The sequence below is a fragment of the Neotabrizicola paludis genome (assembly GCF_044142105.1).
In the GTDB taxonomy this organism is placed as follows: domain Bacteria; phylum Pseudomonadota; class Alphaproteobacteria; order Rhodobacterales; family Rhodobacteraceae; genus Pseudogemmobacter.
Genome location: NZ_JBGTYM010000008.1, coordinates 162,726 through 219,019, shown reverse-complemented (window position 1 = coordinate 219,019; position 56,294 = coordinate 162,726). Strand labels below are relative to the sequence as shown.

Sequence of the window (56,294 nt, the reverse complement as noted above, 5' to 3'; positions counted from 1 at the left end):
TGTTCCCGATCCTGCAGGAAAGGCGCAACCAGCAATCGACCTCGCTGTCGGGCGGGCAGCAGCAGATGGTGGCCATCGGCCGGGCTCTGATGGCCAATCCCGAACTGATCTTGATGGACGAGATCAGCCTGGGCCTGGCACCGGTGGTGATCCGCCAGATCTACGAGGCGCTGCCCGGCATCGTCGGGCAGGGCATGGCAGCCGTGGTGGTGGAACAGGATATCGCCAAGGCGCTGTCGGTCACCTCGCGCGTCTATTGCCTGCAAGAGGGGCGCGTTTCGCTGGAAGGCGCCTCGGACAAGGTCACGCGCGAGGATATCGCCCGCGCCTATTTCGGGGTCTGAACGCGATGGACTGGGTGAATGCGATCCTTCAGGGCGTGCTGCTGGGTGGGCTTTATGCCCTGTTCGCGGCCGGGCTTAGCCTGATTTTCGGCGTGATGCGGCTGGTCAATATCGCCCATGGCGACATGATCGTGCTGGCGGCCTATCTGGGGCTGACCGTGACCTCGGCGCTGGGTCTGCACCCTCTGCTTGCGCTGGTGATCGTGGTGCCAGTGATGGGGGCCTTCGGCTATGTCCTGCAGCGCGGGATCCTGAACCGCACCATGGGCGACGATTTTCTGCCGCCGCTGCTGGTGACCTTCGGCCTGTCGGTGATCATCCAAAACGCGCTTCTGATGGGCTACAGCGCCGATCCGCAAAAGCTGCAGGCCGGGGCGCTGGAAACCGCCAGCATCGGTGTGGCCGGGCTGACGGTGGGCGTGCTGCCCCTGATCATGTTTGCGACCGCCGTGGTGATCATCGGCGCGCTGCAATGGATGTTCTACCGCACTGCGCTGGGCCGCGCCTTCCGCGCCACCTCGGACCGGCAGGAAGTGGCGCAGCTGATGGGGCTGAACCGCGCCCATGTCTTCGGCCTGGCCATGGCGCTGTGTCTTGCGGTCACCGCGGTCGCCGGGATCTTCCTGGGCATCCGTACCGCCTTCGACCCTGCCATCGGCGGCAGCCGGCTGATCTTCGGCTTCGAGGCGGTGATCATCGGCGGCCTGGGCAACCTGTGGGGCACGCTGGCGGGCGGTGTGATCCTGGGCGTGGCGCAGGCGCTTGGCGGGCAGGTCAGTCCGGGCCTGCAGATCCTGGCCGGCCATATCGTCTTCCTGATCGTCCTTGCGCTGCGTCCGCGCGGCCTGTTTCCCAAGATGGAGGGTTAGGCCATGCGCGTCACCCGCAGCTCGACCACCGCCCGGATCGCCATGGCTTTTGCCGCGCTGGCCTTGCTTTGCCTGGCCGCCGCGCCCTGGTGGGCCGGCCGGGCCGAGATGCGCCTGATGGGAGAGATCTTCCTTTACATGTCGCTTGCCTCACTGTGGAATCTGCTGGCGGGCTATGCCGGGCTGGTGTCGGTCGGGCAGCAGGCCTTTGTTGGGCTTGGCGGTTACGCGCTGTTCGGGCTGACCATGCTGGCGGGCATGCCGATCCTTCTGGCGCTGCCGCTGGCCGCCGTGGCGGGCGCCGTCATCGCCATGCCGGTCGCCCTGCTGATCTTCCGCCTGCGCGGCGCCTATTTCGCCATCGGCACCTGGGTCATCGCCGAGGTTTTCCGGCTGACCGCCGCGCAGGTCTCCGCGCTTGGCGGCGGCTCGGGCATCTCGCTGCCGGCGAGGATCGTCAAGGCGCTGGCCGAAGGCCGCGACCTGCGCGAGGCGATGGCCTTTTGGCTTGCCCTTGGCGTCATGGTCGTGGTGATCGCGGCTGCCTTCCTGATCCTGCGCTCGCGCCACGGGCTGGCGCTGACCGCGATCCGCGACAACGAACTGGCCTCGCGCAGCCTAGGCATCGATATCTGGCGGACGAAATTCGTGGTCTATGTCGCCGTGGCCGGCCTGACCACGCTGGTCGGGGCGCTGATCTTCCTGCAAAAGCTGCGCATCTCGCCCGAGGCGGCGTTCAGCGCCAATGACTGGACCGCCTTCGTCATCTTCATCGTGGTGATCGGCGGCATCGGCACGCTGGAAGGCCCGATCCTGGGCACGCTGGTGTTCTTTGCCCTGCGCGAGACCCTGGCCGACCTGGGCACGCTTTACCTGATCGCGCTGGGGGCGGTGGCCATCCTGGTGATGCTGCGCGCGCCCAAGGGGCTGTGGGGGTTGATCCGCGCCCGTTTCGGCGCCGAGCTGTTCCCGTTGTCGCGTCGCGTCCTCGACCTTTCCCAGAAGTGAGATCTGCCATGGCCAAGCGCCCCAAGACCATCATCACCTGCGCCGTGACCGGCGCCATCCACACGCCCACCATGTCGGACGCGCTGCCCTATACCGCCGATGACATCGCCGAACAGGCGATTGCCGCAGCCGAAGCCGGGGCGGCGATCCTGCATCTGCATGCGCGCCGCCCCGAAGACGGCGGCGTGACGATCGACCCCGAAGCCTTCGCGCCCTTCCTGCCGCGGATCAAGCAGGCCACGGGCGCGGTCGTGAACATCTCGACCGGCGGCAGCCTGAAGAACACGATCGAGGACCGCATCGCCCCGGCCCTGCGCTTTTCGCCTGAGATGTGCAGCCTGAACATGGGCTCGATGAATTTCAGCTTCCACCCGCTGGCCAAGCGCTACGACACGTGGAAATTCGACTGGGAGAAGGATTACGTCGAGAATTCCGACACCTACATCTTCCGCAACACCTTCCGCGATATCGAGACGGTGTCGAACGCGCTGGCGCCGCATGACATCAAGTTCGAACATGAATGTTATGATGTCGGCCATCTCTACAATCTGCGTTTCTGCATGGACATCGGGCTGTTCAAGGCCCCGGTGTTCATCCAGTTCATCTTCGGCATCCTTGGCGGCATCGGGCCTGAGGTCGACAACCTGATCTTCATGAAGCGCACGGCGGACCGGCTGTTTGGCGACGACTACCGCTGGTCGGTTCTCGGGGCAGGGGGCGCACAGATGAGCCTTGCCACCACGGCCAGCCAGATGGGCGGCAATGTCCGCGTCGGGTTGGAAGACAGCCTGTTCATCAGCCGGGGAAAGCTGGCGGAGTCGAATGCCCAGCAGGTCGCCCAGATCCGCCGCATCGTCGAGGATTTGGGCTGTGAAGTGGCAAGCTCGGACGAAGCGCGCGAGATCCTTGGTCTGAAAGGCGCGGATCGCGTGGCGTTCTGAGCAAGTCGAACACAACCAAATCAACGGAGGAAAATGCGATGATCAAACGTGCGGCAATGACTTAGGTCCCGGCGCTTTGTGCGGGGATGGCGCAGGCCGAGAACATCCGCCTGGTCGAGCGGCACGGATGCGACGGAGCCAGGGTATCCCGGCCTGAGTGGGTTTGGCCACCGATCCCTGATCGCCGAAGTGGAAGACCGATTTTGCAGCGTCGGCCGCTTCCTCGGTCAGGCGCCGCCAGCGTCGCTCGCCTCGAGGTTCCCCGCCCGCTAGGCCTGAGCCAGTCAGGGTTCGCTGCGCGAGGGACGAAGTTCCGCTGACCCAAATTGCCGCGGCTGCGATGCCGCGGCGTCGTCAGTCGGCTTTCCGCCCTTAGCCGCCCTATCCCCTACCCTTCCCCTCTTTGGGCCTTGTTCAGGAAGGCCACGATCTTCCTCGACCTGGCCAGGTCCTCTTCGCGGAACTTGCGCATGCCCGGGTCTTCTTCGGTCAGGATGAGTTGCTGAAGCTCCTCGACCTCGGCCTCGAAGTCGGCCTTGCGCGCCATCCAGGCGTCCCGTTTCGCCTTCTCCTCCTTCGTCGCTGGACCGACGATGCGGGCGGTGCCGCGCTGCATGTCGATGCGGACGTGATCGGGATGCGGTAAGGGATCGGCGAGATGGATAATGCCAAGAACCCGGCGCCGTTCCAGCTCGCGGTCCCAATCGTTCTTGTAGGTGATCGTGGTTTCAATCCGTTCGTCGTACAGAAGCTTGTTCGAAGTTTCGACGGCGGAGAGCAGTTCCGCGAAGAGGCGCTGGGACCGGTGCTGCCCCTTCGCCGCGTTGACGGCAAGCGAACGCAGCACCGCCCGCGCGATCGGAACGCTGATGTTGCGCGCGCCATCGCGCACGGTGATGCTGCGATAGGCCTCCTCCAGGATGATCCCCTTCATCCGTTCCTCGTTCAGCGCGGGCAGCTTGTTCTTCGAGCCTTTCGGGCGGCCGCGGGGATTGCCCGATTTCCCCTTGCGGAACTGCGTGGCCTCCGGCGGCTTGCCATAGCCGACCTCGTAGCCCGGCCGCGGCGCGAGCGGACCCTTGCCCTTGCCAGGCCCGGGCGCCGTCATTCCGCCGCCTCGCGCGGCGCCACCACATCCTGCGCCAGATCCTGCGACCGTGGCTAACCGCTCGATGTATTTGATCGAGAGGTATTGGCTGCCACGATCGGAATGGTGGACGAGCCCTGTCCCCTTGGCCGGGCGGCGTTGATGAACCGCCTGCTCCAAGGCATCGAGGACGAAACCGGCATGGGCCGATGTGCTGACCATCACTTCGACCGGCGGTCGAGCTCCGCCATCGCAAAATACGCCGACGCCTTACGCAGAATCTCGTTGGCCTGGCGCAGTTCCCGGTTCTCCCGCTCCAGCGCCTTCATCTTCTCTGCCATGTCGGTCGGGATGCCAGCGCGCTTGCCGCTGTCGACCTCGGCCTTCTTGACCCACTCGTTCAGGGTCTGGGGCGCACAGCTGATCTTCGCGGAAATCGACATGACTGCCTGCCAGCGCGATCCATGCTGACCCTCATTGTCGAGAACCAGCCGCACCGCACGCTCGCGCACTTCGGCGGAAAACTTGTTCGTCGTCTTGCTCATGATGCTCCATCCTACTCAGGAGTTGGAGCCTCCGGCAAACCCGGCGCGGTTCAGGTTGCTCGAATCCAGTCCCCAAGGGCCGATATTCTCCGACCCTCATGACTGCGCCCTCTCGGTGTTCAGGATGTAAGACATTGACGCAATATAGGATTTTCGGAGGCAGCAATCGAAGTTGGATCAAAGTCCCGTCTGCGCGCGTTGGAACTGAGGTCGAACCGGCTGGTCACACAGGCCGGACGGGCCGAAAGGCGGAACAGGGCGGAAGCAGACTTCCGTCGTGAACGAAGCACAAGCCAGCTGCCGCCATTAAGAAGCAAAGAGAAGCGCGTGCCCGTTAGCTCGGAACGCTGATGATCTGGAACATCGCCAGTTTGGCCTCCTGCGAGTCGCCACGTTCAACGGCACGGACGACTGCCGTGAATTCCGGGGCGAGCTCGGATGCCAAGCCACCCGGCGGCGCATGCCCATCACGATCGACGCGCCGCTGAACGCGGTGGACCACGCCGAATTCGATGATCGCCGAAGCCGCACGCAGAAATGGATTGCCCGAGGCCTCTGCAATGATGCGATGAATTTCGAACTCTGCCATCGCAAAGGGTTCGGGTTGGTGGGTCATCGCGGCGCGCTGGTTGAGCCAGTAGTTCAGGAGACGCACATGCTCTGCCTCGCGGTTCTGCGCAGCAAGTGAGGCGGCTTGAAGTTCAAGGCTTTCCCGAATGATCCGAAAAGATGCCATAAACGCCGGTGATGGATGGCTTTCCAGCTTCCATGCGAGGATCTGACGATCAAACAGGTTCCAGCGCGACTGCGGTAACACACGGGTGCCGACCTTTGCGCGGGCTTCTACCAAGCCCTTTGCCTCAAGCGTCTTCAGCGCCTCGCGCAGCACGGTGCGCGACACGCCGAAACGGTCCATCATCTCGGCGTCGCCGGGCAGGCCGGAGCCCACCGGCATGTCGCCCGACACGATTGCACGGCCAACCTCGTTGATGACGTAGGAATGAAAGTTCCGCGCCTCGGGCCGCCCGGAGAGCGTTCGGATCAGGCTCCCGGGTTCGCTCATGTCACCTGGTCCAAATGGTTACGTTCGGCCGTGTCTAGGTTCTGCGCGGACCGGCCCGGAAGACCAGCCGCTGCAGCACGATGAACATAAACAAAAGCACGCCGACGACAATCTTGGTCCACCAACTGCTGAGAGTGCCGTCGAAGACGATGTAGGTTTGCACCAACCCCTGCAGCATGACCCCGATGAAGGTGCCCGCGACGAAGCCGTAGCCGCCGGTCAGCAGCGTGCCGCCGATGACGACCGCGGCGATGGCGTCAAGTTCGACGCCGAGGGCGTTCAGCGAATAGCCGGCCGAGGTGTAAAGCGAGAAGACCACCCCGGCGAGACCGGCAAGGAAGCCCGACAGCGCGTAGATCGAGATCGTCGTGCGGGCGACCGGCACCCCCATGAGCGCGGCCGAGGTTTCAGACCCGCCCAGGGCATAGACATTAGAGCCGAACCGCGTGCGGTGGGCCAGAAGGATCGCCACCGCGAAGACGATCAGCATGATGATGCCGACGACGGTCAGGCGCCCGCCGCCGGGCAGCACGATGTAGCTTTTCTGGGCGGCGGTGAAGAAGGGATGATCGATCCCGATCGAATCCGGCGACAGGACCGAGGCTCCGCCACGGGCCAGGAACATCCCGGCAAGCGTGACGATGAAGCTTGGCACCTTTAGGTAGTGGATCGCGGCCCCCATGATTGCGCCGAAGGCGGTCGCGACGATCAGGGCGATGGCGAAGGCGATCAGGGGGTGGAAGTGCAACCACATGATGAGGACAGCGACGAGGACGGTGGTGAAGCCGATCACCGCGCCAACGCTAAGGTCGATGCCGCCGGACAGGATGACGAAGGTCATGCCGACCGCAGCGATGCCGAGAAAGGCATTGTCGGTCAGGAAGTTGCCAAGGACACGCGTCGACAGCATCGCGGGTTGCTGGGAGACCGCCAGCATGTAGGCGAAGAGGAAGATGAGGGTCGTTGCCAGAAGCGGGCGCAGGCTGCGGGTCATTTCTCGGCTCCCGGGAAGCGGTGGAAGATCCGGGCCGACAGCGGCGATTGCAGGACAAGTATCACGATGATCACCGCCGATTTGACGACAAGGTTGAATTCGGGGGAGAAGCCCGAGATCAGGATGCCGGTGTTCATCGCCTGGATGATCATCGCGCCAAGGACGGCCATCGGGATGGAAAACCGCCCGCCCATCAGCGAGGTGCCCCCGATAACGACGGCGAGGATGGCGTCGAGTTCCAGCCAGAGGCCCGCGTTGTTGGCGTCGGCGCCGCGGATGTCCCCGGCGACGATCAGGCCCGAGATCGCCGCGCAGAAGCCCGCGAAGGTGTAGACGATCAGGAGAAGCGCACCCGCTGACAGACCCGCGAAGCGCGCGGCGGAGCGATTGACGCCCACGGCCTCGATCAGGAGGCCAAGCGCGGTGCGGCGGACGATCAGGGTGGCGGCGATCATCAGGACGGCGGCGATGACCACGGGCATCGGGAAGCCCAGGAAGGACCCGGTGCCGATGAAGATCAGCAGGGGGTCAGAGAAGGTGACGATGTAGCCTTCGGTGATCAGCTGGGCGAGGCCGCGCCCGGCGACCATCAGGACGAGGGTGGCAATGATCGGCTGGATCTCAAGCACGGTCACCAGGATCCCGTTCCAGAGCCCGCAGATCAGGCCCGCACCAATGGCGGCCAGCACAGCGAGCCAGGCGGGATAGCCCGAGGTGACCATGACGGCGGCGGTCGCCCCGCAGATCGCCATGACCGCGCCGACCGACAGGTCGACGCCCTTGGTCGCGATGACCATGGTCATGCCGATAGCGAGGATCGCGACGGGCGCGCCGCGGTTCAGGACGTCGATCAGGCTGCCGAAGAAGCGGCCGTCCTGCCAGGTGATGGTGAAGAAGCCGGGGAAAAGGATCCAGTTCACCAAAAGGATGGCGACCAGCGCGATGACCTGCGGCCGGGTGATGAAATGGGTCAGCGGCCGCGAGGGCGGCATCGGGGGCTGGGTCGTGGGCCGGATATCGACAGTCGGGCGGGTCACGGGCGGGTCTCCATGGGCGTTCCGGCGATGGCCTGGACGATGGCGTCGGGGGCGATGCGGTCGCCGTCCAGTTCCGCCACCATCTCGCGGTCGCGCATCACGACGACGCGGTTGGAATAGGCGACGACCTCGTCCAGTTCGGACGAGATCACGAAGAGGGCGAGGCCTTCCTCGCGCAGGCGGTTGATGGTGCGGACGATCTCGGCATGGGCGCCGACGTCGATGCCCCGGGTGGGTTCGTCGAGGATCAGGAAGGTTGGGTCGATGGCCAACCAGCGGGCCAGGATCACCTTTTGCTGGTTGCCTCCGGAGAGGAGCTTGACCGGCATGTCATGGTTCGCTGCGCGGATGTCCAGCGCCTCGGCATAGCGGCCGGCGAGTTCGACTTGATCCTCGCGGTTCAGGGCCTTGAACCACCCAAGCTTGGCCTGCAGCGCGATGATGATGTTTTCGCGGACGGAAAGGTCGCCGAAGATGCCGTCGATCTTGCGGTCTTCCGGGCAGAAGCCGAAGCCTGCGGCCACGGCCTGGGCGGGGTTGCGGATGGTCACGGGTTTGTCGTCGACCAGCACCTGGCCGCCGTCCGCGCCATCGACGCCGAACATCAGCCGCGCGACCTCGGTCCGGCCCGAGCCGAGGAGGCCCGCGACGCCTACGACCTCGCCTTCGTGGACCTGTAGGTCGAAGGGCGACAGGCCCTTGCGGTTCAGCCCCTTGAAGGCGACGCGGACAGCGCCCCGGGTGCCGCCGGCCAGCGCGGTCGGGTGGTGTTCGAAGGCCACGTCCTTGCCCAGCATCATGCGGACGACGTCGGTGGTGTTCAGCGTGTTCAAGGCCTGCGAGGCGACGCGCTTGCCGTTGCGCAGGATGGTGACGCGGTCGGCCAGGTCGAAGACCTGATCCAGGAAATGGGTGATGAAGATGATCGCCAGGCCCTTGGCCTTCAGTCCTCGGACGACGTCGAACAGGCGCTGCACCTCGTTCCGATCCAGGCTGGCGGTGGGTTCGTCCAGGACCAGGACCTTGCCCGACAGTTCTACCGCGCGGGCGATGGCGACGATCTGCTGGACGGCGACGGAGAATTCGGACAGCTCGGCGCGGACGTCGATGTCCAGGCCGTAACGCGACAAAAGCTCACGCGCCTGGGCGTCGATCTTCTTGCGGTCGACAAGGCCAAAGCGGGTCGGCTGGCGGCCGAGAAACAGGTTTTCAGCGACCGAGCGGTTCGGCAGTAGGTTCACTTCCTGGTAGACGGTGCCGATGCCGTAGCCCTGGCCATGCAGCGGGTCGCGCAGGGAGGTGGGTGCGCCATCGAGAAGCAGCTCGCCCGCGTCGGGCTGGTAGGCGCCGGTCAGGATCTTGATCAGGGTCGACTTGCCCGCCCCGTTTTCCCCCAGAAGCGCGTGCACCTCGCCTGCGTTGGCGGTGAAGTCCACGGTGTCCAATGCGCGGTGCTGGCCGAAGACCTTGACGATCCCCCGCGCCTCAAGCACCGGCCTTGCGGCTGCTTCAGACATTCCCGCCTCCCTGTTATGTCCGGTAACTGTCCGCCTATCCTGCGGATAAAGCAATTCCGCCGGGCAAAGCTCCTCAGCTTCGCCCGGCGGCACCTCGGAGAGGAAACCTAGTATCCGAGGCCTTTGCGGCGGTCGTATTCGCCCTGCGGATCATCGGCCGGGGTGTACAGCTTCGACTCGGTGATGATGAACTTATCGGGCAACGTGCCGTTGTTCAGGTAGGCGTCCAGCGCGGCGAAGGCCGGGCCAGCCATGTTCGGGGTCAGTTCGACCGTGGCGTTGGCTTCGCCGGAGACCATCGCGGCGAAGATATCGGGCACGGCGTCAATCGAGACGACGAGGATGTCGGTCCCGGGCTTCAGGCCCGCGTCCTTGATCGCCTGGATGGCGCCGACGGCCATGTCATCGTTGTGGGCGTAGACCGCGCAGATGTTCTTGCCGCCGTCTTCGGCCTTGATGAAGCCCTCCATGACTTCCTTGCCCTTGGAGCGGGTGAAGTCGCCGGTCTGGCTGCGGGTGATGACCAGGTTAGCCTTCCCTGCGATAGCCTCTTCAAATCCCTGCTTGCGGTTGATCGCGGGGGACGAGCCCACGGTGCCCTGCAGTTCGACGATGTTGCACGGCTTGTCGCCAACGGTGCCCGCCAGCCATTCGCCGGCCACGCGGCCTTCCTTCACCTGGTCGGACGCGACCGAGGTCAGGTACAGGTCTTCCGGACCTTCGATGCCACGGTCAAGCAGCACGACCGGGATGTTGGCTTCCTTGGCTTCGGTCAGGACCTCCTCCCAGCCGGTTGCCACAACCGGGGCGACCAGGATAGCGTCGACACCTTGGGCGATAAAGCCGCGGATCGCCTTGATCTGGTTTTCTTGCTTTTGCTGAGCGTCAGCAAATTTCAGGTCGATCCCGAGGTCGGCCGCAACCTGCTTAGTCACGCTGGTCTCGGCCGCGCGCCAGCCGGATTCGGAGCCGATCTGCGAAAAGCCGACGACTTTGCCTTGGAGCCCCTCAGCGTAGGCTGCCGAAAGCAAAAGTCCGCTAAGTCCCGCGCCAAGCGCGAGAGCCTTGATAAGCGTCATGGTTTTCCTCCCGATGGAAACTTTGGCCACTCTCCTCAGGGTGGCTCCTCGACAGTATCAAAAGTATTACTATATACAATAGGGAAGCTTCTTGGAGTTCGGGCCTGCGCTGCCGTTGCAGCGTAGCACCTAAGCAAGAGCCTGATTTGGTGTTGTCAGAGGAACCGTCCTTGCCGCGGGGCAGCGGGGCATGATCCGACGGGGCGTATGCCCCATGGTGAGACAGTGGCGTCATATACATTATATCAATAGGTTAGCCTGTGTGGATTCAGAGTGGCGTTGTCGGAGGAACCGCGCTTGCCGCGGGGTGGGGCGGTTCGCTAGCCTGCGAGGATGACCAGCCGCTCCCCCTTCCGCTACTTCAAGACCAGCCTGTCGATCATCCGCCTTGCCGTGATGCTCACCATCCGGTCCCCCTGTCGCTGCGAAACGTCGAGGACCTGCTGCACGAGCGCGGGATCGAGAACAGCCACGAGACGGTTCGCTCGTGGTGGAACCGGTTCGGTCCGATCTTCGCGTCGGAGATCAGGGGCATGCGGGTTGACCGGATGCGCGCCCGCCGGCACTGGCGCGGACACGCGGACGAGGTCTAGGTGAGGATCAATGACGAGATGCCCTACCTCTGGCGGGGCGTCGACCATGAGGGCGAGGTGCTGGAAAGCGTCATCACCAGGCCGCGGGGCCGCAAGGCGGCCCTGAAATTCCTCAGGAAATCGATGAAGCGGCACGGGCGACCCGAGATGATCGTGACGGACCGGCTCTGGTCTTACGGCGCTGCCCTGAAAGAACTTGGCAGCGGCGATGACCGCGAGATGGGCCGCTGGCTCACCAACAGGGCCGAGAATTCACACTTGCCTTTTCGCCGACGAGAACGGGCGATGTTGCCGTTCCGCCGCATGAATACCTTGCAGAAGTTCGCTTCAGTGCATGCCTCGGTCCACACCCACTTTCCGACCGAGCGCCACCTCCAAGATCGCAACGCCTACAAACAGACCCGTGCCGCCGCCCTCGCAGAGTGGCGCGGCCTTCTCGCTGCTTGACAGGCGGGTAGGGTAGGGGAAACGGAGACTGGTTCGCATTCGTTTGACAGCACCCTGAGTGTCTCTCCGAGAATCGGACAGTGATGCTGCAGCGCAGCATGGAACAAAAACCACAGATAAACCCGCTCTCCGGCTGTCGGCGCCGCCAGCGAAAAACCCCTCAACTGGCACATTCCGTTTGCCGAAGCGCTAAGCTCGTCAGGTTTAGATATACCGTTATATCCTTCAGGTGAATCATATTTTAGTGTTTGGTTACAGATGGTTAAAGTTCATTGATCTTGAAAATTATAAAATTATCTAAGTGATATAACACTATTGACAAAAGATCGATTCGTTCGAAATGATGCGCTGGTCGGATGGGGAAACAGATATGACGAAGCCGGTTATCGCAGTCATCGGGGCGGGTCTGATCGGGAGGTCCTGGTCGATTCTGTTCGGCGCTGCCGGCCACGAGGTTCGGCTTTGCGACATGTCGCAAGCGGCCTTGGATCTGGCGCGGCAATGGCTGGCCGAACAGCTGTCGCCAGCGGCACTGAGCCGCATCCGCTTTTGCGCCGGGCTGGATGAGGCGCTGGCGGGCGCCGATTACGTGCAGGAGGCCGCGCTGGAAGATCTTGCGGTGAAGCAGGCGCTGTTTCGGTCGATCGAAGATCATGTGGGTGCCGATTGCGTGCTGGCCTCGTCGACCTCGGCGCTGCTGCCCGACGATATTTTTGCCGCGATGCGCCGGCCCCAGCGCTGCCTTGTCGCGCATCCCGCCAATCCGCCGCATCTGCTGCCGGTGGTGGAACTGGTGCCCGCCCCCGCGACCGACCCCGTCCTCGTGGACCGGGTCGCCGCGATGATGACGGGTCTCGGGCAGGACGTGATCCGGGTGCAGGTCAGCCAGCCGGGCTTCGTGCTGAACCGGCTGCAATCCGCGCTGGTGGAAGAGGCGCTGCGGCTGGTCGCCGGCGGTGTGGCCAGCCCCGAGGATGTCGACCGCGCCGTGCGCTCGGGTCTGGGGATGCGGTGGGCCTTTGCCGGCCCGTTCGAGGTGATGGACCTGAACGCCAGCGGCGGCTTCGCCGACTATGCGGCCCGGCTGGGTCCGGCGCTGGCGGCCTCGGCGCCGGGGGGCAGCGCGACCAGCGGCTGGAGCGGCAAGGCACCGGCGCTGATTGCCCAGGCCCGGCGCGAAACACTTGATCTGAAAGCAATTCCGGCGCGGCAGACCTGGCTGGCCGGCAAGTTGCAAGAACTGCGTCGGCTGAAGCAGCCGGCGCGGGAAGAATCCCCTGAAGGAGCATTGTCGTGAGCGAGAAGAAAGCGAAATCGGGTAGCAAGGTGATCATCACCTGTGCGGTCACCGGCTCGATCCACACGCCTACCATGTCGGATCACCTGCCGCTGACCCCGGACGAAATCCGCGACGGGGCGATCGGGGCGGCACAGGCCGGGGCGGCGATCCTGCATCTGCATGCGCGCAATCCGCTGGATGGCAGCCCGACCCCCTCGCCCGATGTGTTCCGCGAATTCCTGCCCCAGATCGCCGAGGCGACCGATGCGGTGCTGAACATCACCACCGGCGGCGGCCATAACATGACGGTGCAGGAACGCCTGGCCGCGCCGCTGGAATTCAAGCCCGAGATGTGTTCGCTGAACATGGGCTCGATGAATTTCGGCCTGTTCCCGATGCTGGACCGCTTCCCGAACTGGAAACATGACTGGGAGCCGAAATACCTTGAGAACTCCCGCGATTTCATCTTCCGCAACACCTTCAAGGATATCGAATATATCCTGAAGCATCTGGGCGACGACTGCGGCACCCGCTTTGAATTCGAGTGCTACGATATCGGCCATCTTTATACGCTGGCGCATTTCCTGGAACGCGGGCTGGTGAAGCCGCCGCTGTTCGTGCAGTCGATCTTCGGCATTCTGGGCGGCATTTCGGCCGATCCGGCCAATGTGATGCATATGCGCGAAACCGCCGAAAAGCTGTTCGGCGCGGATTACCAATGGTCGATCCTGGCCGCGGGGCGCCACCAGATGGGGCTTTGCACCATGGGCGCGATCCTGGGCGGCAATGTGCGGGTGGGGCTGGAGGATTCGCTTTACCTGGGCAAGGGCCAGATGGCCAAAAGCAATGCCGATCAGGTGACCAAGATCCGCCGCATCCTGGAAGACCTTTCGCTTGAAATCGCCAACCCCGCCGAGGCGCGGCAGATGCTGGATCTGAAAGGGGCCGCGGCCACCGCGATCTAGGGGCCGGGCCACCGGCCCGCGCCCTTCCGACCAATGAGAGCCACGCCAAAGTGGTCTTCAGCAACAGGAGAGACTATGCGTTTTGCAACCGATACCGGGGGCACGTTCACCGATCTTGTCGTCGAGGATGACGACGGTTTCGTGCGGATGTTCAAGGCCTCGACCACGCCCGACGATCCGATCCGGGGCGTGCTGGACGTGCTTCAGGTGGCCGCCGACGATTACGGGATCAGCCGGACCGAGATGTTGGCCAAGGGCGATCTCTTCATCCACGGCACCACTCGGGCGATCAATGCCATCGTGACCGGCACGGCGGCGAAGACGGCGCTGCTGTGTACCTGGGGCAATCCCGAGGTGCTGGTTCTGCGCGAAGGCGGGCGGATCGAGCCTTTCAACTTCACCGTGCCCTATCCCAAGCCCTACATTCCCCGCGCCCTGACCTTCGAAGTGCCCGAGCGCGTCTTGCATGATGGCAGCGTGGACCAGCCGCTGGACGAAGCGGCGCTGCTGGCGATCATCGCCGAGATGAAGGCGCGGGGCGTCGAGGCGGTGGCGGTCAGCTTGCTGTGGTCGGTGGTCAATCCGGTGCATGAATTGCGGATCGGCGCGCTGCTGGCCGAACATCTGCCCGGCGTGCCGGTGACGCTGTCGCATGAGGTGAACCCGATCCTGCGCGAATATCGTCGCACCTCGGCCACGGCGATCGACGCCTCGCTGAAGCCCTTGATGACGACCTATATGGAAACGCTCGAGGCGCGGCTGCGCGAGGCGGGTTTTGCCGGCCGGGTGCTGGTTCTGACCTCGCAAGGGGGCGTGCTGGATGCGGCGGATGTGGCGCGCCAGCCGATCCATTCGATCAATTCCGGTCCCTCGATGGCGCCGGTCGCCGGCCGCTATTTCGCCGAGGCCGATTGCGCCGCGAAAGACGCCATCGTTGCCGATACCGGCGGCACCACCTATGATGTCAGCCTGATCCGGGGTGGCACCATCCCCTGGGCGCGGGAAACCTGGATCGGCCAGCCCTTCCGCGGCCATATGACCGGCTTCCCGTCGATCGACGTGAAAAGCGTGGGCGCAGGCGGCGGATCGATCGCCTCGGTCGACGAGGGCGGGCTTCTGTCGGTGGGCCCGCGCAGCGCGGGGTCGGTGCCCGGACCGGTCTGCTATGGCAAAGGCGGGTTCGAGCCGACGGTGACCGATGCGGCGCTGGTGCTGGGCTATCTTGACCCCGACAATTTCCTGGGCGGTGCCATCGCGCTGGATCTGGGCGCGGCCGAGCGCGCCATTGAAGAGCGGATCGCCAAACCTTTGGGCCTGTCGGTCTATGAGGCGGCCTCGGCCATCCTGGATGTGGTGACCGAAAACATGGTGCAGGCGATTGACGACATCACCGTGGCGCAGGGGTTTGACCCGGCCAATGCGGTGCTGATCGGCGGCGGCGGGGCGGCGGGCTTCAACTCGGTGCTGATCGCGCGGCGCCTGGGCTGCAAGACGCTGGTGATGCCGCAGGTCGGCGCGGCCCTGTCGGCGGGCGGCGGGCTGATTTCGGAACTTACCAACAATTTCCGTGTCATCGCCGCCACGCGCACCAATGCCTTTGACGCCGAGCTGGTGGCCAGAACGCTGAAAGACTTGCGCGAAAAAGCCGAGGCCTTTCTGGCGGCGACCGGCGACCAGGCGATTGAAAGCCGCATGACCTTCAGCTTCGAAGGCCATTACCCCTCGCAGGTCTGGGATATCGAGGTGCCGCTGCCCTCGGACCGGATCGAGGATGTGACAGCGCTGGAAACCGCCTTCCACGACACGCATGAGGCGCTGTTTGCGGTGCGCGACGAAGGCGCCCCGGTCGAAATCGTCAGTTGGCGCGTCGATGTAGCGGTGAAGATCCGCTCGGGCAGCATCGGCCAGATGCAGAATATCGGCATTGGCGGCAAATCCACCCGGCGGACCTGCTATTTCCGCGAAACCGGCCTGGGCGAGGTGCGCCTGGCCAGCTTCTCGGACATGACCGAGGACGACCGCGTGCGCGGCCCGGCCATCGTCGAAAGCCCGTTTACCACGGTTGTGGTCTTCCCCGGATCGGAAGCGCGCAAGGTCGCTTCCGGCTCGGTTGTCATCGAACTGCTGGGAGAGAGCGCATGAACCGACCCCTGAACCACGGCGCGGAAACGCGCAAAGGCGGCGTGATCGACGGTGTGAAACTGGCGATCCTGAACAACCGCTGGGAAGCGGTGGCGCGCAAGATGGCGAATACGCTTCTGCGCACCGGGCGCTCGGGCGTCTTGGCGACGGCGCGGGATTTTTCTTGCTGCATCGTCACGGCCGACAACCGGCTTCTGGCCACGGCGGAAAGCATTCCGATCCACGTTCTGGTCGGCCCGGACATGATGGCGCGGTCGATGTGCGAATTGCACCCAGATCTGAAGCCGGGCGATGCCTTCCTGCACAATTCGCCCTATCACGGCTGCTCGCATGCCGCCGACCTGTCGATCCTGGTGCCGGTCTTCGACGATGACGGTCGCCACCGCTATACCGCCATCGTCAAGGCGCATCAGGCCGATATCGGCAATTCGATCCCGACCACCTATTTCGGCCATGCGCGGGATGTCTACAACGAAGGCGCGCTGATCTTTCCGGCGGTGCAAGTGCAGCGGGATTACAAGGATATCGAGGATATCATCCGCATGTGCCGGATGCGCATCCGGGTGCCGGATCAGTGGTGGGGCGATTATCTGGGCATGATCGGCGCCGGCCGGATCGCCGAGCGCGAGATCCGCGCCGTGGGCGCCGAATTCGGCTGGGACGAGCTGGTGGAGCTGGGCGAGCAATGGTTCAGCTACAGCGCCGACCGGATGAAGGCGGCGATTGGGAAGCTGCCGAAAAAGACCGCCACCTCCAGTTCCACCCATGACCCGCTGCCCGGCACGCCCGCCGAAGGGGTGAAGATCAACGCCACGGTCTCGGTCGATCCCGAGGACGGGTTCATCGACATCGACCTGACCGACAATATCGACGCGCTGGAACTGGGCATCAACGTCTCCGAGGCCTGCACGCGGACGGCGGCGCTGATCGGGGTGTTCAACTCGATCGACCATACCGTGCCGCGCAATGCGGGGTCGTTCGGCCGGGTGCGGCTGAAGCTGCGCGAGGGCGCGGTGGTGGGCATTCCGCAACATCCGACCAGCTGCTCGGTCGCCACCACCAATGTCGCCGACCGGATTTCCAATGCGGTGCAGACGGCCATTGCCGCGATGGACAGCCGCTTTGGCCAGGCCGAGACCGGCGCACTCAGCCCGGCGACGATGGCCGTGATCTCGGGCAAGGACCCGCGCAAGGGCAAGCCCTTTGTCAACCAGATCTTCCTGGGTGCCACCGCCGGAGCGGGGACGCCCACGGAAGACAGCTGGATCACCATCGCCCATGCCGGCAATGCCGGGATGCTGTATATCGACAGCATCGAGATCCTGGAGATGGCCTATCCGATCCGCTGCTATCAGCGCCGGCTGGTCACCGACAGCGAAGGCGCCGGCGAATTCACCGGCGCGCCCAGCCTGATGGGCGAATATGGCCCCGATGGCTGCGCGATGACGGTGAATGCGGTCAGCGACGGCACGATCAACGCGGCCAAGGGCGCGGCGGGCGGGGCCAGCGCCGGCGGCGCGCGGCAATACCGCAAGCGCGCCGATGGCAGTCTTGAGGAATTGCCGGTGGTCGTCTCGGTCACCATCGCGCCGGACGAGCGTGTCCTGTCCTATTCCTGCGGCGGCGGCGGCTTTGGCGACCCCCGGGCCCGGACGCCGGACCGGGTGCTGCATGACCTGCGCGAGGGTCTGATCACCGCCGACCGCGCCCGCGACACCTATGGCATCGCCCTGACCGAGACCGGCGAGATCGACCGCGACGCGACCCGGCGCCTGCGCAACACGTGAATAAAAACAAAAAAAACTCTCAACCCAACAGAAGGAGATTCAGATGAGGACCCTGTTTTCAACGGTCTGTTCGACCGTCCTGGTGCTGTGCCTTGGTTCCGCCGCGGGCGCGCAGGACGGGCCCATCGTGATCGGCGTGGCCAGCGGCCAGACCGGCACGCTGGAACCATGGGACAAGGGCGCCGCCCGCGGCGCCGAGCTGGCGGTGGACGATATCAACGCCAATGGCGGGCTTTTGGGCCGCCCGGTGGAGCTAGTGGTGCGTGACACCAAATCCGACCCCTCGCTGGGGCCGACCGCCGCGCTGGAGGTGCTGGATGCCGGCGCCGAGATGGTGCTGGTGGCCTGCGACTATGACTTTGGCGCCCCGGCCGCGCTGACCGCGATTTCCCAAGGCAAGATCGCCATGTCGAGCTGCGCCGCCGATGCCAAGTTCGGCGTCCAGGGCGTGGGCCCCCTGGCCTATACGATGTCGCTGGCCACCAACGGCCAGGGCGCGCTGCTGGCCGAGTTCGCCGCCGAGCAGCAGGGCTGGGACAAGGTCTACATCATGAAGGATACGGCGATCGAATACACGAAATCGCTGTGCGACAATTTCCGCAAGCGCTGGGTCGATTTGAAGGGTGAAGACAGCATCGTCGGCGAAGACACCTGGAACGGCCTGAACGACAATGCGATCACCGGCCAGATCTCGCGGATGAAATCGGAAGGCGCCGATGCCAATTTCGTGGTCTGGTGCGGCTTTACCAACAACGGCTCGATGATGCGGCAGCTGCGCTCGGCCGGGATCGACCTGCCGGTGCTGGCCTCGGAATCGATGGATGGCAGCCACTGGATCGAGGCGGTTCCCGACCTGTCGGATTTCTACATCGCCGTCTATGCCTCGATCTGGGGCAATGACCCCGATCCGAAGATCGCCGCCTTCATGACCCGCTATCAGGAAAAATACGGCGAACCGGCGCGGATGGGCCATGTGGTGACAGGCTATATGGCGGTCGAGGCCTGGGCGCGGGCCGTCGAAAAGGCAGGCAGCCTGGATGCGACGGCGATTCAGGCCGCGCTTGACGGCTTTACCGAAGAGCCGCTGCTGACCGGCCCCTCGACCTTCACGCCGGATTTGCACATCAACCTGGCCAGCCAGATGCTGATGATGAAGGTGACGAACGGCAAATACGAGCCGATCGGGCGGCGCGCGGCGGAAAAGGTCTATCCGCCGGAGTTCTGAGCGGTGGCGCGGGCGGCCCCTGGTCGCCCGTTTTCGCTGGCCACGGGGGCGCGACCCCGGGCCGGTCTTTCCGCTCTAACGCTCTTCTGCTCTTACGCTCTAGCAAGGCACGCCATGACCCATATTCTGACAGCGACGGGGATCACCGTCCGTTTCGGGGGGCTGACTGTGATCGACGATGTCGACCTGGACCTGCGCCCCGGCGAAATCCTTGGTCTGATCGGCCCCAACGGGGCGGGCAAGACCACCTTCGTCAATGTGCTTTCGGGCTTTCAGAAGCCGCAGACCGGCACGATCCGCATCGGGGCCGAGGAGATCACCAAAGCGCCGCCGGATGAACGGGTGCGGCGCGGCCTGGTGCGTACCTTTCAGGCGGTGCGGCTGTTTCCGGCGCTGACGGTGGCCGAAAACCTGCGCGCCGCGGCATTTGCGATGGGGCAGGGCCGAAAGGCGGCGCGGGACGAGATCGAGACGCTGGCCGGGCTGCTGGATCTGGAGGACTGGCTGACGACCGAGGCGCGGGCCCTTCCCTATGGCGTCGAACGCCGGGTCGGGATCGCCCGCGCGATGATGGCCCGGCCCGCCTTCGTCATGCTGGACGAGCCGGCGGCGGGCATGAACCACGCCGAGGCGATGGCCTTTCTGTCGGTGGTCAACGCGATCCGCGCGCGGGGCTGCGGCATCCTGCTGATCGAGCATAACATGGATATCGTCTTTCGCCTGTGCGACCGGGTGCAGGTGCTGCGCAGCGGCAAGGTGCTGGCGGCCGGCACCCCGGACGAGATCCGCAACCACGCGCTGGTGCGCGAAGCCTATCTGGGGAGTGCCGCCGCATGACTCCGCATCTGCAGATCGACCAGGCCGTGGTCACCTATGGCGCGGTGCGGGCGCTGAACCAGATCTCGGTTCATGCCGGCAAGGGCGAGACGGTGGCGCTGATTGGCCCGAATGGAGCGGGGAAATCCTCGCTTTTGCTGGCCATCGCCGGGGTGGTGCCGTTGAGGTCAGGCGCGGTGCGGCTGGACGGCCGCGATCTGGCCGGGCTGGAGCCCGAACAGCGCGTCGGCCTGGGCATCTCGCTGGTGCCCGAGACGCGTGATGTGTTCAAGAAGCTCTCGACCCATGAAAACCTGCTGATCGGCGCCAGCCGGCGGCGGATGAGCCGGGCCGCGATGGAGGCCGATGCCGCGCGCATCTATACGCTGTTCCCGCGTCTGGCCGAACGGCAGGGCCATATGGCGGGCTTTCTGTCGGGAGGAGAACAGCAGATGCTGGCCATCGGCCGCGCGCTGATGGCAGAGCCCGGCCTGCTGTTGCTGGATGAACCCTCGCTGGGCCTGGCGCCGGTGGTGACCGATGGGGTCTATGCCGCGATTTCCGCGCTGCGCCAGCAGGGCACTACCATCCTGTTGGTCGAACAGAACGCCGCCCGCGCCTTTTCGGTCTGCGACCGCGCCTATCTGGTGCAGGCCGGCCGGGTGATCGAGGAAGGCAGCGCCGAAACCCTCAGCGCCCGCGGCGCGGTCGAGACGGTCCTGTTCGGCCGTAGCCCCGCCGGCAAGGAGATGTACCCATGACCCTGTTGCAGATGCTGATCGACGCCGCCAGCGTCGGCGGGCTTTACGCGCTGACCGCCATTGGAATCGGGCTGATCTTCGGGGTGATCGGCCTGGTGAACTTCGCCTATGGCGAATACATCATGGTCGGCGCCTATGTGCTGTTGCTGAGCGCGGGCCTCTACTGGCCCTTCGCCATTTGCGCGGTGCTGATCTTCGTGGTGCTGTTCGCGCTGGCCAGCGATTTTCTGGTGTTCCGCCAGGTGCGCCGCGCCCCGCCCGAGACCTTGATGATCGTGTCTTTCGGGCTGAGCTTCATGATTCAGCATGTCTGGGTGGTGATGTTCGGATCGTTGACCCGAACCGTCAACTTCCTGCCGGCGATCAATCACAGCGTGGAAATCGGCGATCTGCGCATCGCGGGTGTCAGCCTGTTGCAGATCGCGGCAACGGTAGTGCTGACCACGGTGCTGGCGCTGTTCATCAATTACACCCGCATCGGCTATCAGATGCGGGCCGTGTCGGAAAACCCGCGCATGGCGCGGCTGGTCGGCGTCAACAGCAACCGGGTGATCGCCGTGGCCTTTGCGATTTCGGCGGTGCTGGCCGTGACGGTGACGGTGCTTTTCGTGGCGCAGACTGGCTCGATGACGCCGTTCTTCGGGGTATCTCTGACGATGATCGGCTTTGTCGCCACGGTGATCGGCGGCATGGGCAGCCTGCCGGGCTGTGCGCTGGGCGGCTTTCTGGTCGGCGCGGTGACCACGATCCTGCAGCTGCTGCTGCCGCCGCATCTGCAGCCCTTCCGCGAAGCCTTCGTCTTCACCTCGGTGATCCTGATGCTGCTGGTCCGCCCGCAGGGTCTGATCGCCGTCCGGTCCGCATGGGAGCGTGTCTAATGCCCGACCAACAAAATCCGCTGCGCGACGTGGCGGCCTGGCTTTGGCCCTGGGCGGTCTGGGCGGTGCTTCTGCTGGTGCTGACGCTGATCTTCTCGCAGATCAGCCCGGCCATGGCGCGGATCACCACCGATACGCTGATCAAGCTGGTGATCGTGACCGGGCTCTACATCTTCGTCGGCAATTCCGGCATCCTGTCCTTCGGCCATGGCGCCTTCCTGATCGTGGCAGCCTATGCCTCGGCCTGGGTGACGATTCCGGTGACGATGAAAGGGGTGATCCTGCCCGGCCTGCCCGAGATGCTGCGCGGGCTGCAGATCTCGCCCTTGGGCGGGCTCTTGGTGGGGATGGCGCTGGCGGCCGTTCTTGGCCTTTTGGCCGGCATTCCGCTGATGCGGCTCAGCGGCATCGCCGCCTCGATCGCGACTTTCGCCTTTTTCATCGTGATATCGGTGATTTACAACAACTGGACCGACTGGACGAAGGGCACGGCCTCGCTGGTCGGGCTGCCGGTCTGGGTCGGGCCCTGGGCGGCGCTGGCGGCGGCGCTGGTGGCGCTGTTGATCGCCTGGGCCTTCCAGAATTCGCGCACCGGGCTGTTGCTGCGGGCCAGCCGCGAGGATCTAATCGCTGCGCATGGCGCCGGCATCCGGGTGATGCGGCTGCGGCTGCTGGCCTTTGTCCTCAGCGCGGCTGTCGCGGGGGCCGGAGGCGTCTTGCTGGGCCATAACAACGGCGCGCTGACCACGGCGAACAATGTCTATCTGAACCTGTCGTTCATCGTGATCGCCATGCTGGTGGTCGGCGGCATCCGCAGCCTGTCGGGCGTGGTGGTGGGAACGCTTGTCCTGTCGGTGCTGGCCGAGATCTTCCGGCGGTTCGAGACCGGCGTGGATATCGGCGGGGTGATGCTGCAGATCCCCGGCGGCACGCGGGAGGTTCTGCTGGGCCTGTGCATGTTGCTGGCGCTGATCCTGCGGCCTGACGGGCTCAGCCGGGGGCGGGAATTGCGGGTGCCGGGCGTTCTGCGCGGCGCGGGGCCGGGGGCCAAAACCAGAAAGGACGAGGCATTGCCATGAAACTGGATCTGACCGGCCGCCGCGTGGTGGTCACGGCGGGCTGCGGCGGCATTGGCCGCGCCATCGCCGACGCTTTCGCCGATGCCGGGGCACGGGTCGCGGTCTGTGACATCGACCCCGCGCTGACCGCGGCCTCGCCGCATCTGGCGCGGCGGTGCGATGTCGCGGACGAGGCCGCGGTCACCGCCTTTTTTGCCGAGGTTCTGGCGGAATTCGGCGGGCTTGACGTGCTGGTGAACAATGCCGGCATCGCCGGCCCGACCCGGGCGGTGGAAGAGATCAGCCTGGCCGAGTGGCGCCAGACGCTGGCGGTGAACCTCGACGGGCAATTCCTGGCCGCCCGCGCTGTCATTCCGGCGATGAAGGCGCAGCGTAGCGGGGCGATCATCAACCTGTCCTCGACCGCGGGGCGGATAGGCATGCCGCTGCGCGCGCCCTATTCCGCCTCGAAATACGCGGTGCGCGGCCTGACCGATGTGCTGGCGATCGAGCTGGGCGAATACGGGATCCGTGTCAACGCCCTGATGCCGGGCATGGTGGCCGGGCCGCGGCTGGACAAGGTGGTGGCCGAGCAGGCGGCGGCGCGCGGCATGACGGGCGCGGCCTATATGCCGCTGATGCTGCACAATGTCTCGATGCATCAGGCGGTGACGCCGGAAGACGTGGCCGCAATGGCGGTTTTCCTGGCCTCGGATGCCGGGCAACATATTTCCGGGCAATCCATCGGGATCTGTGCAAATTTCGAAAGTTACAGGGCACCCTTGGCCCGGATCGCGGAGGAAGCCGATGCGGGCTGAGCGACTGACAGAATTCGGTTCGCTGTTTTCCCTTGCCGGACGTACGGCGCTGATCACTGGTGCCTCGGGTGGGATCGGGGCTGCGGCGGCGCGCGTGCTGGCAGCGGCAGGCGCGAGGGTGATCCTGGTCGCGCGTAGTCTGGACCGGCTGGAAGATGCCGCCGCCACGCTGCGGGCGACAGGGACTGACGCGCTGGCGCTTCGGGCCGATCTTGGCGCGGATGACGGAATCAGTGCCTTGGTCGCCGCCCTGGCCGCGGCCGGCGAAGCGCCCGATATTTTGGTCAACAATGCCGGCATGATCGACCGCGCGAGCTTTGCCGAGGTCGCTCCGTCGCGCTGGGAACAGGTTCTCGGTCTGAATCTCACTGCACCAATGTTCCTGAGCCAGGCGCTGGCGCCGGCGATGCGGGCGCGTGGCTGGGGGCGGATCGTCAATGTCGGCTCGATCCTGGCGCTGCAGGGTAAGAAGAATGCCCATTCCTACACCGCCAGCAAACACGCGGTTGCCGGACTCACCCGGTCGATGGCGGCTGAGTTGGGCCAGCACGGGATCTGCGTGAACGCGCTTTGCCCGGGCTATATCCGCACCGAAATTAACACCGTGCTGCAGCAGGATCCGGAGTATGGCGCCATGATCGCGGCCCGCGTGCCGCTGGGGCGCTGGGGCGAGACTGGGGATCTTGCCGGCCCACTTCTATTTCTGTGTTCGCCCGCCGCATCCTATCTAAACGGGCATATGTTGGTGGTCGATGGCGGGATGACGGCGGTACATTAAATGACAGTGGTGAAGAAAGGACAGTCCCCAGTGGGAAGGCGTACAAAGCGGGCCGAGGGACGGGATGATCTGGCACTTCTCGCGCTTGATACGTCTTTGATGGAGGACGCGAACCTGCAGGACAGGGTCTATCAGATCCTGCGCAATGCGCTGATCCGTGGGCATTTCGCCCCTGGGGCGCAGTTGACGATCCGCACCCTTGCGAAGGTCCTGGGCACATCCATAATCCCCGTGCGAGATGCGCTACAGCGTCTGGTGGCGGAGCGCGCCTTGGAACTGACGGAAAACCGCTCGGCGCGGGTGCCAGACATGCGACCCGACAGTTTTCGCGAGCTTGTCGAGATTCGGCTGATGCTGGAGGGAGCAGCAGTGCGGCGCTTGAAGTTGCCTCTGACGCCCGAGCAGATGGACGAGTTGCGGCTGGTCAATCACAAGGTGGAACTGGCGGTACGGCGCGGCGATGCAGAGGCCGCGACCGTCGCCAATATGGAGTTCCACTTCCTCCTCTATCGCCTTGCTGGCGGAGAGCTGCACTACCGGATGATCGAAACGCTCTGGGTCAGGGCCGGGCCTCTGTTGCGGCTGCCGTTTCGGGCAGAAACTTATGAGCCGGACGTCTTCAGCCGCGGTGTGGAACGGCACAAGGAGATTATCGACGCGCTAGAGCGACTGGATCACGAAACGGCCAGCCGCGCGTTGCTCGCGGATATCGCTGATACGGCACGCTGGTACGAGACGTGCTTCATTGCGCTGATTGCTCCCGAACGCGCGCAGCAAAGTGTGGCGACGAAGGTGTTGTCAGAAGAACCGCGTTTGCCGCGGGGCAGGCCGACCGATTAGCCTCGCCAGATGACCAAGCGATCCCTGTTCCGCTACTTCATGTGAGGATGCGCCCCGGAGTGCAAGTGGATTTTGGCCGGTTGAGACGTGTTATCGAGTGCGTTCATGGGTGTTGTCAGAGGCACCGCACTTGCCGTGGGGCAGGGCGGTCCGCTAGCCTTCGTGGATGCCTAAGCGCTCGCCGTTCCGCCGTTTGCAGACCAGCCCGTCGATCATCCGCCTTGCCGTGATGCTCACCATCCGGTTCCCGCTCTCTCCGCGCAATGTCGAGGACCTGCTGCACGAACGCGGGATCGAGAACAGCCACGAGACGGTTCGCTCGTGGTGGAACCGGTTCGTCCCGATCTTCGCGTCGGAGATCAGGGGCATGCGGGTTGACCGGATGCGCGCCCGCCGGCACTGGCGCGGACACGCGGACGAGGTCTAGGTGAGGATCAATGACGAGATGCCCTGCCTCTGGCGGGGCGTCGTCCATGAGGGCGAGGTGCAGGAAAGCGTCATCACCAGGCCGCGGGACCGCAAGGCGGCCCTGAAATTCCTCAGGGAATCGATGAAGCGGCACGGGCGGCCCGCGATGATCGTGACGGACTGGCTCCGGTCTTACGGCGCTGCCCTGAAAGACCTGGGCCGCGGCGGTGATCGAGAGTTGGGGCGCTGGCTGAACAACCGGGCCGAGAATTCACACTTGCCTTATCGCCGACGAAAACGGGCGATGTTGCCGTTCCGCCGCATGAATACCTTACAGAAGTTCGCTTCAGTGCATGCCTCCTCCCACACCCACTTTCCGACCGAGCGCCACCTCCAAGTTCGCAACGCCTACAAACAGACCCGTGCCGCCGCCCTCGCCGCGTGGCGCGGCCTTTTCGCTGCCTGACAGGCGGGTAGGGTAGGGAAAACGGAGACTGGTTCGCATTCTTCAAGGGCACCTCAGACAGTCTCAAGCCCGGAAGGAACGACGGGGCTCAGGTCAAGTCAGGCGGAACCCTGCACGCTGGCCTTGGCCTCGAGATACACAGAATCCTGTGGTCCATGGCTGATGCAGTAGATGTGCCAATGCGTCAGACAGAGCGAGAGCAAGTCTGAGGCTGGCATCGCCGCGGGGCCAAGGCGGCGGTTGTTCTGCATGGCTCTGAGATACGCCGGGACCAGTGACCAGTATCCGTTGGCAGCAATCGCCCTGAGCAGGCGGCTCCAGATGGCGACGCGCCCCAGGGCCGCGCGCGCGCCGGTTGCAGGCCTGTAGCGGCGGCGGCGGATGGCCTCGAAGCGGTCCGATTGGCGCAGCGACCGGAAGGCGCGTTCGAAAAAGGCGTCGGGGTCAAAGACGCGCGTGATTAGCGCGCGGTGTCCGGCCTTCAGCTCTTCGCGTGTCATCTGTTTTGGCAAAAAGGCACATTCCGGGTCTTCCGGATACAGGCGGCCTTCGGCCACCAGCCGGTCATAGAGCGGCGTCGTTGGCAGCGGCGCCAGAATGCCGATGCTGGACATCACGATCCCGCTGTCATGGATGAACTGATATTGCGCGTCGAAAATTTCGGTCGTGTCTTCATCAAAACCAACGATGAACCCGCCCATCACGATCAGACCTGCGTCGCGGATCCGCTGAACCTTGGCGACCAGGGAATCGCCGCGCAGGTTCTGGGTCTTGCGGGCTTCCTTGAGGGAGGCGACGTTCGGCGTCTCTATCCCGATGAAAACTCGGTCAAAATTGGCTTGCTGCATAAGAGCCAGCAGGTCCGGTTCATCCGCAAGATTGATGCTGGCCTCGGTTGACAGGTTCAGTGGCCTCGGCAGGGTTTTCTGCCATTCGGCAATCGCGGTCAGCAGCTTTCTTGCCTCGCGCTTGTTGCCGATGAAATTGTCATCGACAAGGAAGCACTGCCGGAACCCCGCATCGACAACATCCTGCAATTCCGCAATCACCTGTGCCACAGTTTTGACCCGTGGCACCCGGCCGAACATGACGATAATATCGCAAAACTCGCAAAGGAATGGACATCCGCGCGAGAACTGCACCGAGGCGACGCGGTATCGCTTGGCCTGGATCAAGTCCAGCCGGGGCTTCGGGATCTGTGTCATGTCGCTGCGCGCGGTCTGGACATAGCGGGTCAACGTCGGTCGCCCTGCGGCGAGATCTTCCAGATAGGAGGGCCAGGTCGTCTCGGCCTCGCCATGGAAAATGACGTCACAGCGCCCGACGAAAGACGCCTCGTCACAGGTGACGAGAGGGCCGCCGACAACTATCTGGGCACCAAGTCCGCGCAGATCATCAAGGATCCGGTACATGTGCCAGCGTTGCACGATCATGCCGGTCACGCCGATGACGTCATATCCGCGCAAAGTTTCATAGTCGATCTCTTCGACATTTTCGTCGATGATCCGGACGTGGTGCTGCGGGCCGACCAATGCCGCCAATGTGGCGAGGCAACCTGTGATCATGTTGCATCTGGCTGATCCACCATAAAGATCAATGGCGTAATCATTGCTCCAGATCGAAGGGTTGAACTTTGGGTTGATGATGCAGATGCGCAGGATGCGCCCTGACGGAACAATGACCGTGGCGGCGGCATCGTCTGTATCCATGACCTATCCACCCTTTTCGTCGCGCACGGCCCATCCGATGCCCGTCTGGCCATAGGCGTTGCCGCAGTAAAACATCACCTGTCTGCCATCGGACAAGCGTAGAACGAATGGATAGCACTGCATCTGATCGTCCCAATCGCCGGGATCGGGCGGATTGCTAAAGGCATGCCCGTCATTTTGCCGTCGCCAGATCATGCCATCCGGCGACCAGGCGAAACACAGCCGGTATCGGCGCAGCTCTGGCTGCCCGTCCACATAAGGGCCCCGGGAGCAGAACCACATCTCGTGCCCATTGGCTGTCCGCTGAACTGTCGGCCGGGCCAGACCCGCTTCGCCGGGCAGCCACGTGATTGCCGGATCGGGATCAACGGTCCACGACAGGCCATCCGCCGAGGTGGCCGACCGGATGCAATACCGCGCGTCGGGATGCGGCTGCACGTCAGGGAACCATTGGGTGAATGCTGTGAACCACATGCGCAACAGACCGTTGTCCTGCCGCCGGATACAGGGAAGCGAGACCGGATAGCCGCCGTTCGCGGCCGAGGTCAGGATGGTTTGCGGGTCCGAAAACGTGGCGCCCCCATCCGCGCTTGTCATGATCTCGATCGCGGCATCGTAGATGGGGCTCTGGCGCGTTATCGAGGACGTCACCAGAATAAGCTGTCCATCATCCCAGAGCGCGTCACAGGGGCCAAGGCCAGACAGGCCACCCATGGCAAGCGCCCGCTTGACGGTGACGTCGTCCCGGGGCGGCTGAACGATCCGCATGTCCTGTGCCGGGTCACATTCCATGACCCGCATGAAGGATACGTTCGCAGTGTTGCGGCACGCCACGGCGATGCGCACCAGGCCGTTTGGCAATTCCCAGGCTGTTGGGCTCTGGATCATACGTATATCATCCAGATGCGAGGGTGCCAGAATTTGTCCTCGACGCCGCCACACAGACGTCAATTCCGCGCCCATCACCTGCTCCAGTACTCGGAAACGCGGCAAACATGGCCCAGATGTCGCAAGTGATCCACTGTGTCGGCGCCGGGGAATTGCCTTGAATACTCAGCTAGGATTGCAGCGGTACTGGCCGAATCGCCAGGACCTGCAATCTCTGCCCAACGAGTCCATTGCCAGCCCTTCACGGCTTGAGGATGCGGGCGCAGCATGTCTTCGACAAAGGCGGTGAACTGCGCCTTGCGGACAAAACGCTGCACCGTGGTGAACCAGAAATGGACCAGCAATATCCCTTCTGCCAAGGGCGCAACCAGCGTATTTCCTTGCAGATCCACGGCGCCATGGCCTCCGGTGGTGTAGCTCAGCACCTTATCGGGTCGCACCATGACCTTGGGGCCGACTTCGGTAAGGATCAGGGGCAGGCTGTCATCTGCCCGATAGGACGCCGGCGTGGTCTTGAACGGGCGCGCCACGATCCTGAGTTCGGCCAATGCGTCCTTTGTGACGGGAATCGGCGGGATCGGCTGTCCCTGCCCAAAAACGATATTGCGCCTTTCGATGCGAAACCAAGGCTGGGAGCTTAGGGCCCCAATGGTACTGGCAAGATCGTGTTCGGAGTACACAAATTCATCCGCGTCCAGCCGGATGACCCAATCCGGTGCAAAATGGTCTCGTGTCGCCTGAAGCATCCAATGTCCAACCTCGTCTGTCCTGGGGCCGGTTGCATCAATCAGATCGCCAAGGTCAAACTTGCGGATCACGAACTGTGGATTGTTGCGATAGCGGTCCAGCCGGTCAGATGTGCCATCGACTGAGTCCATGTCGGCAATGACAAAACCGTCAACCCCCAGTGCCAGATGATAGGCAATGTGCTGTTCTATCAGCTCAACTTCGTTGCCGACTTGCATATTGACGACAATTTTCATGCAGCATCCAATCCGGGTGGAACCATGCTCAGATCATAACCTTCGGCCTGATAGCGTTCCCGCAGGTCAAAGTGATCAAGGCAAAAGGCAAATGCCTCTTGTTGCCATGGCTGCCACGCAGCGAACAATGCGGCGGCGTCTTTCGGCAGGGCACGGGAATTGTGGATATTGCGCGGAGAATCGCCAATCACCGCCTCTAGGTATTCCGGCAGACAATTGACAGCACCAGAACCCAGACGATCGACAAGGTCCCGCAACACAGCGGGATCACGCGTCACGTCCTCTTGCCGAACAGATCCGACATAGTTTGTCAGGCCTTGCTCAAGCAGGGTGTCACCGGCGATGAAATCTGCGGCAGGGCCCTGCAATGTGGCACAGGCGCCGAAAAAGCTCAGCACCTCCAGGTCGCCCGGATAAAGGCCGTGCCGCGCGGCTATCCGTTCAAATGTCGCAAGGCCGGTATCGACAATCCGCTTGGCCACCCATTGCAGTTCGTTCAGGTCAAGGCGAAAGGTCAGCCCGAACTGACCCGCCCCGGAATTGACCAGGTTTATCGGGTGCCGGATCAGGTTCACGATTCGTAACCTCCTGTCCGGGGGCGCAAGGTCGGCGATCATTCCCGGCAAATCCCGCAGCCGGTATGTATGTACCGAACCGATCAGGCGCGCGGCGCTGCGGGTTTCGATCGGACGGTAAAGATCGGCAGGCCGGGTGATGCCCCGCGTGCCATAGCCCGCACGAAGGGTCGCGATCAATTCAAAGACCCGCTCAAATTCCTTGCGCGCCAGAAGATCAGAGACATCGTAAGGATCGGACCGGTCGGCCGGCAGCGCGGCGCTTGAATGGACACAGGCAATTTGCGGATGGCGGGCGAGATTGAAGGCCAGCCACTGGCTTGCGCTCCAGCCATGGCTGGTGACGATGAACCACGCCGGATTTTCGATGGCCACTCCGCTACCCATTGGCTTCCTTGATCGGCGCCGACTTGCCGTGCCCGGGATTTTCATGCGGGAAGGGTTGATCCGGCACCGGCCGCCCAAGGAAGCTGCAAAGGGAATCCCAGCCCGGCGTTTGCGTCAGATCAAAGGAAAGAAAATTTTCTCGGCCCCCGAAATGGGAAAGAATGGCTGCATTCAGGTTTTCATAGAATGCCAATGCCTTGTCTTTCTGGGCCACGAAGTCTTCGATCCCCCAGACCCGACGCACGATCATCGTCGCACCATATCCACCCGATGCATGAAGAGTGTCGAGCGATGCCGCTCTGCCAGCACCTGACCTTTCCAATTGATTGAGGATGGAACGATACCATTTCTCCGGCTCGCGGACAGTGTGCAGGAACCTGGCATCGGGATAATGCTGCGATAGCCAAAGATAAAGGTCAGTTCCACCCCAAGGCAAATCGGCGAAGGCATTAAAATGCCGGATCAGACGGGAGATTTCTCCGGTATCACCATGGACTTGCAATGCCATCAGAAAATTGCTGTGGTTGTTGCCAGACGCGCCCCGGCAGACTTTGTAGCCCAGTCGCTGCAATGCGACCTCAAGCGATGTAGTCCCTGTCTTGGGAAACCCCACACAGAATACCTTGCCCAGACCCGTGGATGTATCGGTCACGATGGCCCCTCTTCCCGTCGGGCGGTCATGGCTGCCTCAAATCGACTGCGCATTGAGCCCCCCCGCAAGCCGACATGGGGCAAGTCGATGTCAATTGCGGGAGGCGCCTCGCCCACCCGGAAATCCAGACAATAGTAGGCCTGGCCCAGCAGCCATTCGACGCGGACCTCTTGTGCAACATCGGGCAGATGGGCAATTGGCGGTTCATGGGCCATCAGGGGATTGTCGTTCAGGACCATTTGGCCGGTCAGGGTGTGCCGCAGCCATGGCGCGAACCCCTCATCCACGATGACGATACGTCCCCCACGACGGGTGACACGGGTCATTTCGGCAATCGCCCGAGGAGCATCGCCAAACTGGTTGAACCCACCGATGGACAATACGGCGTCAAAGCTGTTGTCAGCGAATGGCAGATTCAGCGCGTTCGCGGCGAACCACACTGTTCGGCACGTCGTGCCAGCCGCGTGGGCAGCCGCGCGATCCACTGCATGTTGCAGCAACTCAAGCGACACATCGCCATTGCACAGCACGCCCTGAGGCAGGCGATCCTGCAACAGGCGTGTCGTCGCGCCGCCGCCACAGCAATTGTCGAGCACCACCGCATCCGCCCGCAGGTCCAGCTTGTCGATGATGTAGGACCGCATCACGGTCTCATCCCCGCCAAAGGCACGAAAAGTCCAGTCCAGATATGCCTGGGCAACCTCGGCCAGGGGGCGGTCAAACGTGGGGATCTGTGACGTTTCTGTCGCGGGCTGCGGACGCCGCAGATCGGCGACCGTTTTGTGCAGGGGATACTGGGCGCCGCTGGACGGTTCCGTCAGCAGGGCCCCGTCCGCGCTCGGGTGCAGCGGGGCGTGGCTGACCGGATCGACGAATGCGGGAAATGCGGCAAGGTCAGGGGCCGCCGCGCCGTTCGGGGCAAGCCTTTTCAACACCTACTCTCCATTTGGACACATCCTCTGCTGCCATCGTCGGCAGGTTGCATCCCGCAACTACGTCATCCCGCAGCCTTGCAGCCTCGGCCTCAAAAACTGCAGACAGAAAGCTTGCATGGGCCCCTTCGTAATCGGGAAGGAAATTCAATTCAATGCCGGCCCGCTGAAAGGCGGCCACGTCGTATAGCGCCCGGCCGCCGGGAGAATTGATGTAGTGGGTGCCGCCATGCCTGCGCACGATCTCAATGATCCGTTCTTGTGCGCCAAGCGACTGGAGCAGGTTCAGGTCACTGCTGCGCACGAACTGGCACGGTAGATCCAGGGCGTTTGCCACTATGGTCAACGATTGCGCAAGAAATGGCACCAGAGCGCCACTTGGGTTGTCCAGCAGATCGGCCACCCGCCGACGTAACAGTGTGTCGCGGCGCATTTGGACCGGCAGTTTGCGAAGCTGAAGGCGAAGCCGTTCCGCCGCGTCCGGCGCAAGGCGCATGTCGCTGATGCGGCTGTTGCGCGGCGCGGGATCCAACGGCAAGGTGATCCACCGCCCGTCGCCGGGCAGGGCAGATCGATGGACGCGGCCGCGGCGCGGAAACTGCACGCAATCCAGAATGACAAAGACATCCGCCGCAGCCATCAGCCGGTAGTAGCCGCCATAGGGAAAGAAGTAGGGCTGCATGACGGCGATGGTTTTCATGTTTCAGGCCTGACCGTCAGCCCAGAAGGGTGCGAGCGAATCGTCGCGCGCCATTTTGGACGATCCTCACGCCGCGGGCGACAGCCAGCGCCCCGTCGGGGACGTTTTCGGTCAACACAGTTCCAGCCCCCACGATGCAGCCTGACCCGACGCTCAGATTGTCGGCCAGGCCGGTCTGCCCGCCAAAGAAGGTGCAGTCGCCCACGCGGGCATTGCCGGCGATCCCGCAGAACGACGCGAAAAAGCAGAAATCGCCGACCGTCGCGTGGTGGCCGATGTGGACCTTGCTCCACAGGATTGTGCCAACCCCCAGCCGGGCATAGGGCTGGACCGTGCAGTCCTCTAGGATGACGGAGTTTTCGCCCACCAAGGCGCCGCTGACATGCGATGACGGGTGGATGTAGCTGGCGAAACGATAGCCCATCTCCTTCGCCTCGATATGTCGATCACGACGGAACTTGTTGTTGCCGCGATAGCTGACCGGACCCAGCAGGCGCACGTGATCGGGCGAGAACGTTCGGCGCACATCATCCCAGGCCGCGACGGGTAGCCCCTTGAAATCGCATGATGCTGGCAGATACTGTCGGTCTACGACAAAGCCGACCAGATTGAGACCCGGATCGTCCTCAATGTAATGCGCCATGACCTCAGCGATCTGGCCGACACCAAACAGAATGACATCCAAGTTGCGCACCCCTTGATGCTGACGCCAGGAATTTTGGCCTTACTTTCCGGTGACGGACCTGTCCGGATACCGGTTGCCCGGCCGTCGCTGCCGAGGACAGATCTGCTTGTTCCATATCTGCGCCAGATCGACGAGACGCAAATTTACGCCAACCACGGCCCGCTGGTCGACCAGTTCGAAGCGCGCATGGCCGCCCGGCTGGGTCTGCAAAGATCCGAGGTGATCTCTTGCAACAGCGGCACCATGGCGCTTGTCGGCCTGATCCGCGCCACGCGCAGCCTGTGGAACCATCCCGGCCGACTGTGCCTGCTTCCCGCCTATACATTTGTCGCCACTGCGGGGGCCGTCATGTCCTGCGGTTATGAATGTCACCTTGTCGACATTGATCCGGTCAGTTGGGCGATGGAACCTGCCGCACTGCGCAGCCATCCCCGGTTGTCCGAAGTCGGCCTTGTGGTGCCGGTGGCACCTTATGGGCGAATGATCGATCTGCAAGGCTGGCAGGACTTTCAGTCCGAAACCGGCATTCCGGTGGTGGTTGATGCGGCGGCTTGTCTCGACCAATTGATGCGGGATTCGTCCTGCGTGCCTGAGGCGGTCCCGCTTGCCCTTAGCCTGCACGCTACCAAGAGTTTTGGCAGCGGCGAAGGGGGGCTGGTTCTGTCGTGCAACAGCACCCTGGTGAAAGAAACCTACAAGGTGCTCAACAACGGCTTTTTCGGATCGCGCGATGCACAAACCGTCGGTTTGAACGGGAAGATGAGCGAATATACGGCAGTCGTCGCCCTGGCCGAGCTGGATGGTTTCGCCGACAAGCTGGCAAGATGGGCCAAGGTTGCAGAAGCTTATGCCGCTGCTCCGCCGGCAGCAGGGGTGCGCCTGTGGACGGCGCCTGATGTCTCGGCCTGTTATGCACTTGCCGAAGTCGGCAGTGCCGGGCACGCTGCGGACCTGCGGGCCCGGTTGACCGATCGCGGCATCGACGTCAGGAACTGGTATGGCGCGGGCCTGCCTGCCCATCCCGCCTATGCCCACCTCTGGAAGGACACGCTGACCGTCAGCAACGACATTGCCAGTCGGGTCATCGGCCTGCCGTGCTTTACCGACCTTACGGATACCGACATCAGCCGGATCACAGCAGAGTTGAGGTGAGTTGGCCCTGTCCAGGACGTGTCGAAAATGAGCTATGGCACTGTCAGAAGAACTTTTGTTGAGGCAGGGTACGGCGCGGATTATCGCGCGAATATCGCCCGGCGCTCCCCATTTCGGTACGTTAAAACCGGCCCCGAGATCGTCCGCCTGGCGGTGATGATGTATGCCCACTGCCGCTGTCGCTGCGCAATGTCGAGGACCTGCTCTTCGAACGCGGCATCGAGTTCCGCCATGAGACGGTTCGATCAAGGGAACCCTCTACCCCTACAAGCGAGTGCCGAAGCGCTACGCATCGGGGGAAGCGCGCAAATTCATTTGGATCAGCCTGCATACGGACTCACTCTCGGAAGCAAAGACCAAGGAAGCCGCGACGTGGGAACAGATGGTTGTGGCCTGAGAAGCGAAGCTGGCCGGGGACAGCACTGATGCTGAACAGAGGTTCGCAGCGGCCCGCGATTTGGCCGAAGCGCGAGGCTTCAGATACGGTTTCGGCACCCGGGACATTGCCGTCAAGCACTTGAGCACCAGCCTGGGCCAAGCGATTGCATAGGGATCATGCTGAGAAGACTGAGGGATTGGCGAGGCGACGCGTCGCTCCATCCTCCGTCAACTGCCCGAGAGCTGCGCCAACGACTTTCGCGCTGGCTGCATTCCGTTCGGCTGTACGAGCCCACCCGCCGCTTCGCGACGGTTCAGCCGCCCGTCAGCATGGCCCAGAGGAAGCGCAGGCAGACCAGCACCAGGAACAGCGCAAAGGCCGTCTCCAGCGCGCGCCGCGACAGCCTGTGCGCCAGCGCCACGCCGAACCGGGTGGTGACCAGCGACATGGGAATGGTCAGGGCGAAGGTCATCAACGACACGAAGCCGATCGCATCGGGCAGAAGCCCGGGCCTGCCCCAGCCGGCGCCCATATATCCCAGCGTCCCGGGAATCGCGATCAGCACCCCCACGCCTGCGGCCGTCGATACGGCGCGGTGGATGGTCACCCCGTGCAGGGTCAGGATCAGGTTGGCGATGGCCCCGCCGCCGATCCCCATCAGCGCGGACAGCACGCCCAGGACACCGCCATAGATCCGCATCGGGCCCGGCTTCGGCAGGCCGTCCCGCAGCCGCCACCCGGCCCCGCCGGTCAGCAGCTTGGTCGCGTTGATCCCCGCAACCAGGATGAACACCAGCTGGAACAGCTGCGGCGGCGCATAGCGGGCGATCGCCGACCCGACCAGCGTCCCGATCACCACCGGCACCGCCCAGACCCGCAGCACATCCATGTCGACGGTGCCGCGCTTGTGGTGAAGCCGGGCCGAGGAGATGGAGGTTGGAATGATGACCGCCAGCGAGGTTCCGATGGCCGTCGGCATGGCGATCTCGGGCGGGTGGCCCAGCAGGGTGAAGACCTCGTAGAACACCGGAACCGAGATCGCGCCGCCCCCGATGCCGAACAGCCCGGCCAGCAAGCCAATGGCGGCGCCGGCGACGGACAGGGCCAGAACCAGCAGTACCAACGTACTGGGATCGTTGAGGATTTCCAAGTTCAGCCCCTGATGATCCGCGTCAGGGACGCCCCGTCAAACCCGCCAAGCCCGGCCTCGGCGGCCTGCGCATAGCTTTCCCTGGTTGCCTCGGCCAGCATCAGCCGTTGGCCCGAGGCCTGAGCCTGCCGCAGCGCCAGATCCAGATCCTTGAGCAGGCCGTTGATGTCGAAGGTCCCGGCCTGATCGGCTCCGTTCAGCGTGTCCACCACCACTTGCGCGCGGTTCTTCAGCACGGTCGGCCCGCCGGAACTGTCGGCGATCAGGCTAATGGCGGTTTCCGCGGCAATCCCCGAGCCTTGCAGCAGCGCCAGTGCCTCTCCCAGCGTCTGCCAGTAGATTGCCAGCGGCAGGTTCAGCGCCAGCTTCATCTGCGATCCCGTCCCTGCCGGCCCCAGATGCTCCACCCGGCGGCAGAGATGGTCCAGCACCGGCTTCGCACGGGCGAAGGCGGCTTCGGTGCCGCCCGCCATGCCCAGCAACTGCCCCTTCAGCGCCGGCGCGACCGTGCCGCCGACCGGGCAATCCAGCCAATCCGTCCCCGCCGACACGACGCGCGCGGCAATGGCGCGGGTTTCCTCGGGCAGCAGGGTCGACAGGTCCACCACCAGTTTCCCGGCAATCCCCGCCCCGATCAGGGCATCGATCACCGCCTCCACCGCCGCCGCATCGGTCAGCGACAGCAGGATCACGTCGCCGGAGGCCAGCGCGGCAAGATCGGGCGCGACCCCCGCCCCTGCCGCCGCTGCCGCAGCGGTCTTGGCCGGGTTGCGATTCCAGACGGTCACCTGATGACCCGTCTCGATCAGGCGCCTGGCAAAGGCGGTGCCCATGCGGCCCGTGCCTGCGATTGCAATGGTCGTCATCCTGCCCCCTCCAGCCCCAATATCTGCAGCGTCGTCTCGCCGGCGCGCAGGCGTTCCATCATCCGCGCCTCATTCTCTGCCCGCCGCCGCGCGGCGGCCAGCGCCGCGTCCAGCGCCTGCGCCGGCAGGACGATTACGCCATCCGCATCGGCGACGACGATATCGCCCGTGGCGATGACGTTGCCGCCGATCGTGACGGAACCGCCGATCTCGCCTTCATCCGCTTTGGTCGTGCCCCGAATGTGCAAACCCCGCGCGAAGACCGGAAAGCCGAGCGCCGAGATCGCCACGCTGTCGCGGACCGTGCCGTCGATCACCAGCGCCGCGATGCCGCGCATCTGGCAGGCCAGCGCCATGATCTCTCCGAAGGGGCCGTGGCTGCGGTCCTGCCCGCTCTCCACCACCAGCACGTCGCCGGGTTGCGCGATCGCCATCGCCCGGTGCAGCGCCAGATTGTCGCCCGGCCGCGTCCGCACCGTCAGCGCCCGGCCTGCCGCCCGCATTCCGGGCGACAGGGGGCGCGGCGGCGCCTCGAGGATGCGGGCCAAGGCGCAGGCCTCTGCCACCGTGGCCGTGCCGAACGCGGCAAGCGGTGCCGCGTCGACGCCTTCGGCCTTTGTCACGCCGCGGGCCCGCCGATGCGCACGGTCATTGGCTCCAGCCCGTCGACCGAGCATTCCAGCACATCGCCCGACACCACCGCTCCCACGCCCGCGGGCGTACCGGTCATGATGATGTCGCCGGGCATCAGCCGGTGCTGCTCGGACAGTTTCGAGATGATTTCGTCGATCTTCCAGATCAGAAGCGAGATATCGGCATCCTGCTTCGTCTCACCATTGACCTTCAGCTTCACATGGCCGCTCGACATCACGCCGGTCTTTCCGACCGGGGTGATCGGACCGACCGGGGCGGAGTGATCGAAGGACTTGGTCACCTCCCAAGGCAGGCCGCCGGCCATCGCGGCCGCCTGATGATCGCGCCGCGTCATGTCCAGGCCCACGGCATAGCCGTAGATGTGGCTCGACGCTTCCGCCTGGGGGATGTTGTAGCCGCCGGATTTCAGCGCCACGACAAGTTCGCATTCGTAATGGAAGTTGCTGGTGAAGACCGGATAGGGGATTTCTCCGCCGTTGCGCACGATGGCATCGGCCGGTTTCATGAAGATCACCGGCGGGTCGCGTTCGACGATGCCGCCCATCTCGATCACATGGGCCACGTAGTTCTTGCCGATGCAGTAGATGCGGCGGACCGGGAACTTCTCCTCGGATCCTGCAATGTCGAGATACGCCTGCAGCGGCGGCGTCAGCGCATAGGTCATGGGTTCCTCCCTCTATCCAACCCGCCGCCTCTCCGGGGCGACGACTCGGGGCCCGCATAGCATTCCGTCCTTCGTTCCGCCGATCAAGACATGAAATCGAATTATCAGACCGTTCATATATTTTTTTGACTGACGGAAAGAATCGTATAGCGTGGTCCTCAGGGGTGTGGAGGAGGAAGCCGCGCTCTCATCAATGTTGTTTTCGGGGAGGAGAACCACATGACTGTTTCGACGCAGATGTCTCGCCGTGGCTTTGGGCGACTGGCGTTCGGGGGTGCTGCTGCACTTACCATCGGCGCGCCTGCCATCGTCCGGGCGCAGACTGCCATCACCTTCGCCGTGCCGAACCCGTCGGCGCTGACCTGGCTGCCCTATTGGGTCGCCGTGGGCGAGGGCTATTTCGGCGAAGAGGGCTTCGAGCCGACGCTGGAGGCCATCGATGGGTCCTCCGCCGTGCTGCAGGCCATGACGGCCGGGCAGGCGCAGATCGGCGCGCCGGGGCCGGGGCCGACCCTGGGCGCGCGGTCGCGCGGCGTGGACGTGAAGTTCCTCTACAACCTCTATCCGAAGTCCGTCTTCGGCCTCCTGGTGAAGGATGAAAGCGCCTATCAGCAGCCCGCCGATCTGAAGGGCGGGATCATCGGCGTCGGCACGGCGGATGGGGCAGAGGTGTCCTTTAGCCGCGCCATCATGTCCGATCTGGGCCTGAACGAGGGCGCGGATTACAGCTTCCTGCCGGTGGGCGATGGCGGCACGGCGGCGGTGGCCTTCATGCGCGACGAGGTGAATTCCTACGCGGGCGCGATCTCGGATTCCGCCATTCTGGCCGCGCGCGGGATGGTGCTGCGCGAGATCACGCCCGAAAAGTATCTCAGCTTCTTCGGCAACGGCATCGCGATGCTGGAAAGCCAGATGGCCGCGACCCCCGACCTCGCCCCCGCCTTCGGGCGCGCTCTGGTCAAGGGGATGCGCTTCGCGGCCGACCCCGCGAATGAGGACAAGGCGCTGGACCATTGCGCCGCGGGCAATGCGCAGGAGGGCGAGGACCGTGATTTCGCCCGGGCGCTCTTGAAGCTGGCGATCAACCGCATGACCCCGACCGAGGCGCAGATCGCCAATGGCTACGGCTATCAGCCGCCGGAACACTGGCAGATGATCCACGATTCCGCCGTCGCCTCCGGCGCGCTCGAGGCGCCGCTGCCCGATCTTGCGGCGGTCTACACGAACGAGTTCGTGGCCGGCTGGAACGCCTGAACATGATGGTGGAGCCCCGTCCCCTGCATCCCGGAACGGCTGCCCCGGCGGCCCGCCCGGTCTATGAAATCGAGCGGTTGTCGAAGACCTATGCCCGCAACCTGCTGGTCGCCCTGACCGATGTGAACCTGACCCTGCGCCAGGGCGAGTTCGTGTCGGTCATCGGATCCTCCGGCTGCGGGAAATCGACGCTGCTCAAGATCATGGCGGGGCTCCATCCGCCGACCACCGGCAGGGTCATGCTGGAAGGCAGGCCCGTCACCGGGCCCCGCCCGGACATCGGGATGATGTTCCAGCAGGCCACGCTGCTGCCCTGGAAGACCACGATCGAGAACATCGTCCTGCCGATCGAAATCCGTGAGGGCCGCGCCGCCGCCAAGGCCGCGCAAGGCCGCGCGCTGGATCTGCTACGGCTGGTCGGCCTGGGAGATTTCGGCAATGTCTACCCGGGCGAACTGTCGGGCGGCATGGCGCAGCGGGCGTCGATTTGCAGGATGCTGATCGCGGACCCGGCGGTGCTGCTGCTGGACGAACCCTTCTCGGCCCTAGACGAGTTGACCCGCGATTTCATGAACATGGAGTTGCAACGCATCTGCCGCGAACGCGGGGCGACCGCCTTCCTCGTCACCCACTCAATCGCCGAGGCGGTCCTTCTGTCCGACCGGATCCTGGTGATGAAACCCCGCCCCGGCCGCATCGTCGAGGATGTGATGATCGATCTGCCGCGTCCCCGGACCCTGGAAATGGTCAACACCCCCCAGTTCGGCGAGATCGTCGAGCATATCCGAAACCTTCTGGGACAGGAGGCCTTCTCGTGACCGACATCGCCCCCAATGAGAGCGATACTGTCTGGGTCGAGCGCGAGGCGCTGATCGACATCATCCCGCGCTGGCTGGCCATGACGATGCTGTTCGTCGTGGTCGTCACCATCTGGGATCTGGCCACCCGCTTCGGTTTCGTGTCGCAGATCATCCTGCCAAGCCCCGGCGAGACGCTCGCCGACCTCGGCTTCGTCGGCTGGAACATCCTGACGGGCGGGCACATGGCCGGAGCGTTGTGGACCACCACGCGCACGGTGTTCTATGCCTTCATTCTTGCCACGGCCATCGGCTTCTCGCTGGGCGTGCTGGTGGGCGAGACCAAGTTCGGCGAACGCGCGGTGATGCCCTATCTTGTCGCCATCGACACCATGCCGAAGGTCGCCTTCGCGCCGCTGTTCATCGCCTGGCTGGGCTTCGGCATTTCGTCCAAGGTGGCGCTGGCCACCTTCATCGCGACCTTCCCCATCGTTGTCGCGACCGCGGCGGGCCTTCAGGCCGCCTCCGAGAACGAGCGGATGCTGTTCAAGTCGCTGGGGGCGAGTCGGATGCAGACGCTGTTCCGGCTAAAGCTGCCGACCGGACTTCCCTACATGTTCACTGGGCTGAAGATCGCCGCCGTGGGCGTCATGGCGGGGGCGATCACCGGTGAATTCCTGGGCGGCGGCAAGGGCTTCGGCGCCTTGATCCGCGAGGCGGCGAGCCAGCTCAATACCCCGCGCGTCTTCGCGTTGATCCTCTATCTTAGCCTGCTTGGACTTGCCTTGTATTTCACGGTGGCGTGGGCCCAGCGACGTTTCGTATTCTGGAACAAGAGCGAGCGACCAGGCGGAGTGGGCTGATCATGAACGGTGGTGGCGTGGCGGATGGGCGCAGCCTGTCGGAACAGGCCTATGACAGCATTCGAAGCGACATCCTGCAGGGTGCGTTGTTCCCGGGTGAGAAGTTGCTGATCGACGGGATCTCCGAGCGGTACGGTATCGGCGCCGTACCGGTGCGCGAGGCCCTGAACCGGCTGTCGTCCGAAGGGCTGGTTGAGCGGAAAAGCCATCGCGGCTTCTTCGTCGCCGCCATCTCGATCGTCGATCTGGAAGAGATGGTGAAGACCCGGATCTGGCTGGAATCTCTGGCCCTGCGCGAATCGATGGCCAACAGCGACGAGGCCTGGGAGGAACAGCTGGTCGTCAGCTTCCACCGCCTTGCCCGGACGCAGCGCAAGATGCCGTCCGAAGCCGGGCCGGCGGCCGCCCAAGAATGGGAGGAGCGCCACCGCGACTTTCACATGCTGCTGCTTGACCGTTGCCGCTCGCGCTGGTTGCTCGGCTTCTGCTCGACGTTGATGGATCAGGCGGTGCGATACCGGAACCTGTCGATGAACCACAACCCCAGCATCGCGCGGCGCCAGGGCGCGGCAGCCGAGCATCAGTCCATCCTTGAAGCGGTGATGGAGCATGACGTCGAACTGGCGGTCAGCCTGCTGGCGGAACACTATCGCATCACGCTGGAAGGTCTGCGCAGCGTGCTTGCGGCAGAGGCCAACGTCGTGGTGACCTGACGCGCCACGACGACAGGTCGTGTGATGCGACCAAAGGGATGTCGTCAGGGTCGTTGGCTCACGCCGCCGCGCAGAAATCGGCCAGAAAGGCTAGGATCGATGGGCGAGACACTGCGGGTTGCGCGCCGCCCTGGGCCTGAGAATGTGGACAAGTTGGAATTTAGGCCTCGACGGTTCACCGGCGCAGCAGCCCGGCGGTGGCCGAACGCCGAACGATCCGCGCGCCATAGCCGATGGTGACCGTCCCCAAGCCCGACTTCAGCAGCAAAATGCCGCCAGCCGCCTTGCGCACTCCGGACGCCGTGCAGCGTGGGGAGATCAGGGTAGGGCGACGCGTATCTGGGCAGGGATGGCCTCGGGACGAGGTCGCAGGTGTCTGCCTGTACGATCCCCCTAACCGGGTTGCCGCCGATCCTGATGCGGAAAGCCTTCGCGATCGAGGGGCCAGACCGGGCGGTGGACGCGGGTGTAGGGGCGCAAGTGGGCTTGCGGCGTCGCCAATGCTCCGGTGTCGCAGACGATCACGCGCCCCGCGACAGGTTCAAATGCGGCGCGGAAGTGCTGCATGGATTTGACAACGAGAAAGCGCAGGGTTGACGGCTCGATCCCGAAGGTGCGCACCTGCTGCAGGTCCAGCATCTGGCCGGACAGGGTGACGACCAGGATGTCGATCCCCTGCACGCGAAACACGGCCGTTGGGCCAAAGCTGTGCGTGATGCCGCCAAGGATAGGACCATCGCCGGTATAGGTTCCGTCCGACAGATGAACGATCTCTCCTGTCAGCAGCAGCGGGCCGCCCCCGAAGCCGGGATCATTCTTGCCGCCAAGCTGCAGCGTCACGGTATCGCCAACCTTATGCCGATGCAGCATCGCGGCGGCCTCGGGATCGATCATCGGGGCAAAAGCGCCCGGACCCGCGTTCACAGCCAGAAGGGCCGACAGCAGCGCGGTTGCGTCCCCATAGGCCCCGGCACCGGGATTGTCGGCGTAGTCGGCGATCACAAGCGGGCCAGTGGCGGCATCGAAGCCAGCCGCTTCGGCGCTGGCTTGCGCGGGCGTCAGAAAGGCGTTCGACACCTGGCCACGCCCCTCCCAGATCGTATCGGCCAGCGCTTCGGCAATCTCATGGGCTCTCTCGGGCGCATTGTCATGTGTCACCAGCACGGTCGGGCCCATCTCTGCAATATCTGCTTCGGAAAAGCCCGCATTGACGGATACGGCAAGAATACCCGCTTCCGCCTCATGCTCGGACGCCCGGGTGTAAAGAGCGGCGGTTTGCGGGACATCGGTGCGGCCCGCGTTTGCCTCGTCCAGCATCGGGCGATGCGCGCGGATGGTCTTCGGGCGAATGGTGCCGCGCATGGCGGCATCCAGCAAGCGGCCGGCGTGAAGCGCGGTCTGGCGCATGTCGATATGGGGATATGTCTTGTAGCTGACAAAGATCTGCGCCCGTTCCACCATCGCCGGGGTCACCATGGCATGCAGATCCAGGGTGACCGCGATGGGCAGATCGTCGCCGAGGATCGCGCGCAGACGGCGAAGAAGCTCTCCTTCGCCATCCTCGCAGAAGCTGGGCACCATCGACCCGTGCAGGCTTAGCGCCACCCCGTCCAATGTGGCCGCATGTTCGCGTGCGGCGTCGCAGATGATCCCGGCGATATGGTCAAACGCCTGTTGAGACACGCGCGCGCCCGGCGTTGCATGGGCCGAGACCGTGTGGGTGATGCACCATCCGCCCTCGCGCCCCGCGTCGAGAAATCCTGCCAACTCGTCATTGGTATTGCCGAAACGGTCCACGGCGGCTTGGCCCAGATCCAGCACGTCGTCCCGAAAGTCCTGCAGGCTGGTTTCGCCCTTCTTGAAGGTGTTGCTTTCATGGACGAAGGCGGCAGTCAGAACGTGGAAGGGCATGGCGGGCCTTTTCAAAGCGGATGGTGGCAGGCGACGGGATGGGGGGAGTCCTGGCTTAGCTTCGGCGTTTCTGTCCGGCAGCGGCTGCTGGCAAACGCACAGCGGCTGGCAAAGGCACAGCCGGGGGGCAGCGCGAAGGGGCTGGGGATCTCGCCCTGCAACGGGGTCAGATCGCGGCGCTTTGCCGGATCAGGGACAAAGCCGGACTGGATCAGCGCGGCAGTATAGGGATGACGGGGCGCGGCTTTGGGATCTGGCAGAACTTCGACCACGGCGCCCAGATACATCACCACGATCCGGTCGCAGAAATAGCGCACCAGACCAAGATCGTGGCTGATGAAGAGATAGGTCAGCCCCATCCGGTCGCGCAGATCCTCAAGCAGGGCGATGATCTGCGCCTGGATCGACACATCGAGCGACGCTGTCGGCTCATCAAGGACCACGAAATCCGGGCGCATCGCCAGCGCACGGGCGATGCCAACCCGCTGACGCTGGCCCCCCGACAGTTGGTGGGGGTGGCTTTGCGCAAGGCTTTCGGGCAGGCCGACCGCAGACAACATTTGCCCGATCGCATCGGCCGGAAGCCTCTGGCGCTGCACCTGGTAGGGCTCAGCCAGGACCTGTGCCAGCGTGTAGCGCGGGTCCAGACTGGAATAGGGGTCCTGAAACACCATCGCCATGCGGCGGCGCAACCGGCGCAGCGCGGCAGGGGGAAGGGCGGTTACCTCGGTGCCGTCGAAGGTAATGCTGCCGGTGGTCGGTTCGATCAACCGCAGGACCAGCCGGGCGAGGGTGGACTTGCCACAGCCACTTTCGCCGACGACACCGACGACCTCTCCCTTGGCGATCGACAGCGAGACATCGCGAACGGCCAGCATGGTGCGCGGGCGTGACAGAAGTCCGCCACCAGAGCGGAAGCGTTTCGACAGGGCATCGATTTGTATCAAGGGGGTCATGCGCCATCCTCGGCATGGTGGCAGGCGACAAGACCCTGCCCCCGCGACCGCAGTTGCGGCACCTGCTGGCAGACGGTATCCGCTCGGGCGCAGCGTGGGCCAAAGCGGCAGCCAGGCGGGAATGCAAAGGCCGAAGGCACCGTCCCGGGAATGCCTTTCAGCGCACCCTTGTCCATCCCTTCCTGCGGAATGCAGCCGATCAGGGCGGCGGTGTAGGGATGCGCGGGCGCGGCGAAGATCGGGCCGACGGGGCCTTCTTCGGCCACGCGCCCGGCATAAAGCACGGTCACACGGTCGCAGACCTGTGCCACCACGCCCATGTCATGTGTGATCAACAGCAGCGCCAGCCCGCGGTCGCGCACCAGCGCGCCAAGAATCTGGATGATCTGCGCCTGAACGGTGACATCCAACGCGGTCGTCGGCTCATCCGCGATGATCAGGTCCGGGTCTCCGGCCAGCGCCATGGCAATCACGATGCGCTGCTTCATTCCGCCCGACAGCTGATGCGGCCAGGACTCCGCCACTGCCGCGGCCTCGGGGATGCGGAGTTGCGTCAGCAGGTCGAGCGTGCGGGCCCGCGCGGCCTGGCGCGAGAGCCCAAGATGCAGGCGCGATACGACATCGACCTGTTCCCCGATCCTTTGGACGGGGTCCAGTGCCGTCATGGGATTCTGGCTGACGAAGCCGATGCGGCGACCGCGCAGCGCGCGGCGCTGGCGGTCCGTCATCGCAGCCAGATCCTGCCCATCGAAGCGCACCGTCCCCGCAGTGACCCGGCCCCCGATCAGTGGCAGCAGGCCCATGGCGGCGGTGGCGGTCAACGACTTGCCCGACCCGCTTTCGCCGACCAGCCCGAGAATCTGGCCCTTGTCGACCCGAAGGCTGATCCGGTCCAGCAGCGCCGTCGTGCCGATCGCGACATTGACGTCAGAAAGCTCTAGCAAGGCCGTCATGCGGTCCTCCGCACTTTGGCGCGAACATCCAGCGCGGCGATCAGGGCATCGCCGTACAGGTTGATGGCGATCACCGTGATGGCAACGGCGAGGCCCGGGAAGATGATGATCCACGGAGCCTTGAACACCAGGGCAGAGCCTGCGGACATCATCCCGCCCCAGCTTGGCGTCGGCGGCTGCGCGCCAAGACCGAAGAAGCCAAGCGTGGCCTCAAGAATGATCGCATCGCCGGTGGCCAGCATGGCCGAGACCAGGACAGGGGCCAAGGCATTGGGCAGCAGGTGCCGGAACAGGATGTGGCCGTTCGTTGCGCCAAGTGACCGGGCGGCCTCGACAAAGGTCTCGCCCTTGAGGGTCATGATCTGGGCGCGGGTCAGCCGGGTGAACTGCGCCAGATAGGCGACCGAGATGGCAATCATGGTGCCTGTGGTGCCGGGGCCGATGATGGCGACAAGGATCAGTGCGATCAGGATTTCCGGGAAGGACCATGTCATGTCGACCACCATGGTCACGATACGGTCCAGCCAGCCGCCGAACCAGGCCGCGGCCGCGCCCAGCGTCATGCCGCAGGCAACCGAGATGGCAATGGCGGTGGCGCTGACGGAAAGCGAGGTGCGCGCGCCATAGATCAATCGTGTCAGCAGATCGCGGCCGAACTCGTCTGTGCCCAGCCAATGCGTTGACGAGGCAGGCTGATAGGCCTGCGGCAGGTTCTGCACGTCATAGGCATAGGGCGTGAGCAGCGGTGCAAAGAGCGCGGCAAAGATCACCGCCAGAAGCCAGCCTGCGGCAATGGCTCCGGCCGGGCGGCGCAAGGCGCGGATCGGGGCGGGCATCGTCATTCCAGGGCCGCTCGGACACGCGGGTCCATTGCAGCCTGAAGGATGTCACCCAGCAGCGTGCCCAGCATGACCGCCATCGCCAGCATCAACAGGCAGGCTTGCACCACGGGATAATCGTGCTGGCCAAGCGACTTGATCAGCAAGGTCCCAAGACCCGGGCGGGCAAATACCACTTCGACCGTCACCGCGCCCCCAAGGATCCAGCCGATCCGCAGCGCAAGGATTGTGATCACCGGAATAAGGGCCTGACGCAAGACATGGCGCAGCTGGATCCGCAGCGGCGACAGACCCTTGGCGTGCAGCAAGGCCACGAAATCCCGTCCGGCCGCCTCGATCATCGAAACGCGGGTGATGCGGGCGACCAGGGCCGTGCCGCCAAGCCCGATGGTCAGCACCGGCAGAACAAGCGAGTTCCACCCTCTGGCACCCGACACCGGAAACCATCCCAACCAGACCGAGAAAGCCAGGATCAGCAGCAGCCCCAGCCAGAAGCTGGGCATGGTAGAGCCGAGGAGAACCCCGCCCATGATCATCCTGTCCGGCCAGCCATCCTTGTTCAGCGCGGCGATGACGCCCAGAACGATGCCCACCGTGGTGGAAAACAAGAGGGCCAGCCCGCCCAGCCACAGGGAATGCGGCAAGGCGGCGGCAATCAGATCCGTGACAGGGCGGCGGGCGACGATGGCCGTGCCCAGATCGCCCTGCACCACCTTCGCCAGCCAGATGCCGTATTGCACCGGCAATGGCTTGTCCAAACCGTAGCGCGCCTCCATCTGCGCGCGGGCATCCGGCGGCGATCCCGGCTTGAGCAGGTTGTCGATGGGATCGCCGGGAATGAAGTGAAGGATCGAGAAGATCACCACAGACACGGCCAGGAACACCGGGATCAGCATCAGGATCCTGCGGACCAGATAAGACAGCATACCGGTGCCCCTGTCGCTTCTGCGCTTACTCTTTCACCTCTATGTCCATGAACAGGGCCGATCCGAAGGACGGGGCGTCGAGCTTTTCGGGCACCGAAAGCCGGTCGTGGTTATAGGCCATCGCCTGAACCGGCTGGTAGATCGGCGCCATCGGGAACTGGGTCAGCACATAGTCATGATAGGCGGTAAAGTTGGCGATCCGCTCTTCCATGTTCTTGGCCCCGGTCATGGCGGCGGCCCGCAGTTCTTCAGCCTTGGGATCATTGAACATCGACACGTTGGGATAGCCCAACCGGTCGCCGCCAAAGAACCAGTCGACGATATCGGCATTGTCCCAGTTGTAGGAGCGCACGGCCAATTGCTGTTCGCCGGTCTTGTACTGGTCGCGGATGGTCGAGCTGTCGAAGGTCGTGATTTCGGCCTCGATCCCCACAGCTTTCAGCTGCGCCTGCACCACTTCGGTCAAGCGCCGGAAGATGCTGTCGCTTTGCGTCCAGAGGGACACTTTCAGCGGCTGGCCATCCTTGGTCCGAACGCCGTCAGGCCCCATCGCCCAACCTGCCTCATCCAGCAGGGCGTTTGCGCGGGCGGGGTCGTATTTGATCTTGGAACTCTCGGGCACTTTGCTTTCTGGCAAAGCCGAAATCAGGAATGTATCGGCCGTGGTGCCGACACCGCCAAAGACCGAGGCCAGGATTTCCTCTTGGTTGATGGCCTTTGCCGCAGCCTCGCGCACGCGGATGTCGTCAAAGGGCGCCTTCGTCACGTTGATCGGCATGTACCAGACATCGGCGCCGGGCAGGGTGACGACAGTCAGGTTGGGTTCCTTTACGATCTCGGCGGTCAGATCGGGCGGAACCGACATCAGCATGTCAACGCCGCCGGTTTTCAGTTCTAGGAAGGCCGTCGAATCTTCGGGAATTTCGCGGAAGGTGACGCGTTCCATCTTTGCCGGGCCGTGATTTTTGGCGAGCGGTGACGCCCAGACATAATCGTCGTTCCGCACCAGCACGGTTTCCTGCCCGATGGTAAAGCTCTCCAGCTTGAAAGGGCCGGTTCCATAGACTTCGGTCACGCCATAATCATCGCCCAAAGCGGCGAAGGACTTCGCCTCCACCACGCTCATGAAGGTCGAGGACAGATTGTAAAGCAGGTTCGGCTCGGGCCGCGACATGACGAACTTGACGGTATGGTCGTCGACGACTTCGACAGATGCGATGGCCTCGGCCATGTAGGTGTTGTCGCTCGGCGTGGTCTTGAACAGTTCGATCCACGCCTTCACCGCTTCTGCGTTGAAGGGCTCGCCGTTGTGAAAGGTCACGCCCTGCTTGAGATGAAAGGTCCAGGACATGCCGTCCGGCGCCTCTTCCCAGCTTTCCGCGAGCCAAGGGTGATAGGACAGGTCGGCGGCCTGCGAGACCAGCCGATCGAACAGCAGCCCTGTGGCCGTGTTCAGCATCGTCGCCTTGATGGGGTTGTAGGTCGGCGCGCCCACCTCGTTGCCCGCCATCACGAAGACGGCTTCCTGTGCCCACACACCCTGGGTGGCCAGAAGCGTGGTCAGGCTGATGGTGGCAGACAGCAAGGATTTGCGGAAAGTAAAAGTCATGACGGTCCTCTCTGTTGGTAGGGGTCAGGGTTTGCCCGGGGTACGTCCCAGGGTCGTATGTCCGATGAAATCGTCATAAAGCGCCGAGACGCGGGCCATTCGGTCTTCGACCTCTGCCCCCAACTCGCGGAAGACGCCGTTCACCAGCAGCCCGATCAGCGATGAAATGGCTGTGGTTGTGTCCCAGAAATGGTTCAGGTCGGTAGGGACGGCAAAAAGCTCGGTCGCCACCGCCGGGCCCCAGTCGCAGTAGGGATCGGTGATCAGCGTGACGGGGACGCCCTCGTCGCGGGCCGCGATGGCAAGATCGCGCGTCAGGCGCGAGTAGCGCCGCCCATCGATCAGGACCAAGGTCGTCTCGTCCGGATCACCCAGAAGGATATCGGCGAAATGCCCATTCGATGAATCGGCCAGATGCACGCCGGGGCGTAGATATTGCAGATTGTAGACCAGATCGGCCGCATGCCCCCTTTCGGTCTGGAAGCCTGCCACATGGACCGATTTCCGATGCGCCAGCCGATGCACCGCGGCAGCGAATGCCGGGGTGGCGGCCAGTTCATAGACGGTGACGATGGCCGCGATCTCCCGCTCCAGAGCGCGGGACAATTCCGCATTGCCCTGCTGGCTGCGCCGGTGGAAATCTTTCAGCCGATCCCCGATCAGCCAGGCTTTTTCGCCCAGATCGGCCTGCAGCCCGGCCTTAAGATCCTTCAGGTGGCGATAGCCGATCGACCGGCAGAACCTTCCGACCGACGCCTCGGACAGCCCCACTTTCTGCGCCACACTGGAGGCCGTCTCAAAGGGCAGCGAGGAGAGGTTTGACATCAGGTAATGCGCCAAAGCCCGTTCGGCCGGCGTGCCGGTTTCCACGGCCGCCGACAGGCGTTCGCGCAGATCGCCGACGGCTGGAGCCGCCTCGGCGCCGTCTGGCTGTCCGTCGTGCTGGTGGTTTTCCACTGGCGCATCCTCCGTCAGGGATTCAGCCTGTCAGCAATCTTTCATTGGGTCAATATTGCAAGTAAACTGATTTTCGCTAGGCTGCCGCGACCCTTTCCGACAGGAGACCTCATGTCCGATTCCGCGCCGACCAAGGCCCCGTTGCGCATCGACGGGGCCGTCCTGCGGCTGGTCCGCCTGCCCTTGGTGACGCCGTTCACGATTGCGACCGGCACGATGACCGAAAAGGTTTTTCCGCTTCTGACCCTACGTTCAGGTGGCCTGGAGGGGCACGCCGAGGGCGTGATGGACCCGCTGCCCGATTACCTTGAGGAAACGGTGGCGGGCGCGATGGATCTTCTGGAAAAGGTTCTTCTGCCGCAGGTGCTGGGCAAGACCTATGCCAATCCCGAGACACTGGCCCGGCAGATGGCGCCCTGGCGCGCCAATCACATGGCCAAGGCAACGGTCGAGATGGCGTTCTGGGACCTCTGGGCGCGATCCCTGAACCTGCCCTTGCAGACCGTGCTGGGCGGCGAAGGGGATGCCATCGATGTGGGCGTATCTCTTGGCATCGGTCCGGTCGCGGGCACGGTCGACCGGGTGGCCGCGCATGTGGCGCAGGGGTACAAGAGGATCAAGCTAAAGGTCAGGCCGGGGCATGATATCGGTTTGCTGCAGGCCGTGCGGCGAGAGTTTCCCCATGCACATCTGACAGTCGACGCCAATTGTTGCTACACGCTCTCCGACACGGCCTTGATCCGCCAGATGGACGATTTCGACCTCGACTACATCGAACAGCCCCTGGCCTGGGACGACATCCACGACCATGCGACCTTGCAACAGCGCATCCGCACGCCGCTCTGTCTCGACGAATGCATCCGCACGGTGGAGCACGCGCGCAAGGCGCTGCAGACCGATGCGGCGCGGGTGATCAACATCAAGGTCGGTCGCAGCGGTGGCCATGCCGCGGCGCGCCAGATTCATGATCTGTCGCAGGCCTTCCAGGTGCCGGTCTGGTGCGGTGGCATGCTTGAATCCGGCATAGGCCGGGCGCACAACATTCATCTGTCCACCCTGCCGAACTTTACCAAGCCGGGCGACACCTCGTCCGCAAGCCGTTATTTCACCCGCGACATTGTTGAGGAGAAGCTTGAAACGGTCGACGGCCGGATGCCGGTACCCAAGGGGGCGGGGACGGGTGTCACCCTGGATCATGACTATCTGGCCCGCGCAACCCTGTCGCATCAGGAGCTGCAGCCATGACCGATGTCACGTTTCGCGACCTTTCGGGCATGGCGGAATTCCGCGCCGCCGAAGATCTGCAGCGGCAGGTCTGGGGCGAGGGCGACCTGCCCGATCCTGCCGACCTGATGATGGTCATCCAGGCCGAGGGCGGGTTGGTTGGCGGGGCATTTGTCGACGGCAGGTTGGCAGGCTATGTTTTCGGTTTTCCGACCCGCGACCCGCAGGTCCAGCATTCGCACCGCCTCGCGGTGCTGGCGCAGACGCAGGGGATGGGGCTGGGCGTCAGGTTGAAGCTGTATCAGCGCGACTGGTGCCTTGCGCGCGGCATCACCCATGTCCGCTGGACGTTCGATCCGATGCGCGTGATCAACGCCTCGCTCAACATTGATCGGCTGGGTGCCGAGTCCAGCACATATTTGCAGGACTATTATGGCGATATGGCCGGTATCAACACCGGCATGGGGTCAGACCGCCTTTTGGTCGACTGGAACTTGATGGACCCTTGGGTCGTCGGGCGTGCGTCGGGTGCCGTGGGTCTTCCTGATCGAGGCGTCCCGCTGGCGGTGGCGCTTCCTGACAACATCGAACAACTGACCGCGGACAACCCAATGCAGGCCGAGAGCCTGCGACTGGCCCTTCGAAGCGCATTGCAGTCTGCCCTTGCCGCAGGCGGCAAGATCATCGGCTTTGATCGGAAAGCCCGCGTCTATCTTTTGGATAAGCTTGGGTCCTGACGGCCCGGGTTGATTTCAAAAGACCGGAACGGAACCGGGGCGGGTCCATTTCGTGCTGGATCAGATCGGCGACAGGGCGACCGATCCACCAGATGCCGGGACTGAACACCTAGCAGAACGTCACCCGGATGCTTCGCCGCTCGGTCGCGCTTTATGCCACGCTCGAGGCCGAGACCGGGCAGGCCATCGATTTCAAGCAGGTGGGCAGTCTGCGCATCGCCTCATCGAAGGACCGGATGAAGGGATTCCGCCGTTTGGCCACCGCCGCGCGCTCCTTTGGCATGGAGATGGAGATCCTGACGCCCAAGGAGGCGCAGGACCTGTTCCCGATCATGTCTCTGGACGGGGTGGAAGGGGCGACCTTCATCGCCTCGGATGGCCATGTCGATCCGGCAAGCCTGTGCCGGGCCCTTGCTTCCGGGGCCCGCGCGCGTGGGGTTAAATTCGTCCAGGGCTGCGAGGTCACGGGCTTCGGCATCGAGAACCGCCGCGTGACTTCGGTCCGCACCGATCAGGGCGAGATCTTTTGCGAGACGGTGGTCATCGGCAGGTGCCCCTCGGGCCTATGCGCCGGATGGTCTCGGATCTGTCGGCAGGATGATCTGCGAACCCGCGTCTCTTAGGCTTTGCTCCAACTCTTTCTCGGGCATCCGGTCGGTGATCAGGCTCATGCGGCTGCTCCAGCCGCCAAGCAGCATGAGCGCGCGTTTGCCGAACTTGGAATGGTCCGCCAGTACCACCGCGCGATCGGCCATCTGCAGCATCGCGCTATAGACTTCGCCGATCTGGAGCATCGCCTCGCTGACACCCGAGGCCGCAAGGCCCGAAGCGCCGATGATGACGACCTCGGCGCGGTATCGATCCAAGGCGCGGATCGTTTCGGGTCCGTAGACCATCCGCTCCTGCGGCTCGAAGATTCCGGGCAGCAGCATGATCTCGATCAGCGGGTTGGAGGAAAGCTCGACCGCGATGGGATAGGCGGGCGTGATGATGGTGCGACGCTGTTGTGTGTCGCGCAGGGCGCGGGCGAAAGCCAGCACGGTCGCCCCGCCGCCCAGAAGCATCGTTTCGGCCTGGCCGAAACGCTCGATCGCCGTCTGCGCAATCGCCTGGCGTTCGGTCACATGCAGGGCGAGCCGTTCGGTCAGGGCCGGTTCGAACCGCGCGCCGGTGCTTACCGCGCCGCCATAGGTGCGGCTCAACCGGCCGATCTGGTCCAGTTCGGCGAGGTCACGGCGGATGGTCTCAGTCGAGACATCCAGGTCCTCGGCAAGCTGATTGACCCGAATCGCAGGATTCGCCTCGAGGGCGATCAGGATCCGGGCGTGTCGCATCTCCTTGCGCGATTTGATTGGTCGCACGCGCGCCCCCCTGGACATGAGTTCGCACAAAGGATCGCAGGCGCGGCCGTCGCCTTCAATCATATTTTTGACCGATACCCAACAAATTATGTTGCTAGTTACAGGAAGTGATGACAATCATCGGTCAAATGGAGGTGCGTTCGTGTTCAACTACGGATTCTTCAATTTCGATTCGAAGGCCGAGCTGCTCGACCGGGCGATCGAGTACTGGAACCCCGGAAAGACGAAGTTCTGGCAGGAAGCGGGGATCGACCTGGTGATCGACCGGCGCGAAGGCTACTTCCTCTACGACATGTCCGGCCGCCGACTGATCGACCTTCATCTCAATGGCGGAACTTACAATTTCGGCCACCGCAACCCCGAACTGGTCGCCACACTAAAGTCGGCGCTGGACTATTTCGACATGGGCAACCACTGGTTCCCCTCGGTTGCGCGGGCGGCCTTCGCCGAGAAGCTGGTAAAGACCGCGCCCGGGATGAAATATGCGATCTTCGGGGCGGGCGGCGCCGAAGCTGTGGAGATCGCGCTCAAAACTGCCCGATATACCACAAAGCGCCGCAAGATCGTATCGATCATCAAAGGTTACCACGGCCATTCCGGCCTGTCGGTCGCGACGGGCGACGACCGCTTCTCTAAGATATTTCTCGCCGACCGGCCCGAGGAATTCGTTCAGGTCCCATTCAACGACAGAGACGCGCTTGAGCGGGCGCTGCGCGGCCGTGACGTGGCGGCCTTCATCATCGAGACGATCCCGGCCACCTACGGCTTCCCGATGCCGAATGACGGCTATCTCAAGGCCTGTCAGGACCTGTGCCGCCGCTACGGCACTTTGTACATCGCCGACGAGGTGCAGACCGGGCTGATGCGCACCGGAATGATGTGGGGCTGGCAGTCCTACGGGCTGGAGCCGGACATGTTTGTCACCGGCAAGGGGCTGGGCGGCGGAATCTATCCGATCTCGGCCTGTGTCGTGACCGAGAAATGCGGCGGCTGGCTGCATGAGGACGGGGCCGCGCATATCAGCACCTCGGGCGGGTCGGAGTTGGGCTGCGTGGTCGGCCATCAGGTCATCGACATGCTGCAGCGCCCGGAGGTCATCTCGAATGTCCATTTCGTCGCGGACTTCTTCCACCGGAGCCTGACCCAGATGATGGCCGCCCACAGCGATGTCTTCGTCGGCATCCGCCAGCGCGGTGTCATCCTGGGGCTGGAGTTCGACCACCCCGAGGGCGCGGTCGCCGTGTCCCGCGCCCTGTACGAGAACGGCGTCTGGGCGATCTTCTCGTCGCTCGACAAGCGGGTGTTGCAGTTCAAGCCCGGCGTTCTGCTGGACGTCGCAACCTGTCAGGAAATCGTCGACCGGATGGAAGCCGCCATGCCGCGTGCGCGTGCGCTGTTGCGCAGCCCGCGGCGGGCCGCCTGATCCACGGCAAGGGAGATGCAGATGCAACTTCACGAGGACGCGCCACGCCTTGTCGTGCCGGACCAGGCCGAGGCCACAGCGCGGATGAAGATCGACCGGGCCGGCTGGGCGGTCAGGTCCTATGCGCGCTACGACCGTGCGGCGGTGATGCGGATCGCCCGCGCCGTGGCCGAGGCCGCGCACAAGGCGGCGCAGGAATATGCCGACTGGGCGGTCCGGGAAACCGGCATGGGCGTGGTCGAGCACAAGCGCCGGAAGAATGAGCTTTCTGCCCATCCGCTGATCGATTTCTATGAGAATACCGATCTGGTGAACCCGCGCGTCGATGCGGCGCGCAAGATGGTCGAGATCCCGAAGCCCGCAGGAGTGATCCTTGCGCTGACGCCGGCGACCAACCCTGTTTCGACCCTGTATTACAAGGCGATCCTGGCGCTTCTCAGCCGCAATGCGGTGATCTTCAGCCCGCATCCGATGGCCAAGGCCTGCTGTGCGCATGCCGCGGCCCGGCTTGAGGCAGCAGCCGTGGCCGCCGGCGCGCCCTCAGGACTGATCCAGTGCATCGAGGAGCCTTCGGTCCCGCTGGTGCAGGCGCTGATGGCCTCGCCCAAAGTTCAGGTGATCCTGGCCACGGGCGGCGGGCCGATGGTGCGCGCGGCCTATTCCTCGGGCAATCCGGCGATCGGCGTCGGGCCGGGCAACGCGCCGGTCTATGTCGATCCCACCGCCGATCAGACGCTTGCGGCGCAACGGATCGTCGACAGCAAGGCGTTCGACAACTCGGTCCTGTGTACGAATGAAAGCGTACTGCTCTCGCTGGCCCAGAATTCCAACCGGCTGGAACTGGCGTTGCGTGCGGCGGGGGCGCATATCCTGTCTGAGGCCGAGGTGGCGAAGCTGCGAGCCTGGCTGTTCCCGCAGGGCCATCTGAATACTGCGGCCGTGGGGAAAAGCGCGATTTGGATCGCCCAGCAAGCGGGCGTGCGGGTTGTGTCCTCGACGCGGGTGTTGATCGCCCCGGTCGAACAGGTCGGGCTGGACGAACCGTTGACACGGGAAAAACTGTGTCCGGTCCTGGCTTGGACCACGGCCGAGACCTTCGAACGCGCGACAGGAATGGCGCAGATGATCCTGCGGATGACCGGCTCGGGTCATTCGGCGGCCATCCATTGCGAAGACCCTCAGAAGGCGATGGATTTCGCCGCCGCGCTGTCGGTCTATCGGGTTGTGGTGAACGCCCCCTGTTCGCAAGGCGCTGCGGGCTTTTCCACGCATCTCGCGCCTTCCTTCATGATTGGCACCGGCTATGCCGGGCGCTCTTCGGTGGGCGAGAACATCGGGCCGCAGCATCTGGTGCATTGGACGCGGCTGGCCTGGAATTCGGACACCTCGGTGCAGATGGGCGATTTCGGCGCGGTGCGCGCGCCCTTCGAGGGGCAGGCTTCCGCGCCGCGTCCGGCGCCCGTCCCGGCAGCGGCTCCAGCGACCGAGGCGGGTGGCATGGACCGCGATATGCTGCGCCAGCTGATCCTTCAGGAACTCCGTGAACTGACCCGAGGCCAGTCGTGACCGATCTTCGCGCTTTCATCTTCATCGACCAGCTTCAGCCGCAGACGCTGGCCTATACCGCCACCTGGATGCGGGGCACCCTGC

At 64.1% G+C, this 56,294-nt stretch carries 53 protein-coding genes and 4 pseudogenes (2 of these 57 cut by a window edge); 30 read left to right on the top strand and 27 right to left on the bottom strand.

Annotation, left to right across the window (positions count from 1 at the left end):
- The 4 genes in view from ACED67_RS17040 to kce (ACED67_RS17025) are tightly spaced (at most 8 nt apart) and all read left to right on the top strand, a layout consistent with a single transcriptional unit that may run on beyond the window.
- Positions 1-344 carry the 3' end of an ABC transporter ATP-binding protein gene (locus tag ACED67_RS17040; RefSeq protein ID WP_395542911.1) on the top strand. It extends 358 nt beyond the left edge of the window, so only the last 344 of its 702 coding nucleotides appear in the window; the start codon falls outside the window, past its left edge; the stop codon is at positions 342-344.
- Positions 345-349: 5 nt separating this feature from the next.
- Positions 350-1,213, top strand: a complete 864-nt coding sequence (locus ACED67_RS17035) for a branched-chain amino acid ABC transporter permease (RefSeq protein WP_395542910.1) — start codon at positions 350-352, stop codon at positions 1,211-1,213.
- A gap of 3 nt (positions 1,214-1,216) precedes the next feature.
- A complete protein-coding gene (locus ACED67_RS17030; protein ID WP_395542909.1) occupies positions 1,217-2,221 on the top strand; it encodes a branched-chain amino acid ABC transporter permease in 1,005 nt (334 codons plus the stop codon).
- 8 nt (positions 2,222-2,229) lie between these two features.
- On the top strand, positions 2,230-3,162 hold the full coding sequence (kce, locus tag ACED67_RS17025) for a 3,5-dioxohexanoate:acetyl-CoA acetone transferase (RefSeq protein WP_395542908.1): 933 nt from the start codon (positions 2,230-2,232) through the stop codon (positions 3,160-3,162).
- Between the two features lie 388 nt (positions 3,163-3,550).
- Here the strand turns inward: kce (ACED67_RS17025) and ACED67_RS17020 are convergent, their stop codons facing one another.
- From ACED67_RS17020 to ytfQ, 7 genes and pseudogenes are all read right to left on the bottom strand, one after another.
- The gene (locus ACED67_RS17020) at positions 3,551-4,270 is read right to left on the bottom strand and encodes a DUF5681 domain-containing protein (protein ID WP_395542933.1); all 720 of its coding nucleotides are present in this window, start codon (positions 4,268-4,270) and stop codon (positions 3,551-3,553) included.
- Positions 4,271-4,321: 51 nt separating this feature from the next.
- Positions 4,322-4,794: pseudogene (locus tag ACED67_RS17015) on the bottom strand (transposase); the annotation flags it as partial.
- A 334-nt stretch (positions 4,795-5,128) separates the two neighbouring features.
- Positions 5,129-5,857: a FadR/GntR family transcriptional regulator gene (locus tag ACED67_RS17010; protein WP_395542907.1), complete on the bottom strand. Its 729-nt coding sequence runs from the start codon at positions 5,855-5,857 to the stop codon at positions 5,129-5,131.
- Between the two features lie 34 nt (positions 5,858-5,891).
- On the bottom strand, positions 5,892-6,851 hold the full coding sequence (yjfF, locus tag ACED67_RS17005) for a galactofuranose ABC transporter, permease protein YjfF (RefSeq protein WP_395542906.1): 960 nt from the start codon (positions 6,849-6,851) through the stop codon (positions 5,892-5,894).
- Positions 6,848-7,888 (bottom strand): ABC transporter permease, encoded by a 1,041-nt coding sequence (locus ACED67_RS17000; RefSeq protein WP_395542905.1) that lies wholly within the window; start codon positions 7,886-7,888, stop codon positions 6,848-6,850. Before ACED67_RS17000 ends, yjfF begins: the two co-directional genes overlap by 4 nt.
- Positions 7,885-9,405, bottom strand: coding sequence for a sugar ABC transporter ATP-binding protein (locus ACED67_RS16995; RefSeq protein ID WP_395542904.1), 1,521 nt, complete (start codon positions 9,403-9,405; stop codon positions 7,885-7,887). The genes ACED67_RS17000 and ACED67_RS16995 overlap by 4 nt, the downstream gene beginning before the upstream one ends.
- A 107-nt stretch (positions 9,406-9,512) precedes the next feature.
- The gene (ytfQ, locus tag ACED67_RS16990) at positions 9,513-10,484 is read right to left on the bottom strand and encodes a galactofuranose ABC transporter, galactofuranose-binding protein YtfQ (RefSeq protein WP_395542903.1); all 972 of its coding nucleotides are present in this window, start codon (positions 10,482-10,484) and stop codon (positions 9,513-9,515) included.
- Between the two features lie 333 nt (positions 10,485-10,817).
- Between ytfQ and ACED67_RS16985 the strand changes: the two are divergent.
- The 14 genes and pseudogenes from ACED67_RS16985 (at position 10,818) to ACED67_RS16920 (ending at position 25,745) form a co-directional block, all read left to right on the top strand.
- Positions 10,818-11,524, top strand: a pseudogene (locus ACED67_RS16985) (IS6 family transposase).
- 370 nt (positions 11,525-11,894) lie between these two features.
- Complete coding sequence (locus ACED67_RS16980) at positions 11,895-12,821, top strand: 3-hydroxyacyl-CoA dehydrogenase NAD-binding domain-containing protein (protein WP_395542902.1); 927 nt, start codon at positions 11,895-11,897, stop codon at positions 12,819-12,821.
- Positions 12,818-13,768 (top strand): 3,5-dioxohexanoate:acetyl-CoA acetone transferase, encoded by a 951-nt coding sequence (gene kce, locus ACED67_RS16975; RefSeq protein WP_395542901.1) that lies wholly within the window; start codon positions 12,818-12,820, stop codon positions 13,766-13,768. The genes ACED67_RS16980 and kce (ACED67_RS16975) overlap by 4 nt, the downstream gene beginning before the upstream one ends.
- Positions 13,769-13,843: 75 nt before the next feature.
- Positions 13,844-15,910, top strand: coding sequence for a hydantoinase/oxoprolinase family protein (locus ACED67_RS16970; protein ID WP_395542900.1), 2,067 nt, complete (start codon positions 13,844-13,846; stop codon positions 15,908-15,910).
- On the top strand, positions 15,907-17,697 hold the full coding sequence (locus tag ACED67_RS16965) for a hydantoinase B/oxoprolinase family protein (protein ID WP_395542899.1): 1,791 nt from the start codon (positions 15,907-15,909) through the stop codon (positions 17,695-17,697). The genes ACED67_RS16970 and ACED67_RS16965 overlap by 4 nt, the downstream gene beginning before the upstream one ends.
- Positions 17,698-17,740: 43 nt before the next feature.
- Complete coding sequence (locus ACED67_RS16960) at positions 17,741-18,922, top strand: ABC transporter substrate-binding protein (protein ID WP_395542898.1); 1,182 nt, start codon at positions 17,741-17,743, stop codon at positions 18,920-18,922.
- 114 nt (positions 18,923-19,036) lie between these two features.
- Positions 19,037-19,759 carry an ABC transporter ATP-binding protein gene (locus ACED67_RS16955; RefSeq protein ID WP_395542897.1) on the top strand — a complete coding sequence of 241 codons (723 nt, stop codon included), beginning with the start codon at positions 19,037-19,039 and terminating at the stop codon, positions 19,757-19,759.
- Positions 19,756-20,499, top strand: a complete 744-nt coding sequence (locus ACED67_RS16950; RefSeq protein WP_395542896.1) for an ABC transporter ATP-binding protein — start codon at positions 19,756-19,758, stop codon at positions 20,497-20,499. The genes ACED67_RS16955 and ACED67_RS16950 overlap by 4 nt, the downstream gene beginning before the upstream one ends.
- Entirely contained in the window at positions 20,496-21,377 is an 882-nt protein-coding gene (locus ACED67_RS16945) for a branched-chain amino acid ABC transporter permease (protein ID WP_395542895.1), read from the top strand. Before ACED67_RS16950 ends, ACED67_RS16945 begins: the two co-directional genes overlap by 4 nt.
- A complete protein-coding gene (locus ACED67_RS16940; RefSeq protein ID WP_395542894.1) occupies positions 21,377-22,456 on the top strand; it encodes a branched-chain amino acid ABC transporter permease in 1,080 nt (359 codons plus the stop codon). Before ACED67_RS16945 ends, ACED67_RS16940 begins: the two co-directional genes overlap by 1 nt.
- Positions 22,453-23,253, top strand: a complete 801-nt coding sequence (locus ACED67_RS16935; RefSeq protein WP_395542893.1) for an SDR family oxidoreductase — start codon at positions 22,453-22,455, stop codon at positions 23,251-23,253. Before ACED67_RS16940 ends, ACED67_RS16935 begins: the two co-directional genes overlap by 4 nt.
- Complete coding sequence (locus ACED67_RS16930) at positions 23,243-24,031, top strand: SDR family NAD(P)-dependent oxidoreductase (protein WP_395542892.1); 789 nt, start codon at positions 23,243-23,245, stop codon at positions 24,029-24,031. Before ACED67_RS16935 ends, ACED67_RS16930 begins: the two co-directional genes overlap by 11 nt.
- Positions 24,032-24,871: a GntR family transcriptional regulator gene (locus ACED67_RS16925; RefSeq protein ID WP_395542891.1), complete on the top strand. Its 840-nt coding sequence runs from the start codon at positions 24,032-24,034 to the stop codon at positions 24,869-24,871. It abuts the gene before it with no gap.
- Between the two features lie 166 nt (positions 24,872-25,037).
- Positions 25,038-25,745 (top strand): annotated as a pseudogene (locus ACED67_RS16920) (IS6 family transposase).
- 98 nt (positions 25,746-25,843) lie between these two features.
- Here ACED67_RS16920 and ACED67_RS16915 read toward each other — a convergent pair.
- The 8 genes from ACED67_RS16915 to ACED67_RS16880 all read right to left on the bottom strand — a co-directional run bounded on the left by ACED67_RS16915 (position 25,844) and on the right by ACED67_RS16880 (position 33,256).
- The gene (locus ACED67_RS16915; protein ID WP_395542890.1) at positions 25,844-27,454 is read right to left on the bottom strand and encodes a B12-binding domain-containing radical SAM protein; all 1,611 of its coding nucleotides are present in this window, start codon (positions 27,452-27,454) and stop codon (positions 25,844-25,846) included.
- Between the two features lie 3 nt (positions 27,455-27,457).
- Positions 27,458-28,417, bottom strand: coding sequence for a sialidase family protein (locus ACED67_RS16910; protein ID WP_395542889.1), 960 nt, complete (start codon positions 28,415-28,417; stop codon positions 27,458-27,460).
- Positions 28,417-29,325 (bottom strand): glycosyltransferase family 2 protein, encoded by a 909-nt coding sequence (locus ACED67_RS16905; protein ID WP_395542888.1) that lies wholly within the window; start codon positions 29,323-29,325, stop codon positions 28,417-28,419. Before ACED67_RS16905 ends, ACED67_RS16910 begins: the two co-directional genes overlap by 1 nt.
- On the bottom strand, positions 29,322-30,275 hold the full coding sequence (locus tag ACED67_RS16900) for a hypothetical protein (protein WP_395542887.1): 954 nt from the start codon (positions 30,273-30,275) through the stop codon (positions 29,322-29,324). The genes ACED67_RS16905 and ACED67_RS16900 overlap by 4 nt, the downstream gene beginning before the upstream one ends.
- A 4-nt stretch (positions 30,276-30,279) precedes the next feature.
- Positions 30,280-30,939 (bottom strand): sulfotransferase family protein, encoded by a 660-nt coding sequence (locus ACED67_RS16895; RefSeq protein WP_395542886.1) that lies wholly within the window; start codon positions 30,937-30,939, stop codon positions 30,280-30,282.
- On the bottom strand, positions 30,936-31,583 hold the full coding sequence (locus tag ACED67_RS16890; RefSeq protein ID WP_395542885.1) for a class I SAM-dependent methyltransferase: 648 nt from the start codon (positions 31,581-31,583) through the stop codon (positions 30,936-30,938). The genes ACED67_RS16895 and ACED67_RS16890 overlap by 4 nt, the downstream gene beginning before the upstream one ends.
- Positions 31,584-31,833: 250 nt before the next feature.
- Positions 31,834-32,571: a WbqC family protein gene (locus ACED67_RS16885; RefSeq protein ID WP_395542884.1), complete on the bottom strand. Its 738-nt coding sequence runs from the start codon at positions 32,569-32,571 to the stop codon at positions 31,834-31,836.
- A 16-nt stretch (positions 32,572-32,587) separates the two neighbouring features.
- Positions 32,588-33,256 carry an acetyltransferase gene (locus ACED67_RS16880; RefSeq protein WP_395542883.1) on the bottom strand — a complete coding sequence of 223 codons (669 nt, stop codon included), beginning with the start codon at positions 33,254-33,256 and terminating at the stop codon, positions 32,588-32,590.
- Here ACED67_RS16880 and ACED67_RS16875 point away from each other — a divergent pair.
- Together ACED67_RS16875 and ACED67_RS16870 are read left to right on the top strand one after the other, a co-directional pair.
- A complete protein-coding gene (locus ACED67_RS16875; RefSeq protein WP_395542882.1) occupies positions 33,206-34,408 on the top strand; it encodes a DegT/DnrJ/EryC1/StrS family aminotransferase in 1,203 nt (400 codons plus the stop codon). The genes ACED67_RS16880 and ACED67_RS16875 overlap by 51 nt on opposite strands.
- 93 nt (positions 34,409-34,501) lie before the next feature.
- Positions 34,502-34,653 (top strand): annotated as a pseudogene (locus tag ACED67_RS16870) (IS6 family transposase); the annotation flags it as partial.
- 447 nt (positions 34,654-35,100) lie between these two features.
- On the opposite strand, the gene ACED67_RS16865 reads toward ACED67_RS16870, so the two are convergent.
- Genes ACED67_RS16865 through ACED67_RS16850 form a run of 4 tightly spaced genes read right to left on the bottom strand, consistent with a single transcriptional unit; the run spans position 35,101 to position 38,121 of the window.
- Complete coding sequence (locus ACED67_RS16865) at positions 35,101-35,931, bottom strand: sulfite exporter TauE/SafE family protein (RefSeq protein ID WP_395542932.1); 831 nt, start codon at positions 35,929-35,931, stop codon at positions 35,101-35,103.
- Between the two features lie 8 nt (positions 35,932-35,939).
- Positions 35,940-36,803 (bottom strand): NAD(P)-dependent oxidoreductase, encoded by an 864-nt coding sequence (locus ACED67_RS16860; RefSeq protein ID WP_395542881.1) that lies wholly within the window; start codon positions 36,801-36,803, stop codon positions 35,940-35,942.
- Positions 36,800-37,426, bottom strand: a complete 627-nt coding sequence (locus ACED67_RS16855) for an RraA family protein (protein ID WP_395542880.1) — start codon at positions 37,424-37,426, stop codon at positions 36,800-36,802. The genes ACED67_RS16860 and ACED67_RS16855 overlap by 4 nt, the downstream gene beginning before the upstream one ends.
- Complete coding sequence (locus ACED67_RS16850; RefSeq protein ID WP_395542879.1) at positions 37,423-38,121, bottom strand: fumarylacetoacetate hydrolase family protein; 699 nt, start codon at positions 38,119-38,121, stop codon at positions 37,423-37,425. Before ACED67_RS16850 ends, ACED67_RS16855 begins: the two co-directional genes overlap by 4 nt.
- 219 nt (positions 38,122-38,340) lie before the next feature.
- On the opposite strand from ACED67_RS16850, the gene ACED67_RS16845 reads away from it, so the two are divergent.
- From ACED67_RS16845 to ACED67_RS16830, 4 genes are read left to right on the top strand one after another with little or no spacing between them, the layout of a single operon-like run.
- Positions 38,341-39,375, top strand: coding sequence for an ABC transporter substrate-binding protein (locus tag ACED67_RS16845; RefSeq protein WP_395542878.1), 1,035 nt, complete (start codon positions 38,341-38,343; stop codon positions 39,373-39,375).
- A 5-nt stretch (positions 39,376-39,380) separates the two neighbouring features.
- Positions 39,381-40,193 (top strand): ABC transporter ATP-binding protein, encoded by an 813-nt coding sequence (locus tag ACED67_RS16840; RefSeq protein ID WP_395542931.1) that lies wholly within the window; start codon positions 39,381-39,383, stop codon positions 40,191-40,193.
- The gene (locus ACED67_RS16835) at positions 40,190-41,035 is read left to right on the top strand and encodes an ABC transporter permease (RefSeq protein ID WP_395542877.1); all 846 of its coding nucleotides are present in this window, start codon (positions 40,190-40,192) and stop codon (positions 41,033-41,035) included. The genes ACED67_RS16840 and ACED67_RS16835 overlap by 4 nt, the downstream gene beginning before the upstream one ends.
- 2 nt (positions 41,036-41,037) lie before the next feature.
- A complete protein-coding gene (locus tag ACED67_RS16830; protein ID WP_395542876.1) occupies positions 41,038-41,748 on the top strand; it encodes a GntR family transcriptional regulator in 711 nt (236 codons plus the stop codon).
- A gap of 393 nt (positions 41,749-42,141) precedes the next feature.
- Here ACED67_RS16830 and ACED67_RS16825 read toward each other — a convergent pair whose 3' ends face one another.
- Genes ACED67_RS16825 through ACED67_RS16795 form a run of 7 tightly spaced genes read right to left on the bottom strand, consistent with a single transcriptional unit; the run spans position 42,142 to position 49,899 of the window.
- A complete protein-coding gene (locus ACED67_RS16825) occupies positions 42,142-43,659 on the bottom strand; it encodes a M81 family metallopeptidase (RefSeq protein ID WP_395542875.1) in 1,518 nt (505 codons plus the stop codon).
- Positions 43,660-43,670: 11 nt separating this feature from the next.
- Positions 43,671-44,615 carry an ABC transporter ATP-binding protein gene (locus ACED67_RS16820; protein ID WP_395542874.1) on the bottom strand — a complete coding sequence of 315 codons (945 nt, stop codon included), beginning with the start codon at positions 44,613-44,615 and terminating at the stop codon, positions 43,671-43,673.
- Positions 44,612-45,568, bottom strand: a complete 957-nt coding sequence (locus ACED67_RS16815; RefSeq protein ID WP_395542873.1) for an ABC transporter ATP-binding protein — start codon at positions 45,566-45,568, stop codon at positions 44,612-44,614. Before ACED67_RS16815 ends, ACED67_RS16820 begins: the two co-directional genes overlap by 4 nt.
- Positions 45,565-46,410 (bottom strand): ABC transporter permease, encoded by an 846-nt coding sequence (locus ACED67_RS16810; protein ID WP_395542872.1) that lies wholly within the window; start codon positions 46,408-46,410, stop codon positions 45,565-45,567. The genes ACED67_RS16815 and ACED67_RS16810 overlap by 4 nt, the downstream gene beginning before the upstream one ends.
- A complete protein-coding gene (locus ACED67_RS16805; protein ID WP_395542871.1) occupies positions 46,407-47,333 on the bottom strand; it encodes an ABC transporter permease in 927 nt (308 codons plus the stop codon). Before ACED67_RS16805 ends, ACED67_RS16810 begins: the two co-directional genes overlap by 4 nt.
- Before the next feature lie 25 nt (positions 47,334-47,358).
- Complete coding sequence (locus ACED67_RS16800) at positions 47,359-48,942, bottom strand: ABC transporter substrate-binding protein (RefSeq protein ID WP_395542870.1); 1,584 nt, start codon at positions 48,940-48,942, stop codon at positions 47,359-47,361.
- 24 nt (positions 48,943-48,966) lie between these two features.
- A complete protein-coding gene (locus ACED67_RS16795) occupies positions 48,967-49,899 on the bottom strand; it encodes a MurR/RpiR family transcriptional regulator (protein ID WP_395542869.1) in 933 nt (310 codons plus the stop codon).
- Positions 49,900-50,010: 111 nt separating this feature from the next.
- Here ACED67_RS16795 and menC point away from each other — a divergent pair, with 111 nt between their 5' ends.
- The 3 genes from menC to ACED67_RS16780 all read left to right on the top strand — a co-directional run bounded on the left by menC (position 50,011) and on the right by ACED67_RS16780 (position 52,483).
- Entirely contained in the window at positions 50,011-51,144 is a 1,134-nt protein-coding gene (gene menC / locus ACED67_RS16790) for an o-succinylbenzoate synthase (RefSeq protein WP_395542868.1), read from the top strand.
- Positions 51,141-51,860 carry a GNAT family N-acetyltransferase gene (locus ACED67_RS16785; RefSeq protein ID WP_395542867.1) on the top strand — a complete coding sequence of 240 codons (720 nt, stop codon included), beginning with the start codon at positions 51,141-51,143 and terminating at the stop codon, positions 51,858-51,860. The genes menC and ACED67_RS16785 overlap by 4 nt, the downstream gene beginning before the upstream one ends.
- 128 nt (positions 51,861-51,988) lie before the next feature.
- The gene (locus ACED67_RS16780; protein WP_395542866.1) at positions 51,989-52,483 is read left to right on the top strand and encodes an NAD(P)/FAD-dependent oxidoreductase; all 495 of its coding nucleotides are present in this window, start codon (positions 51,989-51,991) and stop codon (positions 52,481-52,483) included.
- Here the strand turns inward: ACED67_RS16780 and ACED67_RS16775 are convergent.
- Positions 52,424-53,194, bottom strand: coding sequence for a DeoR/GlpR family DNA-binding transcription regulator (locus tag ACED67_RS16775; protein ID WP_395542865.1), 771 nt, complete (start codon positions 53,192-53,194; stop codon positions 52,424-52,426). The two genes, ACED67_RS16780 and ACED67_RS16775, sit on opposite strands and share 60 nt — an antisense overlap.
- 169 nt (positions 53,195-53,363) lie before the next feature.
- On the opposite strand from ACED67_RS16775, the gene ACED67_RS16770 reads away from it, so the two are divergent.
- The 3 genes in view from ACED67_RS16770 to ACED67_RS16760 are tightly spaced (at most 21 nt apart) and all read left to right on the top strand, a layout consistent with a single transcriptional unit that may run on beyond the window.
- Positions 53,364-54,644 carry a class-III pyridoxal-phosphate-dependent aminotransferase gene (locus ACED67_RS16770; protein ID WP_395542864.1) on the top strand — a complete coding sequence of 427 codons (1,281 nt, stop codon included), beginning with the start codon at positions 53,364-53,366 and terminating at the stop codon, positions 54,642-54,644.
- 21 nt (positions 54,645-54,665) lie between these two features.
- Complete coding sequence (locus tag ACED67_RS16765; RefSeq protein ID WP_395542863.1) at positions 54,666-56,210, top strand: aldehyde dehydrogenase family protein; 1,545 nt, start codon at positions 54,666-54,668, stop codon at positions 56,208-56,210.
- Positions 56,207-56,294, top strand: partial view of a BMC domain-containing protein gene (locus tag ACED67_RS16760; protein ID WP_395542862.1) — the start only. 527 nt of this gene lie beyond the right edge of the window; 88 of the gene's 615 nt are visible here — the first part of the coding sequence; it begins with the start codon at positions 56,207-56,209; the stop codon falls past the right edge of the window. Before ACED67_RS16765 ends, ACED67_RS16760 begins: the two co-directional genes overlap by 4 nt.

What these genes read in the sequence shown, in the direction of transcription:
- ACED67_RS17035 (WP_395542910.1), top strand. Translation starts at nt 350, where the DNA reads ATGGACTGGGTGAATGCGATCCTTCAGGGCGTGCTGCTGGGTGGGCTT.
- ACED67_RS17030 (WP_395542909.1), top strand. Translation starts at nt 1,217, where the DNA reads ATGCGCGTCACCCGCAGCTCGACCACCGCCCGGATCGCCATGGCTTTT.
- kce (WP_395542908.1), top strand. Translation starts at nt 2,230, where the DNA reads ATGGCCAAGCGCCCCAAGACCATCATCACCTGCGCCGTGACCGGCGCC.
- ACED67_RS17020 (WP_395542933.1), bottom strand. Translation starts at nt 4,270, where the DNA reads ATGACGGCGCCCGGGCCTGGCAAGGGCAAGGGTCCGCTCGCGCCGCGG.
- ACED67_RS17010 (WP_395542907.1), bottom strand. Translation starts at nt 5,857, where the DNA reads ATGAGCGAACCCGGGAGCCTGATCCGAACGCTCTCCGGGCGGCCCGAG.
- yjfF (WP_395542906.1), bottom strand. Translation starts at nt 6,851, where the DNA reads ATGACCCGCAGCCTGCGCCCGCTTCTGGCAACGACCCTCATCTTCCTC.
- ACED67_RS16995 (WP_395542904.1), bottom strand. Translation starts at nt 9,405, where the DNA reads ATGTCTGAAGCAGCCGCAAGGCCGGTGCTTGAGGCGCGGGGGATCGTC.
- ytfQ (WP_395542903.1), bottom strand. Translation starts at nt 10,484, where the DNA reads ATGACGCTTATCAAGGCTCTCGCGCTTGGCGCGGGACTTAGCGGACTT.
- ACED67_RS16980 (WP_395542902.1), top strand. Translation starts at nt 11,895, where the DNA reads ATGACGAAGCCGGTTATCGCAGTCATCGGGGCGGGTCTGATCGGGAGG.
- ACED67_RS16970 (WP_395542900.1), top strand. Translation starts at nt 13,844, where the DNA reads ATGCGTTTTGCAACCGATACCGGGGGCACGTTCACCGATCTTGTCGTC.
- ACED67_RS16965 (WP_395542899.1), top strand. Translation starts at nt 15,907, where the DNA reads ATGAACCGACCCCTGAACCACGGCGCGGAAACGCGCAAAGGCGGCGTG.
- ACED67_RS16960 (WP_395542898.1), top strand. Translation starts at nt 17,741, where the DNA reads ATGAGGACCCTGTTTTCAACGGTCTGTTCGACCGTCCTGGTGCTGTGC.
- ACED67_RS16955 (WP_395542897.1), top strand. Translation starts at nt 19,037, where the DNA reads ATGACCCATATTCTGACAGCGACGGGGATCACCGTCCGTTTCGGGGGG.
- ACED67_RS16950 (WP_395542896.1), top strand. Translation starts at nt 19,756, where the DNA reads ATGACTCCGCATCTGCAGATCGACCAGGCCGTGGTCACCTATGGCGCG.
- ACED67_RS16945 (WP_395542895.1), top strand. Translation starts at nt 20,496, where the DNA reads ATGACCCTGTTGCAGATGCTGATCGACGCCGCCAGCGTCGGCGGGCTT.
- ACED67_RS16940 (WP_395542894.1), top strand. Translation starts at nt 21,377, where the DNA reads ATGCCCGACCAACAAAATCCGCTGCGCGACGTGGCGGCCTGGCTTTGG.
- ACED67_RS16935 (WP_395542893.1), top strand. Translation starts at nt 22,453, where the DNA reads ATGAAACTGGATCTGACCGGCCGCCGCGTGGTGGTCACGGCGGGCTGC.
- ACED67_RS16930 (WP_395542892.1), top strand. Translation starts at nt 23,243, where the DNA reads ATGCGGGCTGAGCGACTGACAGAATTCGGTTCGCTGTTTTCCCTTGCC.
- ACED67_RS16925 (WP_395542891.1), top strand. Translation starts at nt 24,032, where the DNA reads ATGACAGTGGTGAAGAAAGGACAGTCCCCAGTGGGAAGGCGTACAAAG.
- ACED67_RS16915 (WP_395542890.1), bottom strand. Translation starts at nt 27,454, where the DNA reads ATGGATACAGACGATGCCGCCGCCACGGTCATTGTTCCGTCAGGGCGC.
- ACED67_RS16910 (WP_395542889.1), bottom strand. Translation starts at nt 28,417, where the DNA reads ATGGGCGCGGAATTGACGTCTGTGTGGCGGCGTCGAGGACAAATTCTG.
- ACED67_RS16905 (WP_395542888.1), bottom strand. Translation starts at nt 29,325, where the DNA reads ATGAAAATTGTCGTCAATATGCAAGTCGGCAACGAAGTTGAGCTGATA.
- ACED67_RS16890 (WP_395542885.1), bottom strand. Translation starts at nt 31,583, where the DNA reads ATGCGGTCCTACATCATCGACAAGCTGGACCTGCGGGCGGATGCGGTG.
- ACED67_RS16885 (WP_395542884.1), bottom strand. Translation starts at nt 32,571, where the DNA reads ATGAAAACCATCGCCGTCATGCAGCCCTACTTCTTTCCCTATGGCGGC.
- ACED67_RS16875 (WP_395542882.1), top strand. Translation starts at nt 33,206, where the DNA reads ATGCGCCATGACCTCAGCGATCTGGCCGACACCAAACAGAATGACATC.
- ACED67_RS16860 (WP_395542881.1), bottom strand. Translation starts at nt 36,803, where the DNA reads ATGACGACCATTGCAATCGCAGGCACGGGCCGCATGGGCACCGCCTTT.
- ACED67_RS16850 (WP_395542879.1), bottom strand. Translation starts at nt 38,121, where the DNA reads ATGACCTATGCGCTGACGCCGCCGCTGCAGGCGTATCTCGACATTGCA.
- ACED67_RS16845 (WP_395542878.1), top strand. Translation starts at nt 38,341, where the DNA reads ATGACTGTTTCGACGCAGATGTCTCGCCGTGGCTTTGGGCGACTGGCG.
- ACED67_RS16840 (WP_395542931.1), top strand. Translation starts at nt 39,381, where the DNA reads ATGGTGGAGCCCCGTCCCCTGCATCCCGGAACGGCTGCCCCGGCGGCC.
- ACED67_RS16830 (WP_395542876.1), top strand. Translation starts at nt 41,038, where the DNA reads ATGAACGGTGGTGGCGTGGCGGATGGGCGCAGCCTGTCGGAACAGGCC.
- ACED67_RS16825 (WP_395542875.1), bottom strand. Translation starts at nt 43,659, where the DNA reads ATGCCCTTCCACGTTCTGACTGCCGCCTTCGTCCATGAAAGCAACACC.
- ACED67_RS16820 (WP_395542874.1), bottom strand. Translation starts at nt 44,615, where the DNA reads ATGACCCCCTTGATACAAATCGATGCCCTGTCGAAACGCTTCCGCTCT.
- ACED67_RS16815 (WP_395542873.1), bottom strand. Translation starts at nt 45,568, where the DNA reads ATGACGGCCTTGCTAGAGCTTTCTGACGTCAATGTCGCGATCGGCACG.
- ACED67_RS16810 (WP_395542872.1), bottom strand. Translation starts at nt 46,410, where the DNA reads ATGACGATGCCCGCCCCGATCCGCGCCTTGCGCCGCCCGGCCGGAGCC.
- ACED67_RS16805 (WP_395542871.1), bottom strand. Translation starts at nt 47,333, where the DNA reads ATGCTGTCTTATCTGGTCCGCAGGATCCTGATGCTGATCCCGGTGTTC.
- ACED67_RS16800 (WP_395542870.1), bottom strand. Translation starts at nt 48,942, where the DNA reads ATGACTTTTACTTTCCGCAAATCCTTGCTGTCTGCCACCATCAGCCTG.
- menC (WP_395542868.1), top strand. Translation starts at nt 50,011, where the DNA reads ATGTCCGATTCCGCGCCGACCAAGGCCCCGTTGCGCATCGACGGGGCC.
- ACED67_RS16785 (WP_395542867.1), top strand. Translation starts at nt 51,141, where the DNA reads ATGACCGATGTCACGTTTCGCGACCTTTCGGGCATGGCGGAATTCCGC.
- ACED67_RS16780 (WP_395542866.1), top strand. Translation starts at nt 51,989, where the DNA reads ATGCTTCGCCGCTCGGTCGCGCTTTATGCCACGCTCGAGGCCGAGACC.
- ACED67_RS16775 (WP_395542865.1), bottom strand. Translation starts at nt 53,194, where the DNA reads ATGCGACACGCCCGGATCCTGATCGCCCTCGAGGCGAATCCTGCGATT.
- ACED67_RS16765 (WP_395542863.1), top strand. Translation starts at nt 54,666, where the DNA reads ATGCAACTTCACGAGGACGCGCCACGCCTTGTCGTGCCGGACCAGGCC.